This window comes from Pseudomonas sp. SbOxS1, assembly GCF_013416725.1.
Lineage (GTDB): Bacteria > Pseudomonadota > Gammaproteobacteria > Pseudomonadales > Pseudomonadaceae > Aquipseudomonas.
On sequence record NZ_JAAVXC010000001.1, the window covers coordinates 57672 to 115342 of the forward strand.

General features: G+C 61.2%; 50 protein-coding genes (2 of these 50 cut by a window edge). 20 read left to right on the forward strand and 30 right to left on the reverse strand.

All coding sequences use genetic code 11. The features are described from left to right. From HFK74_RS00205 to HFK74_RS00220, 4 genes are all read right to left on the reverse strand, one after another. Window positions 1-144, reverse strand: partial view of a hypothetical protein gene (locus HFK74_RS00205; protein WP_180201864.1) — the start only. It extends 351 nt beyond the left edge of the window; the window shows 144 of its 495 coding nt (coding positions 1-144); the start codon lies at window positions 142-144; its stop codon lies off the left edge, out of view. A gap of 92 nt (window positions 145-236) precedes the next feature. Then, window positions 237-758: a GNAT family N-acetyltransferase gene (locus HFK74_RS00210; RefSeq protein WP_180201865.1), complete on the reverse strand. Its 522-nt coding sequence runs from the start codon at window positions 756-758 to the stop codon at window positions 237-239. A gap of 162 nt (window positions 759-920) precedes the next feature. Further along, window positions 921-1898: a LysR family transcriptional regulator gene (locus HFK74_RS00215; protein ID WP_180201866.1), complete on the reverse strand. Its 978-nt coding sequence runs from the start codon at window positions 1896-1898 to the stop codon at window positions 921-923. A gap of 73 nt (window positions 1899-1971) precedes the next feature. Continuing rightward, window positions 1972-2412, reverse strand: coding sequence for a carboxymuconolactone decarboxylase family protein (locus tag HFK74_RS00220; protein ID WP_180201867.1), 441 nt, complete (start codon window positions 2410-2412; stop codon window positions 1972-1974). 202 nt (window positions 2413-2614) lie between these two features. Between HFK74_RS00220 and HFK74_RS00225 the strand changes: the two genes are divergently transcribed. From HFK74_RS00225 to HFK74_RS00240, 4 genes are all read left to right on the forward strand, one after another. Then, window positions 2615-4048, forward strand: coding sequence for a PLP-dependent aminotransferase family protein (locus tag HFK74_RS00225; RefSeq protein ID WP_180201868.1), 1434 nt, complete (start codon window positions 2615-2617; stop codon window positions 4046-4048). 100 nt (window positions 4049-4148) lie between these two features. Next, window positions 4149-4442 carry an antibiotic biosynthesis monooxygenase family protein gene (locus HFK74_RS00230; RefSeq protein WP_180201869.1) on the forward strand — a complete coding sequence of 98 codons (294 nt, stop codon included), beginning with the start codon at window positions 4149-4151 and terminating at the stop codon, window positions 4440-4442. Between the two features lie 206 nt (window positions 4443-4648). Next, window positions 4649-5059, forward strand: a complete 411-nt coding sequence (locus HFK74_RS00235) for a cupin domain-containing protein (RefSeq protein ID WP_180201870.1) — start codon at window positions 4649-4651, stop codon at window positions 5057-5059. A 228-nt stretch (window positions 5060-5287) separates the two neighbouring features. Continuing rightward, on the forward strand, window positions 5288-5998 hold the full coding sequence (locus HFK74_RS00240; protein WP_180201871.1) for an ATPase: 711 nt from the start codon (window positions 5288-5290) through the stop codon (window positions 5996-5998). A 179-nt stretch (window positions 5999-6177) separates the two neighbouring features. Here the strand turns inward: HFK74_RS00240 and HFK74_RS00245 are convergent, their stop codons facing one another. Beyond that, window positions 6178-11067, reverse strand: a complete 4890-nt coding sequence (locus HFK74_RS00245) for an NAD-glutamate dehydrogenase (RefSeq protein ID WP_180201872.1) — start codon at window positions 11065-11067, stop codon at window positions 6178-6180. A 488-nt stretch (window positions 11068-11555) separates the two neighbouring features. Continuing rightward, entirely contained in the window at window positions 11556-12950 is a 1395-nt protein-coding gene (locus HFK74_RS00250; RefSeq protein WP_180201873.1) for a hypothetical protein, read from the reverse strand. A 357-nt stretch (window positions 12951-13307) separates the two neighbouring features. Between HFK74_RS00250 and HFK74_RS00255 the strand changes: the two genes are divergently transcribed. The 10 genes from HFK74_RS00255 to HFK74_RS00300 all read left to right on the forward strand — a co-directional run bounded on the left by HFK74_RS00255 (window position 13308) and on the right by HFK74_RS00300 (window position 26388). After that, on the forward strand, window positions 13308-13661 hold the full coding sequence (locus HFK74_RS00255; protein WP_180201874.1) for a hypothetical protein: 354 nt from the start codon (window positions 13308-13310) through the stop codon (window positions 13659-13661). A 267-nt stretch (window positions 13662-13928) separates the two neighbouring features. Continuing rightward, a complete protein-coding gene (locus HFK74_RS00260; protein ID WP_008055132.1) occupies window positions 13929-14888 on the forward strand; it encodes a MoxR family ATPase in 960 nt (319 codons plus the stop codon). A gap of 5 nt (window positions 14889-14893) precedes the next feature. Then, window positions 14894-15838 (forward strand): DUF58 domain-containing protein, encoded by a 945-nt coding sequence (locus HFK74_RS00265; RefSeq protein ID WP_008055131.1) that lies wholly within the window; start codon window positions 14894-14896, stop codon window positions 15836-15838. Then, window positions 15835-16329 (forward strand): DUF4381 domain-containing protein, encoded by a 495-nt coding sequence (locus HFK74_RS00270; RefSeq protein ID WP_180201875.1) that lies wholly within the window; start codon window positions 15835-15837, stop codon window positions 16327-16329. Before HFK74_RS00265 ends, HFK74_RS00270 begins: the two co-directional genes overlap by 4 nt. Beyond that, window positions 16322-17401, forward strand: coding sequence for a VWA domain-containing protein (locus HFK74_RS00275; protein ID WP_180201876.1), 1080 nt, complete (start codon window positions 16322-16324; stop codon window positions 17399-17401). Before HFK74_RS00270 ends, HFK74_RS00275 begins: the two co-directional genes overlap by 8 nt. Beyond that, entirely contained in the window at window positions 17398-19131 is a 1734-nt protein-coding gene (locus tag HFK74_RS00280) for a VWA domain-containing protein (protein WP_180201877.1), read from the forward strand. Before HFK74_RS00275 ends, HFK74_RS00280 begins: the two co-directional genes overlap by 4 nt. Next, on the forward strand, window positions 19128-20780 hold the full coding sequence (locus HFK74_RS00285; RefSeq protein ID WP_180201878.1) for a BatD family protein: 1653 nt from the start codon (window positions 19128-19130) through the stop codon (window positions 20778-20780). Before HFK74_RS00280 ends, HFK74_RS00285 begins: the two co-directional genes overlap by 4 nt. 132 nt (window positions 20781-20912) lie before the next feature. Then, window positions 20913-22157: an exonuclease SbcCD subunit D C-terminal domain-containing protein gene (locus tag HFK74_RS00290; protein WP_180201879.1), complete on the forward strand. Its 1245-nt coding sequence runs from the start codon at window positions 20913-20915 to the stop codon at window positions 22155-22157. Continuing rightward, complete coding sequence (locus HFK74_RS00295) at window positions 22154-25795, forward strand: AAA family ATPase (RefSeq protein ID WP_180201880.1); 3642 nt, start codon at window positions 22154-22156, stop codon at window positions 25793-25795. The genes HFK74_RS00290 and HFK74_RS00295 overlap by 4 nt, the downstream gene beginning before the upstream one ends. Next, window positions 25792-26388: a glutathione S-transferase gene (locus HFK74_RS00300; protein ID WP_180201881.1), complete on the forward strand. Its 597-nt coding sequence runs from the start codon at window positions 25792-25794 to the stop codon at window positions 26386-26388. Before HFK74_RS00295 ends, HFK74_RS00300 begins: the two co-directional genes overlap by 4 nt. Window positions 26389-26476: 88 nt before the next feature. Here HFK74_RS00300 and HFK74_RS00305 read toward each other — a convergent pair whose 3' ends face one another. From HFK74_RS00305 to HFK74_RS00340, 9 genes are all read right to left on the reverse strand, one after another. Further along, window positions 26477-26734: a hypothetical protein gene (locus HFK74_RS00305; protein WP_008066297.1), complete on the reverse strand. Its 258-nt coding sequence runs from the start codon at window positions 26732-26734 to the stop codon at window positions 26477-26479. Then, window positions 26731-26943, reverse strand: coding sequence for a hypothetical protein (locus tag HFK74_RS00310; RefSeq protein WP_180201882.1), 213 nt, complete (start codon window positions 26941-26943; stop codon window positions 26731-26733). Before HFK74_RS00310 ends, HFK74_RS00305 begins: the two co-directional genes overlap by 4 nt. 115 nt (window positions 26944-27058) lie before the next feature. Next, on the reverse strand, window positions 27059-27181 hold the full coding sequence (locus HFK74_RS33035; protein WP_008066313.1) for a hypothetical protein: 123 nt from the start codon (window positions 27179-27181) through the stop codon (window positions 27059-27061). Between the two features lie 200 nt (window positions 27182-27381). After that, on the reverse strand, window positions 27382-27561 hold the full coding sequence (locus tag HFK74_RS00315; RefSeq protein ID WP_180201883.1) for a hypothetical protein: 180 nt from the start codon (window positions 27559-27561) through the stop codon (window positions 27382-27384). Window positions 27562-27716: 155 nt separating this feature from the next. Continuing rightward, complete coding sequence (locus tag HFK74_RS00320) at window positions 27717-28886, reverse strand: lactonase family protein (RefSeq protein ID WP_180201884.1); 1170 nt, start codon at window positions 28884-28886, stop codon at window positions 27717-27719. After that, the gene (locus HFK74_RS00325) at window positions 28879-29217 is read right to left on the reverse strand and encodes a DUF5629 family protein (protein ID WP_180201885.1); all 339 of its coding nucleotides are present in this window, start codon (window positions 29215-29217) and stop codon (window positions 28879-28881) included. Before HFK74_RS00325 ends, HFK74_RS00320 begins: the two co-directional genes overlap by 8 nt. A gap of 124 nt (window positions 29218-29341) precedes the next feature. After that, window positions 29342-30922 (reverse strand): aldehyde dehydrogenase (NADP(+)), encoded by a 1581-nt coding sequence (locus tag HFK74_RS00330; protein ID WP_180201886.1) that lies wholly within the window; start codon window positions 30920-30922, stop codon window positions 29342-29344. Between the two features lie 10 nt (window positions 30923-30932). Continuing rightward, the gene (gene araD1 / locus HFK74_RS00335; protein WP_180201887.1) at window positions 30933-31925 is read right to left on the reverse strand and encodes an AraD1 family protein; all 993 of its coding nucleotides are present in this window, start codon (window positions 31923-31925) and stop codon (window positions 30933-30935) included. A gap of 144 nt (window positions 31926-32069) precedes the next feature. Continuing rightward, window positions 32070-33392 (reverse strand): MFS transporter, encoded by a 1323-nt coding sequence (locus tag HFK74_RS00340; RefSeq protein WP_180201888.1) that lies wholly within the window; start codon window positions 33390-33392, stop codon window positions 32070-32072. Window positions 33393-33585: 193 nt separating this feature from the next. On the opposite strand from HFK74_RS00340, the gene HFK74_RS00345 reads away from it, so the two are divergent. Both HFK74_RS00345 and HFK74_RS00350 read left to right on the forward strand, forming a co-directional pair. Next, window positions 33586-35322 carry an IlvD/Edd family dehydratase gene (locus HFK74_RS00345; protein WP_008066320.1) on the forward strand — a complete coding sequence of 579 codons (1737 nt, stop codon included), beginning with the start codon at window positions 33586-33588 and terminating at the stop codon, window positions 35320-35322. Between the two features lie 200 nt (window positions 35323-35522). Beyond that, a complete protein-coding gene (locus tag HFK74_RS00350) occupies window positions 35523-36242 on the forward strand; it encodes a FadR/GntR family transcriptional regulator (RefSeq protein WP_180201889.1) in 720 nt (239 codons plus the stop codon). A 169-nt stretch (window positions 36243-36411) separates the two neighbouring features. Here HFK74_RS00350 and HFK74_RS00355 read toward each other — a convergent pair whose 3' ends face one another. From HFK74_RS00355 to HFK74_RS00390, 8 genes are all read right to left on the reverse strand, one after another. Continuing rightward, entirely contained in the window at window positions 36412-38796 is a 2385-nt protein-coding gene (locus HFK74_RS00355; protein WP_180201890.1) for an RND family transporter, read from the reverse strand. A gap of 28 nt (window positions 38797-38824) precedes the next feature. After that, window positions 38825-39877 (reverse strand): YCF48-related protein, encoded by a 1053-nt coding sequence (locus HFK74_RS00360; RefSeq protein ID WP_180201891.1) that lies wholly within the window; start codon window positions 39875-39877, stop codon window positions 38825-38827. 1014 nt (window positions 39878-40891) lie between these two features. Continuing rightward, window positions 40892-43546, reverse strand: coding sequence for an aminopeptidase N (pepN, locus tag HFK74_RS00365; RefSeq protein WP_180201892.1), 2655 nt, complete (start codon window positions 43544-43546; stop codon window positions 40892-40894). 10 nt (window positions 43547-43556) lie between these two features. Further along, window positions 43557-44387 carry a DUF2797 domain-containing protein gene (locus tag HFK74_RS00370; RefSeq protein WP_180201893.1) on the reverse strand — a complete coding sequence of 277 codons (831 nt, stop codon included), beginning with the start codon at window positions 44385-44387 and terminating at the stop codon, window positions 43557-43559. Further along, window positions 44384-44644 (reverse strand): YeaC family protein, encoded by a 261-nt coding sequence (locus tag HFK74_RS00375; protein ID WP_020799300.1) that lies wholly within the window; start codon window positions 44642-44644, stop codon window positions 44384-44386. The genes HFK74_RS00370 and HFK74_RS00375 overlap by 4 nt, the downstream gene beginning before the upstream one ends. 34 nt (window positions 44645-44678) lie before the next feature. Then, complete coding sequence (locus HFK74_RS00380; RefSeq protein WP_180201894.1) at window positions 44679-45548, reverse strand: rhomboid family intramembrane serine protease; 870 nt, start codon at window positions 45546-45548, stop codon at window positions 44679-44681. Then, entirely contained in the window at window positions 45545-46516 is a 972-nt protein-coding gene (locus HFK74_RS00385) for a metallophosphoesterase (protein ID WP_180201895.1), read from the reverse strand. The genes HFK74_RS00380 and HFK74_RS00385 overlap by 4 nt, the downstream gene beginning before the upstream one ends. Further along, window positions 46516-47406, reverse strand: a complete 891-nt coding sequence (locus HFK74_RS00390) for an NAD(+) kinase (RefSeq protein WP_007944594.1) — start codon at window positions 47404-47406, stop codon at window positions 46516-46518. The genes HFK74_RS00385 and HFK74_RS00390 overlap by 1 nt, the downstream gene beginning before the upstream one ends. Window positions 47407-47517: 111 nt before the next feature. Here HFK74_RS00390 and HFK74_RS00395 point away from each other — a divergent pair, with 111 nt between their 5' ends. Continuing rightward, entirely contained in the window at window positions 47518-48468 is a 951-nt protein-coding gene (locus HFK74_RS00395; protein ID WP_180201896.1) for a DUF1853 family protein, read from the forward strand. A 151-nt stretch (window positions 48469-48619) separates the two neighbouring features. Here the strand turns inward: HFK74_RS00395 and HFK74_RS00400 are convergent, their stop codons facing one another. Further along, on the reverse strand, window positions 48620-49723 hold the full coding sequence (locus tag HFK74_RS00400) for a DUF2855 family protein (RefSeq protein ID WP_180201897.1): 1104 nt from the start codon (window positions 49721-49723) through the stop codon (window positions 48620-48622). Window positions 49724-49778: 55 nt separating this feature from the next. Between HFK74_RS00400 and HFK74_RS00405 the strand changes: the two genes are divergently transcribed. Next, a complete protein-coding gene (locus tag HFK74_RS00405; protein ID WP_180201898.1) occupies window positions 49779-50426 on the forward strand; it encodes a TetR/AcrR family transcriptional regulator in 648 nt (215 codons plus the stop codon). Window positions 50427-50438: 12 nt separating this feature from the next. Here HFK74_RS00405 and HFK74_RS00410 read toward each other — a convergent pair whose 3' ends face one another. Further along, entirely contained in the window at window positions 50439-50999 is a 561-nt protein-coding gene (locus HFK74_RS00410) for an NADPH-dependent FMN reductase (RefSeq protein WP_180201899.1), read from the reverse strand. A gap of 183 nt (window positions 51000-51182) precedes the next feature. Here HFK74_RS00410 and HFK74_RS00415 point away from each other — a divergent pair, with 183 nt between their 5' ends. After that, window positions 51183-51419, forward strand: coding sequence for a hypothetical protein (locus tag HFK74_RS00415; protein ID WP_180201900.1), 237 nt, complete (start codon window positions 51183-51185; stop codon window positions 51417-51419). Window positions 51420-51507: 88 nt separating this feature from the next. Continuing rightward, the gene (locus HFK74_RS00420) at window positions 51508-52401 is read left to right on the forward strand and encodes a LysR family transcriptional regulator (protein ID WP_180201901.1); all 894 of its coding nucleotides are present in this window, start codon (window positions 51508-51510) and stop codon (window positions 52399-52401) included. Here HFK74_RS00420 and HFK74_RS00425 read toward each other — a convergent pair. The 5 genes from HFK74_RS00425 to HFK74_RS00445 form a co-directional block, all read right to left on the reverse strand. After that, complete coding sequence (locus tag HFK74_RS00425; RefSeq protein ID WP_008062262.1) at window positions 52367-52981, reverse strand: GNAT family N-acetyltransferase; 615 nt, start codon at window positions 52979-52981, stop codon at window positions 52367-52369. The two genes, HFK74_RS00420 and HFK74_RS00425, sit on opposite strands and share 35 nt — an antisense overlap. A gap of 14 nt (window positions 52982-52995) precedes the next feature. Continuing rightward, window positions 52996-55251 (reverse strand): Orn/Lys/Arg decarboxylase N-terminal domain-containing protein, encoded by a 2256-nt coding sequence (locus HFK74_RS00430; protein ID WP_180201902.1) that lies wholly within the window; start codon window positions 55249-55251, stop codon window positions 52996-52998. Window positions 55252-55400: 149 nt separating this feature from the next. Continuing rightward, window positions 55401-56171 (reverse strand): DNA polymerase III subunit epsilon, encoded by a 771-nt coding sequence (gene dnaQ / locus HFK74_RS00435; protein ID WP_180201903.1) that lies wholly within the window; start codon window positions 56169-56171, stop codon window positions 55401-55403. Window positions 56172-56383: 212 nt separating this feature from the next. After that, entirely contained in the window at window positions 56384-56836 is a 453-nt protein-coding gene (gene rnhA, locus HFK74_RS00440; RefSeq protein WP_008062270.1) for a ribonuclease HI, read from the reverse strand. Window positions 56837-56924: 88 nt separating this feature from the next. Next, on the reverse strand, window positions 56925-57671 hold the 3' portion of the coding sequence (locus HFK74_RS00445; RefSeq protein ID WP_180201904.1) for a class I SAM-dependent methyltransferase. The gene runs 12 nt beyond the window's last position; the window shows 747 of its 759 coding nt (coding positions 13-759); the start codon falls outside the window, past its right edge — the gene reads right to left on this strand; the stop codon is at window positions 56925-56927.

Sequence of the window (57671 nt, forward strand, 5' to 3'; positions counted from 1 at the left end):
CTCCAGCCACTGCTGGATCTGATCAAACAACTCCCCGATGCGCCTGGCCCACTCGGCCGATTGCGTCTCGAACAGCTGTTTTTTGTGCGCTTCGCTTTCTGCGTAGTGACGAAGCATCTCGCCCAGTTGCCGTACGTCGTCCATTGCGGTGTTCCCTTGATTGAAGCGGTACTGCGGACATTGAGCATGGCAGATGCGCGCCGCCCGCGTACGACTAAAAGCGCGAGCGGTAGGGATCAATCGCTATTGGGCATGCGGCGCAAACGCGCCATGCTCAAGGTATCGACGTAGGCGCCATCACGCACCGCATAGTCGCGAAACAGCCCTTCGGTCTCGAAGCCGAACTTGCGGTACAGGCCGATGGCGGCTTCGTTGTCGGCATACACGCTCAGTTCGACCCGCCGCAGGTTCATCCAGTTGTCGGCGATGTCCAGCGCCGCTGCCAGCAATTTCGAGCCCACGCCCTTGCCCTGCCAGGCTGGCACCACGCCCATGCCAAAACTGCCGGCATGACTGCGTCGGATACGTGAGAACTGTTCAAGGCCAAGCTCGCCGACCACGACGCCCTGATGCAACGCGACCAGTTTGAGCGAGCGTTCGTTGTCCGCTTCCAGGCGTTTGCGCCAGACTTCGACGGACTGATATGGCATTTGCAGCACTTGACGGGTGACCGCAGGGTCGTTGTAGAGCGCGGTAACGCCGACGAGGTGGAATTCGTTGAAGCGTTCGAGGGTGATGGCAGCGTCGGTAACGGTCATGGGTGATTCATCCTTGATACAGACATGGCCGCCCACTCTACAACGCATCCATCATGGAAAAACACCCTGTAGGAGCGAGCCTGCTCGCGATGGTCGTCAACGATGACGTGGGATGCCTGACACCCCGCGGTGTTGTCTGGTTCTTCGCGAGCAGGCTCGCTCCTACAGGAACCACTCCCGCCGCTCTTCGAAGGTGCTGAGAATCAACTCGACAATCATCTGCACCTGCGCATCCCCCTGGGACTCGGCATTCACCGCCAGCCACACCTGGCGCTGCATCGGCGGCTGGAACAGCCCCGGCAAACCGATCAAGCCGCGGTCGAAGTGACTCATGTAGCCGGGCAACAGGCCGATGCAGGCACTGCAACGGATCATCTCCAGCATCAGTGGATAGGAATGCGACTGCACGACCCCGGCCGGGCGCTGGTCAACCAGGTCGTTCCAGGGTCGAAAACTGTCGATCTGCCGATCATGCTGCCATTGCACCAGCATGAAGTCGGCCAGGTCATCGAGGCTGTCGGGCCGCGAGGCGACCCGTGAATAGCGCTTGGCGATGTGCGGAACGTAGTCGAATCGCGCCAGGCATTGCGGCTCGCTGATGGCAAAACTCGGGCCCGGCAGCGGCAAGTCGGCACCCGCCAGCCACACCACGACATCGGCACTGACCGCCTGCAGGGACAATTCGCTGTCGAGGGTAATGATGTCCAGGCGCGCACCGGCATTGCGTCGCAGCAACGCCACCAGATCGCGGCCAAGGATGTCGTGCAGGATCGTCTCGGCGACAGCCAGGCGCACAATGGGTTGCTCGATCACCGGCAGGTCGCGTTCATGCGCCAGCGCGGTCAGCTGCTTGTGCAGTTGCAGGCCGTTTCGACTGAGCACCAGGCCGTTCTCCGAAGGACTGAACAGCGAGCACTGCAGCTGCTTTTCCAGCTGCGCCAATTGCTTGCGCAACAGGGTTGCCTTGATGTTGAGGCGCCGGGCTGCCTGCATGAAGCAGCCGCAACGGGCGATCACGCTGAAGCACTGCGCCAGCAGCGGATCGAGCTGCGCCGCGCGGGTGCGCCAGGACGTGGTTTTATCGAGGGTTGCGGGGTATTGCGCTACGGGCTGATCGCCCCGGGTTTCCATGAATGACATCGATGACTCCCTGTCGATCTTTCACTGGGAGTTCCATCCTGCGCAATCTGCATGAAAGACGTGTGACAGCCGCTCAGGCGCTGGGCGCCTGGCGAAAACTCACGGCCAGTCGATTCCAGCTGTTGATGGTGGTGACCGCGATGGTCAGGTCCACCAGCTCACCCTCGCTGAACTGCTCTCGGGCTTGCTCGTAGACGGCGTCCGGCACGTGGTCCTGAGAAAGCAGTGTCACCGCTTCGGTCCAGGCCAGGGCGGCGCGCTCGCGCGGGTCGAAGAAGTTGCTGTCGCGCCAGACCACGATGGAATAAAGGCGGCGGTCGGTCTCGCCCAGGCGCCGGGCGTCCACCGAGTGCATGTCGGTGCAGAACGCACAGCCGTTGAGCTGCGAAGCGCGGATCTTGATCAGGTGCAGCAGCGCCGGTTCGATGCTCAGGCTGCTGGTCAAGGCTTCCATGGCGATCATTGCTTTCATCGCCTTGGGCGAGGCGCTGTAGTAATCCAGGCGGGGGTTCATGGCGCGACCTCATAGGGCGATCATATGCCGCCAAGGTAGACGTTGTTAACGCCGCGTTACATATCCAATTTCGCGAATTATCCGTGGACCACTTGGCCCAGACCAATTGGCGATTTTTGCGCCACGCAACTACTGCATAAACGCCAGTTGAGGTTAATCTGGCACTGCACACGCGCCTCAATTGCCATGGAGCCTTGCCGGTATGGAACTACACGTCGTCATTAACGGACGCAAGGACCTGGCGGGCCAGTTGTATACGCAACTGCGCAGCGCTATAGAGTCGGGCCGCCTGGCCGCCGGGACGCAACTGCCACCCAGTCGCCTGCTGGCCGAGCAACTGGGCATTTCGCGCAAGACCATCTCCGATACCTATGCCCAACTGACCTACGAAAACTTCCTCACCGGGGTGATCGGCAAAGGCACCTACGTCAACGCCCGGGTCTCGAAAGTCGAGCGCAAACAAAGCCATTCGGAGCTCGCCGGATTCGAGGTAATCGAATCCTGGCGCAGCCTGCCGGTGTTTCTGCGTCATCCGACGCTGGAAGGCTCGCTGCGCTACGACTTCATTGGCGGCGCCACCAGCAAGGGCCAGTTTCCCCAGGACGACTGGCGGCGCTGTACGTCCCATGCCTTGCGCCAGATCGCCGGGTCCAAGGGCTTCTACAGCCTGCCCGAAGGCCTGCCGGCGCTGCGCAATGCCATCGCGCAGCACATCGCCTTTTCTCGCGGGGTCAATTGCCAGGATGAGGACGTGGTGGTGTGCAATGGCGCGCAACAGGCGCTGGATCTGATTGCCCGGGTGCTGATACGGGCGGGCAGCATCGTCGCCATGGAAGACCCCGGTTATCCGCCGGCGCGCCTGTTGTTCGGCACCCATGGCGCCACGGTGATTGGCGTGCCGGTGGACGCCGAAGGCATTGTGGTGGAGAAAATCCCCCTCGGAACGCGGCTGATCTATGTCACTCCGTCGCACCAGTTCCCGCTGGGCATGCCCATGAGCCAGGAGCGCCGCGCCGCGCTGCTGGCACGTGCCCATGAACTGGGGGCGATCATCATCGAGGACGACTACGACAGCGAGTTTCGCTACGAAGGCCGCCCCACGGACTCGCTGCAGAGCATGGACGAGCGCGGGATCGTCGCCTATGTCGGGACCTTCTCGAAAACCCTGCTGCCAGAGCTGCGCCTGGGGTACGCGATCCTGCCGCCGGCAATTCTCGAGGCGGTGGTGCGCGCCAAGCAACTCACCGACCTGCACACCTCCACCCTGCCCCAGTGGGCGCTGGCCAAATTCATCGCCGAAGGCTGCCTGCTCAAGCACATTCGCCGCTGCCATACGATCTACGCGGGCCGCCGTGAGCGGATCCTGGCGCGCATGGCCGGTGATCTCGCGCCCTGGCTTGAAGCGGTGCCGACCACCGCGGGTTTTCACATGGTGGTGTTGTGCAAGGTTGCGATCGACGTGCCACTGGTGATCGAGCTGGCAAAAAAAGTAGAAGTCGGGCTCTATGCCATCGACAGCTTTTTCTACCAGCAAGCGCCCCAGGCGGGGTTTTTCCTCGGTTTTGGCGCCATCGAGACCCTGGACATCGACATCGCCCTGGATCGTTTCCGGGACATTTTGCAGCAGGTTGCCTGACGGATTGGACTGCGCCTTTATCCGGCGATTGGCTATTGGTGGTCCGGGGGTGCGGGCCTATTCTGCATAGGCGTGATCCCTCAATGAGGAGTGTGAGCCAATGTCCTACAAAGTGATCAATACCGTACAGGTTCAGGCCGTCGCCGGCCGCTCGGAAGAGCTGGGCAAGCAATTGCAAAAGATTGTCGACACCCTGCGCGAACTACCCGGCTGTGAATCCTATATGGTCGACCGCTGCCCTGAGGACAGTAATCGCTGGACTGTCAGCGCCCACTGGCAATCGGAATCGGCGATGCAATCGCATTTCAACAGTCCCCAGGTGCAAGGCTTCATCGACCTGATCGATTGCCAACTGGCCAACGCCGTCGACTTCAACAGCTTTCCGATCAGATAAGACACGGTTAAAGATCGCAGTCCTTGGTCAGGCTTGCAGAGTATGGGTACCTCTGCAAACGTTTCCGGGGACTGCGATCTTTTTCATTCCAGCGCCTTCCAGCGCCGCACATTGGTCCCCTGGCCTTCGTGAGAATTGGCTGTTTGTTTATCCCCCCTGGCGCAATAGATTGGTCCCTGACAACCAACCACTGCAGGTGCTGAACCATGAAACTATTGCGCTTCTCTCTCGCTGCCCTTGCCTTGACCGTTTGCGCCTCGGCGTTTGCCCATGAAGCCGGTGATCCTTCAGAAAAGGTCACGGTGTTACAGGACCAGATGCTGAAAAACGCCCCCGGCAAAAAGGCTTTGATGATTGAGGTCGACTACAAGCCCGGCCAAGCGTCCATCGCCCACAAACATGACGGCACCGCCATGGCCTATGTGCTTTCGGGATCGATCACTTCTCAGGTGAAGGGCGAAAAAGAGGTCACTTACAAGGCCGGTGAGTATTGGTACGAACCCGCCGGCTCGGAACACCTGGTCTCGAAAAATGCGAGCAAAACGAAACCTGCGAAGCTGTTGGTCTTCATGGTGTTGTCGCCGGACGAGAAAGTGTTGGTCCCCTTGCAAAACTGATGGTTAAACCAGCAGCCATAAATAAAAACGCCCAAATGCCTGATTCGGGTGTTTTTATATCTTCAGGCAATTAACCACTCTTACTTAAACCGAACAAAACTATTGTCACCGGATAACTTCTCGGATTGGCTATTTCATTAATCAGCGCACGGTTTAGTCTGGAGTCACTGCCGACACCCTGCGGCAACTGTAACTTTCCGACCGAAGTTGTTTCACTGGAGAAACACCATGAAACTTGCGTTCGTCAGTACATTGACCATGAGCGTTCTAATCACCGGATGCTCGATTCCCACGGCACCTTCAGCGGTGACACCACTCGACGGTATCTTCACGCAACCGGTGGGTCGCAGCAGCGCAACCAGTATTCCCAACGGCAGCCAGGTAACGCTAGGCATCGTCTATAGCCGCAATACCCAGGCCAACCGCGCCTATATGCAGGACTACCAGGCCAATGCCGGCACCGGTTTCGGCCAGAGCCTGCTGGTGCAGTCGATCCACGACGCCTATGTGGCCACGTCAAAACCGGATCTGGCGGTGGACTGGGTCAGGGCCTCCCTGCAACGGCAATTTGGATCGGTCACGGTGTACCCGGACATGCAAAGCCTGCAGGCGGCAAAACCGGATGTGGTCGCCGTCGTCGACAGCCGCAGCCAATTGATCACCTCGCGCAGTTCGGACGTCGAGGCGAATGTTAACGTGGACTTCTACGATAAGAACCTGAGTTACATTGGCACTGCAAAAGGGCATGACGCGAAGGCGTTAAGTCCGGTGTGGGCGGACTTTAAACGCAGCGAAGAGATTGTTGCCGACATTAACGAGCAACAGAATGTGCAAGTAAGGGCATTGCAGAAGTTTGACCAGTCGCTCAGTAATTTGTTGTCCAGGCCGACAGATAAAGTGTCGATGTTGGATAATGACGAAGGGCGGAAATTGTATTGATTGAGAGGGCCTCTTCGCGGGCAAGCCCGCTCCCACAGTGGATCGCGTTTTTTTGAACGTACTCGGTCACCTGTGGGAGCGGGCTTGCCCGCGAAGAGGCCCGAGCAGACGCTACAAAAACATCCGGCGAAAAAAAGCCCCGCATCTCTCAATGCGGGGCTTTTTCATTCAACGTCTGATCAGGCCGCCGGTTCCAGCTCGGCGCTGACAGATGCAGTGGCAGGCACTACCGCTTGCCCGCTCAACGCCAGGTCCAGCAACTCGCGGTTGGCTACCGCGTACATGGCGTAGTCCGTACCGCTGGCGGCACGAATTTCCACCAGCATGGCGCGCCAGCGTTCGATCATGCTTTCGTGCTGTGCCATCCACGACGCCAGGCGTGTTTCCACGTCCTGGGTGCCGTTGCCCTCTTGCAGGACCGAGATGGTGATCGCACGTTGCTGCCAGTCGACATCATCGCGGAACGCTTCACGGGCCAGGGCCTGCCAGTTGTTTTCCACCGGCAAGGCACTGATCTGTTGCAGGTACCAGGTGATGTCCAGCGCGCTGCCCACGGCGAAGTAGGCCTTGGCCACGTCCGCAGGGTCCTGGCCGGTCACGTCGGAGGCCTCGATGATCGGCAGCAGGGTGTACAGGTGCGTGGTGCCAGCCACCATGCGCGCCAGCAACTCCGGCACACCGGCTGCGACGTACGCCTGGTAACGGGTCTGCCAGGTTTCGCGGATCTCGCCACTGAGCAGTTCGTCGAGCTTGAGGCCCAACGCCGCCAGGTGCGGACCGAAATGCGCGACGTCACGGGCAGCGTTCTGCTCGTTGCGACGGGCACGCAGGAACCAGCGCGTGGCGCGACGACCTAAACGCATCAGCTCGTCCATCAGCTCCAGTTGCACGTCGGCGGAAACCTTGTAGTCCAGGTTTTCGATCTGGCGGAACCAGTGCGGGAGATGGAAAATGTCACGCACGATCACGTAGGCGCCGGCCACGTTCGCCGGGCTCATGCCGGTGGACTCCTTGAGTCGCTGAACGAAGGTGATGCCCATGTGGTTGACCAGGTCGTTGGCGATCTGGGTGCTGACGATTTCGCGCTTCAGGCGGTGACGGCGCATGGCTTCGGAGAACTTGTTCACCAGGGTCGGCGGGAAAGCGGTTTCCATGTCGCGGGTCAGGTAGTCGTCGTCCGGCACCAGGGAGCCCAGCAGCTGCTCCTTGAGGTCGATCTTGCTGTAGGAGATCAGCACCGACAGCTCGGCACGGGTCAGGCCATGGCCCGCCGCGACGCGCTCGTTGATCGCTTCTTCAGCCGGCAGGAACTCGATGGCGCGATCCAGCTTGCCGCGACCTTCCAGATCGTTCATCAGGCGCTTGTATTCGGCAATCCGCGGCAAGGCACGACGGGCTGCCAGGGACAGTGCCTGGGTCTGCTTGTAGTTGTTGCCCAACACCAGGCCACCGACTTCGTCGGTCATGCTCGCCAGCAACTGGTTGCGCTGCTTGTCGGTCATGTCGCCGGCCTGAACCACTTCGTTCAGCAGGATCTTGATGTTCACTTCGTGGTCGGAGCAGTCCACACCGCCAGCGTTGTCGATGAAGTCGGTGTTGGAACCGCCGCCATTGAGGCCGAACTCTACGCGACCCAGCTGGGTCATGCCGAGGTTACCGCCCTCGCCCACCACTTTGCAGCGCAGTTCGTTGCCGTTCACGCGCAGTGCATCGTTGGCCTTGTCGCCGACATCGGCGTGGCTTTCGCTGCTTGCCTTGACGTAAGTACCGATACCGCCGTTCCACAGCAGGTCCACCGGTGCCTTGAGCAAGGCGTTCAGCAGTTCGGTCGGGGTCAGCTTGTCGGCCTGGATGTCGAAGCGTTCCTGCATCTGCGGGGAAATCGCGATGCTCTTGGCGCTACGGGAGAAGATACCGCCGCCTTCGGACATGATGCTGGTGTCGTAGTCCGACCAGGCCGAACGTGGCAGGTCGAACAGGCGCTGACGCTCGGCGAAGCTGGTCGCCGGGTTCGGGTTCGGGTCGATGAAGATGTGCAGGTGGTTGAACGCGGCGACCAGTTGCAGCTTGTCGGACATCAGCAAGCCGTTACCGAACACGTCACCGGCCATGTCGCCGACGCCGACCACGGTGATGCTGTCTTCCTGGACATTGATGCCACGCTCGCGGAAGTGGCGTTGCACGCCGACCCACGCGCCTTTGGCGGTGATGCCCATTTTCTTGTGGTCGTAACCGGCCGAGCCACCGGACGCAAACGCGTCACCCAGCCAGAAGCCGTAGTCGATGGCGATGCCGTTGGCGATGTCGGAGAAGGTCGCGGTGCCCTTGTCCGCTGCAACCACCAGGTACGGGTCATCGTCGTCATGACGCACGACGTTGGCCGGTGGCACCAGGGCGCCGTCTTTCAGGTTGTCGGTAATGTCCAACAGGCCGGAAATGAAGATGCGGTAGCAGGCGATGCCCTCGGCCGCGATCTCGTCCCGGCTGCCACCCAGTGGCAGGCGACGCGGCAGGAAGCCGCCCTTGGCGCCCACCGGCACAATCACCGAGTTCTTCACTTGCTGGGCTTTTACCAGGCCCAGGACTTCGGTACGGAAGTCTTCTTCACGGTCCGACCAGCGCAGGCCACCACGGGCAACGTTGCCGAAGCGCAGGTGCACGCCTTCGACGCGCGGCGAGTAGACGAAGATTTCGAACTTCGGCACAGGTTTCGGCAGCTCGGGAATCAAGTGCGGGTTGAACTTGAAGCTGAAGTACGACTTGTTATGGCCGTTGGCGTCGGTCTGGTAGAAGTTGGTGCGCAGGGTCGCCTTGATCAGATCCAGGTAGCGACGCAGGATGCGGTCTTCGTTCAGTACCTGGACGTCGTCCAATGCAGTCAGGATCGCATGTTCCAGACGCTGCTCCAGATCATCACTGCTCAGCTTGCGCGCCAGGTAGAAACGGGTCTTGAACAACCGGGTCAATTCCCGGGCAATGTCGGTGTGGTTGTTCAGGGTGCTGGCGATGTAGCCCAGGTCGAAGCCCAGGCGAATCTGCTTGAGGTAACGGGCGTAGGCACGCAGCAGCGCCACGTCGCGCCACGGCAGGCCAGCGGTCAGCACCAGGCGGTTGAACGCATCGTTCTCGGCATCGCCGCGCACGATGTGGACGAACGCATCCTGCAGGGTGTCGTTGAGTTGCTGGATGTCCAGGTCCAGGCCTTCGGCCGCGGTGAAGGCGAAGTCGTGAATCCAGAACTCGCGGCCACTGTTGTGGCGCAGGCGGTACGGGAACTCACCGAGCACGCGCAGGCCAAGGTTTTCTAGAATCGGCAGGACGTCGGACAGCGCCAACGGGGTATCGGCGTGGTACAGCTTGCAATGCAGCTCACGCTGACCGACCTGGCCCAGCGGTTGGTAGAAGCTCATCACCAGCGGATTTTTTTCGTTGAGGTTCAGCAGGTGCTGCATGTCGACCACCGCCGAATGCGCTGCGAAACGCTCGCGGTAACCGGCCGGGAAGCCTTTCGGGAAGTCGGCCAGCACGTTGGTGCCATGGGCTTCGCCGAAAGTTTCGACGGTCAGGGCCGAGTAATCGTCCTGCCAGCTGCGGCACGCCTGGATCACTTCGTTTTCCAGTTGCTGCGGGTCGATGTCGATGCGGTTTTTCGGGTCAACTCGCAAAATCAGTTGCACGCGGGCCAACACGGACTCGGAGAAGAAGGTCCAGAACTCGCAATCCGAAGCCTTCAGGCGATCCATCAGCACTTGCTGGATCTTCTGCCGTACTTCGGTGGAGTAGATATCACGCGGCACGTAGGCCAGGCAGTAGCAGAAACGGCCGTACGGGTCCTTGCGCAGGAACACGCGGATCTTGTTGCGTTCCTGGATCTGCACGATCGACATCACGGTGCTGAACAGCTCGTCCACCGGGGTCTGGAACAGATCGTCGCGTGGCAGCACTTCGAGCACCTGCGCCAGTTCCTTGCCCAGGTGAGCCTTGGCCTGGAAGCCCGAACGGCGTTCGATTTCCGCGACCTTGCGGCGGATGTACGGGATCACCCGCACGCTCTCGCCGTACACCGAGGAGGTGTACAGGCCCATGAAGCGGCATTCCTTGATGACCTTGCCGTCGGCATCGATTTCACGGATCGACACGTAGTCCGGGTAAGCCGGACGGTGTACACGGCTTGGGTGCGCGGCCTTGGCGAACGACAGCAGGGTCGGTTCGCGCAGGTAGTTCACGGCGTAGTCTTCGATGCGCAGGTCATCGTAGCTCAGGCCGGCGCGCAGCAGTTTGGTCAGGCCGAGGAAGGAGTCCTTGTCATAGACGATGTGGCCGCCATCGGCTTCATCGCTGACCACGAACTCTTCATAGCCGAGGAAGGTGAAGTGGTTGCCCACCAGCCATTCGAGGAAACCCTTGATTTCACTCTTTTCGTCGGCATCGATGGCGAACCGGCTGCTGTCCAGATTGGTGAGGATTTCCTGGACCTTGGCTTTCATCGGTTCGAAGTCGCTCACCGCGACGCGCACTTCACCCAGTACCTGCTCCAGTTCCCGGGTCAGCACATTCAGTTCGGCGGTGTTGGCGCAACGGTCGATTTCCAGGTACATCAACGACTCTTGCAGCACATCGTCGCCCTGGGTGCCCTTGGGCAGGATTTCCAGCAACTCGCCCTTGCTGTCGCGACGCACGCTCAGCACGGTGGTTTGCAGGGTGTGGATGCTGTAGCCGCGGCGGTTCAGTTCGGTACGCACCGAGTCCACCAGGAACGGCAGGTCGTGGTGCAGCACTTCGACAGCGGTGTGGGTCGACTGCCAGCCGTGGCGTTCGTAATCGGGGTTGTAGACGCGCACTTGCGGTTGCGCGTGATCGAAGCGCTCAAGCAGGCGCCACGCAGAAAGGGTACAGCCAGCGAGGTCAGACAACCGACGTTGGGTCAGTTCATCCAGGGAAATGATGCCGAAGAATTGTTCAGCGAACAGCGCCACTTGTGGCAGTGCCTGTTCACTGATGTGCTGCGCCAGTGCCGCTTGCAGTTGGTGCTGGAAGTCGGCTTTGCTGGCTGCGGTGAAGAACGCCATCTGTGGTACTCCGCTTGGGCTTGTTATTGATGGAAGCGTCTCTTGCAAAACCCCTGTTCGGGGCTACCCGTCACCCTGTTCCTGATTCTCGGGCAGAGGAAACAGGGTGACAGGTGGGTGAAGCTAAACGAGACACTCGGGTCACATTCACCTTCCGTGAATGGGCATCTGCAAAAGCGACTGGGCTGCGGGCAACACAATGCCTTTACGGGTGCTCATCCGTTGCGCAGCTTAACGAGTGCGGCAAGGCCCATGCTTGCGGTGCTGCGACATATTCGGTCAACGGTACGCTGCTCGGCAGGCGCACACTGAACAACACTAGCAGCCGGAGTCGATTTCGGGGCTGAGTGCACGTTTTTTGCAGGACATTCGTGCCAGAGCGACCGCCCGGCACCCGTGCGCCACGCTCCAACCAAAAATTGACAACATCCATGATCGCCGAACAGACCATGGACGCTATTTGGCGCACTGAAGAAACCTCGACCATTTCAGTCGATCACGTCTTCGATCGCCTGAAATTTGCTCACTGTCGCGCAGTCGTAACAGAGCATTTGAATCGTCATCCTGTCCATGCTGGCATCGACGTTGCTCGAATCACACTCGCGGCAGAACAGCTGCAGATGCCCGGCCAGGTCCGCCCCACAGGCATCGCCGGAGAAAAACCGTGGCACCAGTTCATCACGCCAGTAGAGGCCGGGAGACTTGGAAAAACCGGCGCCGCTGTCCTTCAGCACCACGTCGTACAGGATTCGGTGCAAGGACGACTGCGGCACTCGCGAATCGCGATAGGCGGTTTTGCGCCAGTTTCGCGCCTTCGCATCCTGCGCCGTGCCCAACATATTGCCTGGGATAGTGTTGCAAGCGTGGTTACGGCCCTTGGAGTTGCCGGTGGCATAGAAATGCGCGGCATTCTTCACCGCCAATCGCGCAAAGTAGTAGACATGGCTCACCGAGAAGTCCTGCAGAAGCTGGCCGACAACGGTTGCGGCACGCCCTTGGGCACTGAACACGAAGCTCACTTCACTGGCCAATACCTGGATGTACTGAATTGATTCGTCGCGGGCCAGGCTCAACATCAAGGCATACAGCTCGCTTTTCCAGGAGGATTGAACACTGCCGGACAGTTCTTGATACAACGCCCGGTACAGTGCGTCGCGAGTGCTGCGTACGCCGGTTTCCAGCGCGACATTGGATAGCCAGCGCACGCAGGAAAAGTCTTTGATCTGGTAGCCGGACGCTCGATCGAAAGCTTTGATATCGCCATCCGGATCGACGTTCAGCACGCCGGCCTCGTACAGGTTCCTCACCAGCGCTTCACTGGCCTCATCAGTGGGCGCCAACGGTTCGCTGCGCAACCCGGTGACGAGCGAGTCAATACACTCGGCGCCAGCGACATGGCCATCGTCCAGCAAGGCGAGCAATGTCAGTTTCTGGACGAAACCCAGCGATGCATAAGGCACCGACGGGCGTGACGTGGCGTAGCGTTTCTCCAGCTCGAGACGATCGCGCTGCGCCTGGGCGGCGATTTCCTGCTGGCGCAGCTTGTAGCATTCATTGCAGGTACAGGGCTTGTTTCGCCCATAGTGGCCGGGCTCATGGTGATAGTGCTCGCAACGTACGCACTTGAAACGGTTTCGAATTGAGACAGGGGTACCCTTGGCGTGCCGACGCACCCACATGGGCAGGTCGCAGTAGGGGCAGGTCAGGTCCTTGCTGATAATCGGCGGCAATATTTTCAACAGACTGCGGACTTCAGGCGCAATGTTGAACTCGATTTTCAGATCGGCACTTTTTTCACCGTTCAGATAGCGCTGGTACAGTTGCTCGATTTGTTCCTCGGACAGGTGCTTGATCTCATCCGCCCATTCGAAATACTGACTCATCGAAAGAGGTCCTTTTTTCATGATTGACTGCGCAATCCTTTGCGTCTGGGCGATCACGCTAAGGGATTGAATGACGCCAATACAAGTAAAAAACCGGCGGGCGGGGCGTTATTTTTAGCTCTTGCAAACGTCCTGCGACAGGCTCGGAAATTTCCTAGGGCAAGTTAGGAAAATTCTGTGAGAAGTACCTTTCACCATTCACAAAGTCGAATTTTAGAGGCTTCGAGATATATCAGACTGATAATGGAAATCGGTTTTTTCCCGCCGTTCCAGCACCTGAGGCAGCAGAAATTCCCACAGGCTGGCAGAATTGCTTTTTTGTCACGTTCATCACGCTCACCGAGCCAGGAATTCCCCATGCAAATGACCACCGCCCTCTTGATCGTCAACCCGTGCGACGACGAGGAAGACAACATGGCCATGCTCTGCTGCCACAGCGACAAGGGCGAAATGTTCCTGATGAGCCGTTACCCGGATGAAGACGAGCTGGAAATCACCCTCGACGGCGAGCCTTCGACCCTGGACGGTGTGAAAGTCACCCTCAACCCTACCCTGCTGAAGATCGAAATCGCTGCCGCGGATGCCGATGCGTTGAATGGGGATGATGTGCTCGAGATCACCTTCAACCCGGACATGGTGGATCTGGCTGAGGTTGAGGAAACCCTGAAGAACATCCTTGACGGTACCGGCACCTTTATCAGCCAGATTTGAGGTGCTTGATCGGCCCTCATCGCGAGCAGGCTCACTCCTACAATTGAGCGGCGTACACCGTCACTGTAGGAGTGAGCCTGCTCGCGATGGGGCCGGCACAGCCACCCAATCACTCCCCGCCAGCCAAATCCCACAATTTCCCCAATCATTTCCCCCACTTTGCACAAAATGCCGTTAGTCGCCGCCCCCCGCGATGGATTAAAGTAACGCCCCCAGCCCTGGCGTTATATGAACGTCTTCGGTCACCCTTTCCAGGAACAGTCATCGATGGAACATCGTGAAGCGCTGCTCGCGCTGCGAACCTTTCTTTCAACGCAGATTCTCGGCCAGGAAAAACTCATCGAGCGCTTGCTCATCGCCCTGCTTGCCGACGGCCACATGCTGGTCGAGGGCGCCCCTGGCCTGGCCAAGACCAAGGCCATCAAGGAATTGGCGGAAGGCATCGAAGCGCAGTTCCATCGCATCCAGTTCACCCCCGACCTGTTGCCCGCCGACATCACCGGTACCGAGATCTATCGTCCGGAAACCGGCAGCTTCGTGTTCCAGCAAGGTCCGATCTTCCATAATCTGGTGCTGGCGGACGAAATCAACCGCGCCCCGGCCAAGGTTCAATCAGCCTTGCTCGAAGCCATGGGTGAGCGTCAGGTCAGTGTCGGACGCAGCACCTATGAGCTGTCGCCATTGTTCCTGGTGATGGCCACGCAAAACCCGATCGAGCAGGAAGGCACCTACCCGCTGCCCGAAGCGCAGCTGGACCGATTCCTGATGCACGTGAAAATCGGTTTTCCGGACGCGGCCGTCGAGCGCCGCATCCTGCAACAGGCCCGTGGCGAAGCCTTGAACGGCGAAACCAAGCCCGAACGCCGGGTCAGCCAGCAGGCGATCTTCGCCGCACGCAAAGAGATTCTCGGGCTGTACATGGCCGATGCCGTGGAGGAATACCTGGTGCAACTGGTCATGGCCACGCGCAACCCGGCCAAGTTCGATCCGGAAATGGCCGAATGGATCGCCTACGGCGCCAGCCCCCGTGGTTCGATTGCCCTGGATCGTTGTGCCCGCGCCCACGCCTGGCTGGCCGGTCGCGACTTCGTCAGCCCGGAAGACATCCAGGCGGTACTGTTCGATGTGTTGCGCCACCGCATCATCCTGTCCTTTGAAGCCGAAGCCGCCGGTATCGATCAGGACCGGGTGGTCCAGCGGATTCTTGACGTCGTAGCTGTCGCTTGAGTCCGATGAACGCCCTCCTGCCGCCCCAACCAGGCATCCGCGTCACGCTCGCCGAGCTGATCGAGATGCGCCACCGTGTGCGCGAAGTGCAGCTGTTTTCCACGCCGAGCCAGCGCAGCCCGCTGATCGGCCTGCACCATTCCAAGCTGCGGGGCCGTGGGGTGGATTTCGATCAGGTGCGGGTCTACCAGGCCGGGGACGACGTGCGCAGCATCGACTGGCGCGTCACCGCCCGGACCCAGGAGCCCCACACCAAACTGTTCCACGAAGAACGCGAGCGACCGATCTTCATCATGGTCGAGCAAAGCCGTCGCCTGTTTTTCGGCTCGGGACTGATGTTCAAATCAGTGCTGGCCGCCCAGGCCGCGAGCCTGATTGGCTGGGCCGCGCTGGGGCATAACGACCGGGTCGGCGGCCTGGTGTTCGGCGACAACGAGCATTACGAAATCAAGCCAAGGCGCAGCAAGCAGAGCCTGCTGCAATTGCTCAACCGCCTGGTGCGGGTCAACCAGTCGCTGCACACCGAAAGCGAGCCCGCTGGCGATGCTTTCGGCATTGCCTTGCGCCGCGCGCGCGAAGTGTTGCGCCCTGGCAGCCTGGTGATCGTGATCTGCGATGAGCGCGCCTTGTCCGGCAACGCCGAACAACAGCTGAGCCTGTTGTCGCGCCATTGCGACCTGTTGCTGCTGCCGGTGTCCGATCCGCTGGACCATGCCCTGCCCGCCGCCGGACTGTTGCGCTTCGCCGAGCGTGGCGCACAACTGGAACTGGACACGCTCAACTTCGACCTGCGCCAGACCTATCGCGCCCAGGCCGAAGACCGCATCGCCCGCTGGGAGTTGCTGGCGCAGAAGCTGCGGGTGTTGCTGATGCCGTTGAGCACGCAAAGTGAAATGGTCGAGCAACTGCGTGAGTACCTCAACCCACAGAAGCCGGGAAAAGGTCGATGAACGGTCTCGAGCAACTGCAACCACTGATTTCCCCGCCCCCCGTGGCTTTCTGGCCGCCGGCACCGGGCTGGTGGTTGCTGCTGCTGTTGCTGCCAGCCATCGGCTTCGGCCTGTGGAAACTGCGCCACCTGTTGCCTGGCAAGCCGCCGGTCGCGCCCGTCGAACAGCCGCTGGACCCGGTGCGCGTGGCCGCATTGGCGGAACTGGCACGTATGCCCAAACCGTACGATGGTGCGCCCGCCGGTGCCTGGCTGCAGCAGCTCAATGGCCTGCTCAAGCGTCTGTGCCGTAACCATTACCCCTACAGCCAGAGCCATACCCTCAATGGCCGCAAATGGCTGGCGTTTCTCGACAACCGCTGCCCCGCTGCCGGCCTGACCCGCTGGATGGTGCTGGTCGAAGGCGCCTACAAGCCCGAATGCAAGCTCGACGACAAGGCCATCGCCGGCTTGACCCAGGCCGTCGACACCTGGATTCGCAAACATGTTTGAGTTCGCCTGGCCGTGGATCTTCGCCCTGCTGCCGCTGCCCTGGTTGATGCGTGTGCTGTTGCCGGTGGCCGACAGTGGCGAACCGGCGCTCAAGGTCAGTTTCCTCAGTGATCTCGAAGGCCTGGCCCGGCGCCGCGCCCGCGCCAACCTGCCCGCCTGGCGCCAACAGGCGCCGTTCCTGCTGCTGTGGTTGCTGCTGCTGAGTGCGGCCGCACGCCCGCAATGGCTCGGCGAACCGCTGCCGATTGCCGCCAGTGGGCGCGATCTGCTGGTGGCGGTGGATGTGTCAGGCTCCATGGACTTTCCCGATATGCAGTGGCAGGACGAAGAGGTCAGCCGCCTCACGCTGGTCCAGCATTTGCTGGGCGACTTCCTCGAAAGTCGCGACGGCGACCGGGTTGGCCTGATCCTGTTCGGCAGCCGGGCGTACGTGCAGGCGCCCCTGACGTTTGACCGGCATACCGTGCGCGTCTGGCTCGACGAAGCGCGCATCGGCATCGCCGGCAAGAACACCGCCATCGGCGACGCCATCGGCCTGGCCGTCAAGCGCCTGCGGCAACGTCCGGCGCAAAGTCGCGTGCTGATCCTGGTCACCGATGGCGCCAACAACGGTGGCGAAATCGATCCGCTCACCGCCGCGCGCCTGGCAGCCAGGGAGGGGGTGAAAATCTACCCGATCGGCATCGGCGCCGACCCGGAACAAAGCGGCACACCGGGTTTCCTGGGGATCAATCCGAGCCTGGACCTTGACGAGCCCACCTTGAAAGACATCGCCGACGCCACCGGGGGCCAGTACTTTCGCGCTCAAGACGGCAAGCAACTGCAAGCGATCAAGTCCACCCTCGACCAACTGGAGCCTGTGACCCAGCAGCCGACCCAGGCCCGTCCGGCCCAGGCGTTGTATCACTGGCCGCTGGCGCTGGCGTTGTTGCTGAGCATGCTGCTGGTGGTGCGCGTGCTGTGGCCGGATAACCCGCTGCATCGACTGTTCAACAAGGACCTGTTCTTGCAAACGCAATTGCCTGACTGGCGCCAGCGCCTCAAACGCCTGCGCCTGCGGAGGCGCCGATGAGCGATCTCTGGCCGTACTGGTTCCGCCCGTGGTGGCTGCTGTTGCTGCCGCTGCTTGGCTGGCTGCTCTGGCAACTGTGGCATCGGCAGAAACGCGCCGGGCGCTGGCAGATGATCCTGCCACCGGCGTTCCATTCGGTGTTGCTCAGTGGCGGCAGCGGGCGCGAAAGCAAACTGCCGTGGGTTGCCTTGGGCGTAGCATGGATGATCGCCGTCGTCGCATTGCTCGGGCCGAGCTTCTCCCGCGTCGAGCAGATGAGCCAGAAACCCGCGGATCCGCTGGTGGTGATCCTTGAGTTGACCCCGGAAATGCTCGCCACCGACGTCCAGCCAAACCGCCTGGAGCAGGCCCGGCGCAAACTCTTCGACCTGCTGCAAAGCCGCAACGATGCACAGACTGCGATCGTCGTCTTCGCCGGCAGCGCGCACACCCTGGTACCGCTGTCGGACGACCTGTCCACCAGCCGCAACCTGCTCGATGCGCTCAAGCCGTCGTTGATGCCTGAAGCCGGCCATCGTGCCGACCTGGCAGTGCTCAAGGCCCTGGCACTGCTGGAACAGGCCGCACTGGGCGACGGCCGGATCCTGTTGATCGGCACCACCCTGAGCGAGCAGGAGCGCCTGGGCATTCGCCAGGCCTTGAGCGGTAAATCGACACAATTGCTGATGCTCGGCATCGGCACCGCCGAAGGCGCACCCATTACCCAGGAAGACGGCAGTTTCCTCAAGGATGAACAGGGGGCGATTCTCGTGTCGCGCCTGGACGAGCCCAGCTTGAAATCCTTCGTCAATGACCTGGACGGACGCTATCGCCATGCACGCCTGAGCGATGCCGACCTGCGCGCCCTCGGCCTGTTCGACAGTCCGCGCAACCTGCGCGACAACGGCCAGACCCTGCGCCTCGACTCCTGGGCCGACCAGGGTTACTGGCTGTTGCTGCCGTTGCTGTTGCTGGCCGCGTGTGCCGGTCGGCGCGGCTGGTTGCTCTGCCTGCCACTGTTGCTGGCGCTGCCGCAGCCCGGTTATGCCTTCGACTTCCAGGACCTGTGGCTGCGCCCCGACCAGCAGGGCGTGCTCTTGCTCAAGCAGAAACGCCCGGCCGAGGCAGCGCGGCACTTCGAAGATCACCAGTGGCAAGGCGTTGCCCTCTACGAAGCCGGCGACTACAGTGGCGCCGCCCAGCGGTTCGCCGAAGGCGACGACGCCCATGCCCACTACAATCGAGGCAACGCCCTGGCCAGGAGTGGCGAGCTGGAGGCGGCACTGGATGCTTACGAACAGGCCCTCGAACGCCAACCGGATTTGCGCCCGGCGCTGACCAACAAAGCCTTGGTGGAAAGCCTGCTCAAGCAGAAGGCCGCAACGCCACCCCCTGACAAAGCCGCCGATGAGGCGGCCAGCGATGCCGAGCAGCAAGCGCCACCCAGTGACGCTGCGCAACCGTCGCAAAGCGGTGAACCCGAAACGGCTGGCGAACAGACCCAGGCAAGCACCGAGCCTTCCGCCACCACGCCCCCGCGCCCAGGCTCCAATGAAGTCCCCGGCAGCGAACTGGGAGACGAACAGCACACCGTTGCGCCCATGCGCCCGGCCAGCGACAGTATCGAGGGCGAGCAGCAACAGGCACTGGAGCAATGGCTGAGGCAGATCCCGGATGACCCGGGGGAATTGCTCCGGCGCAAATTCTGGTACGAACAGCAACAACATCAGGATCAGGGAAAAACTCGATGACCCGCTTCACCGCCTTCACGCTTGCCCCGCTGCCCGCCTTGCTGCTCTGCGTCATGCAGGCCCAGGCAGCCGAGCTGGTCGCCAGTGTCGACCGGGCTCGCCTGAACTCCGGCGAGACGATCGAACTGACCCTGGAATCCAATGACGTGACCCAGTTCGGCAAGCCCGACCTGACGCCGCTGGAGCCACTGTTCGAAGTGCGTGGCACCCGCCAGGTCAACCAGTTGAACACGCTCAACGGCGACAACCAGGCCACCACCCGCTGGATCATCACCCTGCTGCCCTTGCAAAATGGCACCGTGGTGATTCCCGCGCTCAAGCTGGGCGAGGCCCAGAGCCAACCAATCACCGTGCAAGTGGTCGAGAGCGACCCCCAGGCGACCCCGGACAAACAGGCACCGGTCTTCATCGACGCCAGCCTCGATCAAACCAGTGTGTACGTGCAGGCCCAGGCGGTCCTGACCTTGCGCATCTACCATTCGGTGTCGCTGTACGACGACAGCAGCCTGCCGCCCTTGCAGATTCCTGACGCCCGCATCGAACAGCTGGGCGAGTCGCGCACCTACGAGAAAGACATCAACGGCCTACGCCACGGCGTCATCGAGATGCGCTATGCGATCTACCCGCAACACAGCGGTGAGCTGATCATTCCGGCGCAGATATTCAATGCCGCGCTGGTGGACGCGCAACCCGTCCCGGACGCCAGCGCCCAGATGCCGAAATCCGGCAAATTGATGCGCGTCAGCTCCGGCCAACTACTGTTGACGGTCAAGGCCAAACCCGCCACCTACCCCGCCGACCTGCCCTGGCTGCCGGCTCGCAGCCTGACGCTCAGCGAAAGCTGGAACCCGGAACCGGAACACGTTCAGGTCGGCGATTCGCTCACCCGCAGCCTGACGGTCAAGGCCGAAGGCCTGGCCAGCTCGCAACTGCCGCCACTGCCCGGTACCGAGGCCGGTGGCCTGCGCCGCTATCCCGATCAACCGGTGCTGGGTAACCAGAACAGCGAGCGAGGCCTGATCGGCAGCCGCGAAGACCGCGAAGCGCTGGTGCCTTCGCGCAGCGGCGCCATAGAGTTGCCTTCGGTCGAGGTGGTCTGGTGGAACACCTTCGAAGACCATCTGGAGCACAGCAGCCTGCCCGCCCGGACCCTGCAGGTGGCCGCCAACCCCAGCCTGATGGTCGACACCCCGGCCGGTACCTCGGCGCTCGACAACAGCGCCAGCAGCGAAACCCTCTGGCGCTGGAAACTCAGCAGCCTGATCCTGGCCTGCACCACCCTGCTGGGGTTCGGCCTCTGGTGGCGAGCGCGTTCGCAACCGGCGATCCAGCGCGCGGCACAAACCGGCCCGAGCCCACGCACCGTGCTCGACGACCTCAAGCGCGCCTGCCAGGCCAACGATACCCACGCCACCCGCCAGGCGCTGGACGCCTGGGCCCGCCAGCAACCGGAAACCCTGGCCGACATGGCGGCCCGCTTCGTACCGCTATCCGACGCCCTCGACGGCCTGAACGGCGCGCTCTACAGCGAAACCGGCCAGCACTGGCAAGGGGAAGATTTGTGGCGGGCGATTCGTACGATTCCGATGGCTGAACGGGTTCAGGACCCGGTTGGGGACAGTGGGTTGCCGCCGTTGTATCCGAAATAACCTTCCCCTGTAGGATCGAGCATGCTCCTACAGGTCTGCGCGCAGTGTCTGGCGTTTGCCAGTAAACTCCCTCTCCTTTAGCCACCATCCAATTCTCACGTGGCCATCACCTTTTTTCCTACGGAGTTCGCCTTGCGTCTGTTCCACACCTCCGACTGGCACCTCGGGCAGAACCTGCACGGCCAGGATCGCGATTTCGAGCACGGCTGTTTTCTCGACTGGCTGCTGCGCCAGCTCAAGCTGGATCAGCCGGATGTACTGCTGATCGCCGGCGACATCTTCGACACGGTCAATCCGCCGGTCAAAGCCCAGGAACGTCTTTACGATTTCATCGTCAGCGCCCATGAGCAGCAACCGTTGCTGACCATCGTGATGATCGCTGGTAACCACGATTCCGGTTCGCGGATCGAACTGCCCGCGCCCCTGATGCGCCGTTTGCGCACCCATGCGTTGGGCCGGGTGTTGTGGCTGGATGATGGGCAACTGGACGCCGAACGCCTGTTGCTGCCACTGCCCGATGCCCGGGGTGAAATTGCCGCCTGGTGCCTGGCGCTGCCGTTCCTGCGCCCGGCCGAAGTGACGGGTGCGCATTTGGGCGACGACTACCTGCGCGGCATTGGTCAGGTTCACGAATGGCTGATCGCAGCGGCCAATGTCAAGCGCCAGCCCGGCCAGGCGCTGATCGCCATCAGCCATGCGCACATGGCCGGCGGTTCGGTGTCGGAGGATTCCGAACGCAGCCTGATCATCGGCAATGCCGAGGCCCTGCCCGCCAGCCTGTTCGGGCCGACCATCAGCTACGTCGCCCTAGGGCATTTGCACAAGCCACAGAAGGTCAACGGCGAGGCGCGCATTCGCTACAGCGGCTCGCCGATCCCCTTGTCGTTCTCGGAGATCGGTTACCAGCACCAGATTCTCGACATCACGCTCGACGGCGAAACCCTGGTCAGCGTCGAACCGAAACTGATCCCCCGCGCCGTCAACCTGCAACGTATCGGCCCTGCACCCCTGGCGGACATCCTGGTGCAACTGGCCGACCTGCCCATTATCGACCTGTTGGCCGACTACCAGCGCCAGCCCTGGCTGGAAGTGCGGGTGCGCCTGGACGAACCGCAACCGGATTTGCGCCATCAAGTGGAAAGCGCCCTGTTGGGCAAAGCTGTGCGTCTGGTGCGCATTGCCGCCGAATACGCGGGCAACGGCAGCCGGGACGGTGCCGATGATGGCGCCGGGTTGATCGAGCTGGACCAGCTCACGCCCCAGGAACTGTTCAGCCGCGCCTGGCAGGACAACTACGGCAGCGAGGTCGATGAGCAAACCCTCAAGGACTTTGCCGAACTGCTGCAAGACGTGCAGATGGAGGACGAACAGCCATGAAGATCCTCGCCATCCGCCTGAAGAACCTCGCCTCCCTGGCCGGTCCGTTTGAAATCGACTTCACTGCCGAACCCCTGGCCAGTGCCGGACTGTTCGCCATCACCGGCCCTACCGGCGCGGGCAAGAGCACCCTGCTGGACGCGTTGTGCCTGGCCCTGTTCGGCGCCGTGCCGCGCCTGAACAACACCGGGCGCGACGCCAAGGTGCCAGACGCCGATGGCGAAATCGGCACCGGCGACCCACGTACCCTGCTGCGTCGCGGCACCGGCGAAGGCTATGCCGAAGTGGATTTTGTCGGCGTCGACGGCCGACGTTATCGCGCGCGCTGGGAAGCCAATCGCGCCCGGGAAAAGGCTGGCGGCAAGCTGCAAGCCAGTCGCCAGAGCCTGCGCGACCTTGATCAGGATCAACTGCTGGCCAGCCAGAAAGGTGAATACAAGACCCAGCTCGAGGCCGCACTGGGCCTGAATTTCGAGCAGTTCACCCGGGCCGTGCTGCTGGCGCAGAGCGAGTTCAGCGCCTTCCTCAAGGCCGATGACAATGACCGCAGCGAACTGCTGGAAAAACTCACCGACACGGCGCTCTACACCCGCCTGGGCCGTCGGGCCTTCGAAAAGACTCGCGAAACCCGCGAAGCGCACAAACTGCTGCAGGATCAGGCCAGCGGTGTCACGCCGCTGGCACCTGAGGCGCGCGCCGAGCTCGACGAGCGCTTCAACGCCGCACAACAGCAACTGAAATTGCAGCAGGCGCAGCTCAAGCAGCTTGAGCTTCAGGACGCCTGGCTCAAAGAACTGCGCCGTTTGCATGACGCGCAACTGGCCGCGGTCGAACAACTGCACAGTGCCCAGCACACTTGGGAAAGCCTGGCCGGCGAGCGTTTGCAGCTGACGCGTCTCGAACAGCTCGCGCCGCAACGGCATCAGTTCGCCCGCAAGGCCGAGGTCGATTCGCTACTCACGCCTTTGGCAGCGCAGATTGCCGAGCATACCCGGCAACAGGGCGAACTCAGCGAGCGTCAGGCGTTACTGGAACAGCAACTGGGCGCTACCCGGATCGCCCTGGGCGAAGCACAGCAACGGCAAACCGACTGTGCGCCGCTGTTGCGCCAGGCTTTCGAGGAGCAAAGCACCCTCGCCCGCCTGGCCAAGGACGCGACCCTCAGCGCCGAAGCCCGGCAGAGCGCCGAGCAGGCCTGCACCCAGGGCCAGAACGCGATTCAAACCTTGCACGAACAACAGGCACGGGCTGCCGAACACTTGCAACGCATGGCCGCCGAGCTTGCACAAAGCGCTGATCTGGCGCCGTTGAGCGATGCCTGGAATGCCTACCGTGATCGCCTGCAACAGCTAATGTTGATTGGTAATCGCCTGAACAAGGGGCAGGCGGAACTGGCGAATCTCGAACAGAACGCCATGCTCGCCGCGCAAGCCTTTACTGCGCAGAAACAGCAACTGGAGGTGCTGTTCAAGGAGGCCGGTGCCGAGCCGGATGCCGTCGCCGAGCAGATCGGCATCCTCGGCAGCCTGTTGCAGGACAACCGCAAGCAACTTCGCGCCATCGAAGACCTGAGCCGACTGTGGGACAGCCAACAGGACCTGGACCGACGCGGCGCCGAGTTGCAACAACGGCAGGTCGCTGCGCAACAGGAACGCGAGCGCCTGACCCAGGACGGGGTAAAGGCCAAGGCTGAACTCGCCGTCGCCGAGCAGACCCTGACCGTCACCCGCGAACTGCTGGAACGCCAGCGCCTGGCCCGCAGCGCCAGCGTCGAGGAATTGCGCGCGCAGTTGCTCGATGACCAACCCTGCCCGGTCTGCGGCAGTCATGAACATCCTTATCATCAGCCCGAGGCCCTGTTGCAAAGCCTGGGTCGCTTCGATGAAAGCGAACAGGCAACGGCACAAAAAGCCGTCGATCAGCTCAAGGAAAAACTCACCGAACTGCGTGCGGAAGTCGGCGGACTGATCGCCCAGCAAAAGGAACTGCTGCAACAGCAGGAACAACTGGCAACTGCCCAGCAAGCCCTGGCGCCTAGCCTTCAAGCGCATCCGCTGGCCACCGCGCTGTTCAATCAGGACGCCGATAAACGTAGCGCCTGGCTCAGCCAGCAAAACAGTCAGCTGAATCAAAGCATCACCCAGGACGAACAACGGCAAACCGCCCTGCTCACCCTGCAACAGGACGCTGCACGCCTGACCCAGCAATTGCGCCACGCCGAAACCGCGCATCAGAGCGCGGCCCAGCACCTGGACAATCAACAGCGTGAACTGGGTAATGACCGTCAGCGCCTGGACGAAGAACTCAGCGCCTTCGCCAACCTGCTACCAGCCGACACCCTGGAAGCACTGCGTACTGAGCCCGCCGCGACCTTCATGTTGCTTGACCGGCAGATCGCCGAGCGCCTGGCGCAACTCGATCAGCAAAAGGAAGAACTGGCCGAACAGCAACAGCGCCAGCAAAACCTGGAGAAGGAACAGGATCGACAGCAGACCCGCGTGCAGCAATTGCAGACCGCCGAACAGCAGTTCACTGCACTGGCCAGCCAACAACAGGCGAGCCAGCAAGCGCTCGGTCAATTGCTCGGCTCGCACGGCAGCGCCGAGCAGTGGCAGCAACAGCTGGAGCTGGATGTGGAACAGGCGCGTCAAGCCGAAGCCAGCACGGCCACGGAACTGCAAAATGTGCTGACTCAGCTCGTGCGAATCGCTGCCGAACTCAAGGCGCAGCAAGAGCGTTTGCACACGCTGGAAAGCGAACATCGCGAACTCGCCGGCAAAATCGCCGAATGGCGCGCCCGTCATCCGGAGCTGGATGACGGTGGCCTTGAACACCTGCTGCGGGTCGACGACACCCATGTGAGCGAACTTCGCCAACGCCTGCAGCACAGCGAAAAAGCCATCGAACAGGCCAAAGTCCTGGTTCAGGAACGCGACAAGCGCTTGCTCGATCACCAGTCACAACACAACGGCAACCTGGATGACGAGCAACTCGCCAGCGCGCTCACCGAGCTGCAAAACCAGTCCGCCGTCAGCGAGCAACGCTGCGCCGAGCTGCGGGCCGAACAGGCTGAGGATCAGCGCCGGCAGAACGCCAATCAGGCCCTGGCGCAACAGATCGCCGACGCCTACATCGAGTACCAGCGCTGGGCTCGCTTGAACGCGCTGATCGGTTCCGCCACCGGCGACACCTTCCGCAAGATCGCCCAGGCCTACAACCTCGACCTGCTGGTGCACCACGCCAACGTGCAATTGCGCCAACTGGTGCGGCGCTACCGCCTCAAGCGCGGTGGCAGCATGCTGGGCTTGCTGGTGATGGACACCGAGATGGGCGACGAACTGCGCTCGGTGCATTCGTTGTCCGGCGGCGAGACCTTCCTGGTGTCGCTGGCCTTGGCGCTGGGCCTGGCATCGATGGCCTCGAGCACGCTGAAGATCGAATCGCTGTTCATCGACGAAGGTTTCGGCAGCCTCGATCCGGAGTCCCTGCAATTGGCCATGGACGCCCTCGACGGCCTGCAGGCCCAGGGGCGCAAGGTCGCGGTGATTTCCCATGTGCAGGAGATGCATGAGCGGATTCCGGTGCAGATCCAGGTCCGTCGCCAAGGCAACGGCTTGAGCACCCTGGAGGTGAAATGATCACGCTCTATTCGTTCCGCCGCTGCCCGTACGCCATGCGGGCACGCATGGCGCTGCGCTACAGCGAAGTGGCCGTGGACATTGTCGAGGTCAGCCTCAAGGCCAAACCCGCCGAGATGCTCGCACTGTCGAGCAAAGGCACGGTGCCGGTGTTGAACGTCGACGGACGGGTCATCGATGAAAGCTTGGAGATCATGCGCTGGGCGCTGGCTTGCAATGACCCGCAGGACTGGTTGCTCAAGGATGATCCGCAAGGGCAGCTCGCCATCGCGGCGTTGATCGAGGAGAACGATCAGGTCTTCAAGGTGCATCTGAACCGCTACAAGTACGCCGAACGCTATCCGGAACAGCCGATGGCGTTCTACCGCGCCGAGGGCGAGGTGTTCCTGGGTAAGCTTGAGGCGTTGCTGGACGGTCGCGATTATTTGCTGTCCGACCACCCCACCCTGGCCGACGTGGCGCTGATGCCGTTCATACGGCAATTCGCCCATGTCGATCGCGAGTGGTTTGCGCAGACGCCCTATCGACGTCTGCAAGACTGGTTGCAGCGATTTCTGACGTCGCAGTTGTTTACATCGGTGATGGCGAAATAAAACAGATCCCTGTAGGAGCCCGGCTTGCCGGCGAAGGCGATCTCGACGACGCCCTCGCCAGCAAGCCGGGCTCCTACAAGGGTCGGGGTCAGGCCAGTACCTCACACATGCCTATTGCCGAGCAATCAACGTGAAACGGTCCGAAAAAACCTTCATCGGGCGTGATCGGCGGGTTGCCGGCCAGCATCCCCATGGCCTTGGCTGTCTCGATGTTGCGCGCGATGTTGTGGTTGGCCTCGATGGCCCGTGCCACCCCGCCGATTGACCCGTGCCCGATCCCCAGCAGGGAAAAGCCATTGGTTATGAACGCCAGGAAGGCGATAACCAGAAGTTTGCAACGGTTCATGCTCCGCCCACTCCTGCGAGTTCAGCCGGATCGACCATCGCCTGTTGCGCGCGATGTTCAAACTGGATGCCAGGGTGCGCGACATGGATCGGCGGTTCGACGGCCTGCTGCGACTGCGGCGAAAGGCTGATAACCAGCACCATGACCAGGTAAAGACCGATTGCCACATAGGCGCCGTGTTTGGCAGAGGTGATGATCGTGCTGGCCATGATGAACTCCGTGGACATGTTTCAGAGTCCACAGAATCAATCAAAAAAGCACCGGTAACCAACGAGTCTGATGCATAGCAAATATCAACTTCGTTGATCATTAACCCGGTCTATCTCAGTCTTCAATAAAACTGATCATGCGCTCGCGGGCAGCGTCGGGTTCACCGGGAATGGGCCCGGCGGACAGGATCGGGGTCGAATAGAGGAACAGCAGCACCACGGCAAGACGCATCGTCATTTTGGCAATCCTTTTCTTCAGAAGGAGGAGTCAAAAAATCAGCGTCAAATTTAGAGATATGGCCACCTGATATCAAGCATCGGCGGCTAAGGTGTCGCAAACGCGTTATGCAGGAGCGACATCACTTCAACGCCTTTCGCGGCCAGGGCTTCGATCGGCAAGTGACTTCGCTCCTGCATAAAGGCTGCAGGGCTTGAATTTCAGTGTTGGGCTTTGTGATCCAGGGCGGCGTAGAAGTTGGCGCTCTGTTGCAGGTATTTCTGGGTGTAGCTTTGGGTGTGGGTTTTCTTGTCGCTGATTTCAACGTTGGCGCTGGCTGGAAGGGCCACGGTGGCGGAAATGGCAGAAGCGGCGATTACGGAGAAGAGATTGAAGTTCATGCTGTATTCCTCGGAGTCAGTTGGCTTGCTTGCCCGGTGGGGCCGTGAAGCAAACTTAACCCTCGAGGGTTAGCGGCTTGAAATGCTTTGTGACACTTCCAGATATCACCCTCATTGATAGAAGGATGCAGGCCCCATCAACTGGGGCCTGCGGCCTATTGACTCACCAGGAATTTCAGGTCGCTGGGTGCATCCATCGGCAGTTTTTGCACGGTTTTGCCCAGCAAGCCGGTCTTGGCATCGCGCTCGACGACGACAATCTGGTTGCTTTTCTGGTTGGCGATCAGCAGGAACTTGCCGCTCGGATCGAGGCTGAATTCCCGTGGATGATCGCCCTCTACCGTGCGACGTTGCAGTTCCTTGAGATGGCCCGTCGCCGGGTCGATGGCGAACACCAGCAACTGGTTGGCGGTGCCACGGTTGCTGACATAGAGGAACTTGCCGTCGGTTGATGCATGCAGTGCAGCGGCGGCCTTGTCGGAAACGGGCTGACCGGCAGCCAGGTCGACGCTCTGGGTTTGCTCAAGCTTGCCGTCGCGGTAATCGAACACCGCCACCTGCGCGCTCATTTCCATGGTCAGCCAGGCGTGCTTGCCATCGGCACTGAACAGCAGATGGCGCGGCCCGCTACCGGCTGGCAGTTGAACGAACGAGGGTGTGGCCGGGGTCAACGGCAAATCAGGATTGGCCTTGGGGTCGAAGCGGTAGACAAAAACCCTGTCCGCCCCCAGGTCGTTGGAAAACACGTATTTGCCATCAGGCGAGGCGATCGTCGAATGCACATGCGCCGACATCTGCCGCTCGGGATTGACCCGGCTGGCCGGATGGCTGCTCATCTGCACCACCGGTTTGAGCGTGCCATCGGCTGCCACCGGCAACACCGCCAGGGTGCCGCCCGGGTCTTCAGCCACTGAGTAGTTGCTGACGAACAAATGGCTGGCTTCCAGGCTCAGGCTCGAATGCGTTGGCTCGTTACCGAGGCTTTGCACCTGATTGATCAGGGTGAGTTCATGAGTCTTGGGGTCGATGGCATAGCTGCTGACCCGCCCGACCGGATCGGGCTGGCCCGGGCCATTTTCGTTGACCACGAACAGACGCTGCCGGTCCTTGGACAAAGTCAGCCAGGACGGGTTTTCACTCTTGACCACTTGCAGCGGCCTGGCGTCGATCTGTCCGGTTGCACTGTCGAAGTTCAGGCGATAAATACCTTGGCTTTGGCCGCCAGTGTACGACCCCACGAGTACTTGGTAGTCGTCGGCGGATGCCACCTGAACGCCCATTGCGCCGATGCTGCCGGCGATCAACAACGGCCAGAGGTTACGCATCCTGTTGATCGTCGTCTTCGTTGTCGCCGCTGATGACGTCGCCCAGGCACACCAGGCGGTGTTCGCCGTCGTTATCGTTGATCAGCCAGCTTTGCAGGGTGGTGTCGAAGGTAGCGGCCTGGACCTGTGCCGGGGTGAATTCCCAGTGCTTGGCCGCTCGACCGTCCATGCATTCGATGTGCAGGTTGTCGTCGACATCAAGGGCGAATTCGAAGGCGTGCAGCCCGTCGATTTCCACCATCCCGCAATGTTCGAGGGCGTTGAGCAAGGTGTCTGTTACGGCAGTCATGGCAGTCAATCTTTGAGTGGGAAAAACGCAATGATAGCTCATTGCGCCTCATACCAATGTGGGAGCGAGCCTGCTCGCGAATGCGCAGTGTCAGTCGACATATTCCTTGACTGTTGCGCCGTCTTCGCGAGCAGGCTCGCTCCCACAGGGATGATGTGCGTGACCGTTAGAGGGGGGCGCGCGACGGCTTGCCATCCACCAGGCGCTGGATACCCAGCGGATTCCCATTCTTCAGCGCATCCGGCAGCAGGCTGTCCGGGTAACTCTGGAAGCACACCGGGCGCAGGAAGCGGTCGATGGCCAGGGTGCCAACCGACGTGCCACGCGCATCCGACGTCGCGGGATATGGCCCGCCATGGACCATCGAATCACAGACCTCCACGCCGGTTGGATAGCCATTGAGCAGGATTCGCCCGACCTTCTGCTCCAGCAACCCCGTCAGCTCGCTGAACTGCTCGAAGTCCGCCGGCTCGCCGATGATCGTCGCGGTCAATTGACCGTGAAGACCGTTCAGAGCCGCGCTCAGCTGGGCCTGATCCGCCACTTCCACCACCACGGTGGTCGGGCCGAACACTTCCGCTTGCAGCACTTCATCCCCCTCGATCAGCAAGCTGGCATCGGCCTTGAACAGTTGCGGTTGCGCCTGATGCCCTTGTTGCGCGCTACCCGCCAAGTGTTCGATACCGGGATGATCAAGGAGCTTTTGCAAGCCTTTTGCGTAGCTAGCCAGGGTCCCGGCATTGAGCATGGTCTGCGCCGGTTGATCGGCCATCATGTCGGCCAGCAGCTGGAGGAATGCAGTGAACTGCGGCGAACGGATGCCGATCACCAGGCCAGGGTTGGTGCAGAACTGCCCGCAGCCTTGCACCACCGAAGCCGACAGGCCGCGGGCGATGGTGTCCGTGCGCTCCTGCAACGCCTGGGGCAATACGATCACCGGGTTGATGCTCGACATTTCGGCGAACACCGGGATCGGTTGTGGGCGCGCCGCCGCCATGTCGCACAGCGCTCGACCACCGGTGAGCGAACCGGTAAAGCCCACCGCCTGGATAGCCGGGTGCTTGACCAGCGCTTCACCGACTCCGCCGCCGTAGATCATGTTGAACACGCCGGCTGGCATCGCGGTTTTTTCCGCCGCGCGGATGATCGCATCGGCCACCTGCTCGGCCGTCGCCATGTGGCCGCTATGGGCCTTGAATACAACCGGGCAGCCGGCGGCCAATGCCGACGCGGTGTCGCCGCCAGCGGTGGAAAACGCCAAGGGGAAATTGCTGGCCCCGAACACCGCCACCGGGCCGAGCCCGATACGGTATTGGCGCAGGTCGGGACGCGGCAAGGGCTGACGCTCAGGCAGCGCCTGGTCGATACGCGCGCCGTAGAAATCGCCGCGCCGTAGCACATTGGCGAACAGGCGCATCTGCCCGCTGGTGCGACCCCGCTCACCGATGATCCGTGCGGCAGGCAATGCGGTTTCGCGGCACACCAGGCTGACGAAGTCATCGCCCAGCGCATCCAGTTCATCGGCGATGGCATCGAGAAATTCTGCGCGACGCTCGGCACTCAAGGTGCGATAAGCCGGGTACGCTGTAGCGCCAGCCCGGGCGGCGGCATCGACTTCCTCGGGCGTGGCCTGAATGAAATCATGGGGCAATGCCTCACCGGTTTCCGCGTCGACGCTGTGCAATGTCACGTAGCCCTTCGCACTGCGCTGGCCGCCGATGTAGTTGTGACCAAGAATTCGGGTCATGCATGATTCCTCAAAGTGTGCCGACAGTGCCGGGTTCGAAAGCCGCATCGACCGTAGCGATGCCATTGATCAACGGCGCGCCGAATTCGCCCTGGCTGATCTCGAACACATCGCCCGGTTGCGTGCGAATGCCGTCGGCGAAGGACAGGGTCGCGGTCCCGAAGAAGTGAATGTGCACGTCACCCGGACGCAGGAACTGGCTGTATTTGAAATGGTGGTATTCAAGGTTCGCCAGGCTGTGGCACATGTTGGCCTCACCACTGAGGAACTCGTTCTGCCACAGCACCTGGCCGTCGCGCAGGATGCGGCTGGTACCGGCCAGGTGTTGCGGCAGCTCGCCGACCCGCAGCTCCGGGCCATAGCTGCAACTGCGCAGCTTCGAGTGGGCCAGGTACAGGTAGTTCTTGCGCTCCATGACGTGATCGGAAAACTCGTTGCCCACTGCAAACCCGAGGCGATACGGCTTGCCGTCGTGGCCGATGACATACAGGCCGCTGAGTTCAGGCTCTTCACCAGCGTCTTCGGCAAACGGTGGCAAGGGGAACGGCTGGCCGGGGCGAACGACGATACTGCCGTCGCCCTTGTAGAACCATTCCGGCTGTACCCCCGCTTGACCGGCTGAGGGCTTGCCGCCCTCCACGCCCCACTTGAAGATGCGCATGGTATCGGTCATCGCGGCTTCGTCACCGGCCTGCTGGTGCATCTTGTCCCGGGCCGAGGCGCTGCCCAGGTGAGTCAGGCCGGTGCCACTGACCAGCAGGTGCGCCGGGTCCGGGTGATCCAGCGGTGGCAGGATGCGCCGTTGTGCCAGCAGTTCGGCGTAGTCGTGGCCGATGCCTAATCCCAGGCTCTGCACCTGTTGCTCCAGATTGACACCCGCTTCGATCGCCGCCAGCGCCAGGTCGCGAACCGTGCGCGCCTCACGAACTTCCAGGACTTGCGCCCCCTCGACCACGCCGACACGGCGTTCGCCGTTACTCAATTCAAATTGAACCAAACGCATGAATTTTTCCTTTTATTTGAAAACACCGCAAACCCTGTAGGAGCTGGCTTGCCAGCGAAGGCGACCTGACAGTCAATACCGATGTCTGCTGTCAGGGCCTCTTCGCTGGCAAGCCAGCTCCTACACGTCCGTATCAAGCCTGTGTCAGGTACGGGTAGCCCCACGCGCACTCGCGGCAAATTCATCCGCCGGCAACACATGCTTGCGCTCCAACTGGCGATACACCACGCCGGTCAATACCAGGCCGAACAGCATCACGCAGGACAGGAAATACAGCCCCGATGCCAGGTTGCCGGTGTATTCCTTGAGCGCGCCAATCACGAACGGACCGATGTAGCCGCCGAGGTTGCCCACCGAGTTGATCAGGGCAATCCCCGCCGCCGCACTCGCGCCGGCAAAGAAGCGACCGGGCAAGGTCCAGAAAATCGCCGTGCAGGAAAACAGGGCGAACGCCACCAGGCACAGCGCCATCAATTGCAATACCGGAAAGATCAGCCAGGCACTGAGGAACAGGCCAATCGCGCCCAGTACATAAAGCACCGCCAAGTGGCCGTAACGATCATTCAAACGGTCGGAGCTGCGCGGGATGATCAGCAGCCCGATGATCCCGAAGACATAGGGCACCGATGACACGAACCCGGTCACCAGGTCGCTGCCGCCAAACTGCTTGATCAGGGTCGGCAGCCACAGGCCCAGGCCATAGATGCTCAGGGTCACCGGCAGGTAGAACAGCGCCAGCAGCAGCACGCGCCTGTCCTTGAGCGCATGCAGCGGGTTGCCATGACGGGTCTGGCCGTAGGCCTGCAGGTCTTTTTGCAGCTCGCCGGACAGCCAGTCCTTCTCGGCCTGGTCCATCCATTTCACCTGTTGCGGACCATCCGGCAACCAGCGCAGTACCGGCCAGGTCAGCAGGATCGCCGGGGTGCCGATGACGATGAACAGCCACTGCCAGCCGTGCAGGCCAAGAACGCCGTCCATGCCCAGCAGGCCGCCGGACACGGGCCCGGTGATCATCATCGCGATGGGTTGGGACAGGATGAACAGCCCCAGGATCTTGCCGCGGTGGCGCACCGGGAACCACTGGGTGATGTAGTAGAGAACGCCCGGAAAGAAGCCGGCTTCCGCCGCACCGAGCAGAAAGCGCATCAGGTAGAAGCTGTTCGGCCCCTGCACGAAGGCCATGCCGATGGTAATGGCACCCCAGGTGACCATGATCCGTGCGAACCAGCGCCGCGCGCCAAACCGGTCAAGCATCAGGTTGCTGGGGATCTCCAGGAGGAAATAGCCAATGAAGAACAGTCCTGCGCCCAGACCGTACGCCGCATCACCGAGACCGATGTCGGCGCCCATGTGCAGTTTGGCGAAGCCCACGGCGGAGCGATCCACGTAGGCGATCAGGTACAGCAGGATCAGGAAGGGAATCAGTTTCAGCGTGATGCGACGTATCAGCCGCAGTTCCTGGCTCATGGGATCGGTCTCCGATTGTTGTTTTTATAGAACCTCGGGGGACGCCTCTCACGGCTGACCGTCAGGGCCATCCCTCCGCTGAAAACGACTATATAGTAATACTATTTAATCAACAACACTTCCAAACTGGCGAATTTGCGCTTATGTTACGCCTCAGCTCGAACAATATAGTCATACAATAAGAGAATCGATCATGTCTGATAAGAAACCCACCCTGCGCTCCGCCCAATGGTTTGGCACCGCCGACAAGAACGGCTTCATGTACCGCAGCTGGATGAAGAATCAGGGCATCGCCGACCACCAGTTCCATGGCAAGCCGATCATCGGCATCTGCAACACCTGGTCGGAACTGACCCCGTGCAACGCGCACTTCCGCCAGATCGCGGAACACGTCAAGCGCGGCGTGATCGAGGCCGGAGGCTTCCCGGTGGAATTCCCGGTGTTCTCCAACGGCGAATCCAACCTGCGCCCGACCGCCATGCTGACCCGCAACCTGGCGAGCATGGACGTGGAAGAAGCCATTCGCGGCAACCCGATCGACGGCGTGGTGCTGCTGACCGGTTGTGACAAGACCACCCCGGCGTTGCTGATGGGCGCGGCCAGTTGCGACGTGCCAGCGATCGTCGTCACCGGCGGGCCGATGCTCAACGGCAAGCACAAGGGCAAGGACATCGGCTCGGGCACCGTGGTCTGGCAACTGAGCGAACAGGTCAAGGCCGGCACCATCACCATCGATGACTTCCTTGCGGCCGAGGGCGGCATGTCCCGCTCGGCCGGCACCTGCAACACCATGGGCACCGCCTCGACCATGGCCTGCATGGCCGAAGCGCTGGGCACGTCCCTGCCCCACAACGCGGCGATTCCCGCCGTCGACGCGCGCCGTTATGTGTTGGCGCACATGTCCGGCATGCGTGCCGTGGAGATGGTGCGCGAGGATTTGAAGCTATCGAAGATCCTGACCAAGGAAGCCTTCGAAAATGCGATCCGGGTCAACGCCGCTATCGGCGGTTCGACCAACGCCGTGATTCACCTCAAGGCCATCGCCGGCCGCATCGGCGTGGAGCTGGACCTGGACGACTGGACCCGCATCGGTCGCGGCATGCCAACCATCGTCGACCTGCAACCGTCCGGACGCTTCCTGATGGAAGAGTTCTACTACGCCGGTGGCCTGCCAGCGGTATTACGCCGCCTCGGTGAAGCCAACCTGATCCCGAATCCGAACGCCTTGACCGTCAACGGCAAATCCATCGGCGAGAACACCAAGGATGCGCCAATTTATGGCGAAGACCAGGTGATCCGCACCCTCGACAACCCGATCCGCGCCGACGGCGGGATCTGCGTATTGCGCGGAAACCTGGCGCCACTGGGCGCGGTGCTCAAGCCTTCCGCCGCCACCCCCGAATTGATGCAGCATCGCGGGCGGGCCGTGGTGTTCGAGAACTTCGACATGTACAAGGCGCGGATCAACGATCCGGAACTGGACGTGGATGCCAACTCGATCCTGGTCATGAAAAACTGCGGGCCCAAGGGTTACCCGGGCATGGCCGAAGTCGGCAACATGGGCTTGCCGGCCAAGCTGCTTGCCCAGGGCGTGACCGACATGGTGCGCATTTCCGACGCGCGCATGAGCGGTACCGCGTATGGCACCGTGGTCTTGCATGTCGCCCCGGAAGCGGCGGCTGGCGGACCTTTGGCAGCGGTGAAGGAAGGTGACTGGATCGAACTCGACTGCGCCAGCGGCCGCCTGCACCTGGACATCCCTGATGCCGAGCTGGCGGCGCGCATGGCCGACCTGCAACCGCCACAAAAGTTACTGGTGGGCGGTTATCGCCAGCTGTACATCGACCATGTCTTGCAGGCGGATCAGGGCTGCGACTTCGACTTCCTGGTTGGCTGCCGAGGCGCCGAAGTACCGCGCCACTCTCACTAACACCACCGCCCCCTGTAGGAGCTGGCTTGCCAGCGAAGAGGCCCTGACAGCAAATACTAGTGTTGACTGTCAGGCCGCCTTCGCTGGCAAGCCAGCTCCTACAGTTTTCCTGCACCAGTCAAACCCGGCGCTAGCGACCGTCACTCCCCGTGCCTGTTATCATGCCCGGTATCCCCCCGCACAGGACCGCGCCGTTCCCCATGGATTATCGCAAACCCTCCGACCGCAAAAGCATGCACTCGCGCATCGTCCAGGAATTGGGCATGCAGATCGTCTCGGGACGTTTCCTGCCGGACGACAAACTGCCCGCCGAAGCCCTGCTCTGTGAGGAATATGCCGTCAGCCGGCCGGTGTTGCGCGAAGCCACCCGGGTCCTGGTCGCCAAGGGCCTGGTGTACTGCCGTCCGCGGGTCGGCACGGTGGTCAAGCCGCGCAAGGAATGGCACATGCTCGACCCGGACGTTTTGCATTGGCTGATGCAAAGCAGCCCGCAGAACCAGTTCTTCGACCTGCTGACCAGCGTGCGCAGCATCATCGAACCGGCCGCCGCCGCCCTCGCCGCGCAGTTTGCCACCGATGCAGACATCGCCTCTATTGGTGAGGCCTACCAACGCATGGAGGCCGCGCCGACACCCGAAGCCTTGCTGCAACCGGACCTGGACTTCCACAGCCGTATTGCCGACGCCACCCACAACGACTTGCTGGCCAACCTGTGCAACATGCTCTCGGTGGCGATCGCCGAAGCGTTGAAACACTCGAACCAGCGGCCGAACCTGCATGAACTGGCGCTGCCTCGGCACAAGGCGATTCTCACGGCGATTGAAAACCGTGATGCGCTGGGTGCGCGGCATGCGACGCTGGTGCAGCTGGATGATGCGCGCAGCGCATTGAATGTCGTGCTCGGCACCGATCCCTCGTAAACAACGCAATCCCCTGTAGGAGCTGGCTTGCCAGCGAAGAGGTCCTCATTGGCGATGCAAGACGCAAGGACGCCTTCGCTGGCAAGCCAGCTCCTACAGGGGGTTGGTGCGAATTTGAGATATAAAAAAGCCGCAACCAAGGTTGCGGCTTTTCTATTTCAGCCAAAGATCAGTGAGCAAACAGCGAATTGCCCTTCTGCCCCGCCAGCTTCTCCGGCTTGATCAGGAACCGCGCCAGTGCCGGCAGCAGCCACAGCGCACCGAACATGTTCCACAGCAACATGAAGGTCAGCATCAGGCCCATGTCGGCCTGGAACTTGATGGCCGAGAAGATCCAGGTGCACACGCCGATCGCCAGGCACAGGCCGGTGAACAGCACGGCCTTGCCGGTGGATTTCAGCGTCTGGTAGTACGCCTCTTGCAACGGCAGGCCGGCACGCAGGAAGCTTTCCAGGCGGCTGTAGATGTAGATGCCGTAGTCCACGCCAATCCCCACGCCCAGCGCCACCACCGGCAGGGTCGCGACTTTCACGCCGATGCCCATGAAGGCCATCAGGGCATTACCCAGCACCGACGTCAGCACCAGCGGCAACACGATGCACAAGGTCGCCGCCCAGGAACGGAAGGTGATCATGCACATGACCGCGACGCAGATGTACACCAGGATCAGGATGGTCAGCTCGGACTTCTTGATCACCTCGTTGGTAGCCGCCTCGATCCCTGCGTTACCGGCAGCCAGGATGAATTCCAGGTTCTCGGTGTTGTGTTCCTTGGCGAACTCCTGCACCGCATGCACGGCACGATCCAGGGTCTCGGCCTTGTGATCGTTGAGGAACACCAGCACCGGTGCCAGGGAACAGCTGTTGTTGTACAGGCCGTCGGCACGGGCGATGGAGTTGTTCAACACGTCCGGGTTACGCGACAGGGTTTCCCATTTCAGGTTGCCCTCGTTCATGCCCTTGATCATCTGCTTGGACACGGTCACCAGCGAGATCGCCGACTGCACGCCCTCGGTGTTCTGCATCTTCCACATCAGCTCGTCGATCGGCGCCATGGCTTCGTAGCGCGAGCAGCCTTCGGACTTGGTCTTGACCATCACCACCAACACGTCGGAACTGGTGGAGTAGTTGCTGATGATGAAGTTGTTGTCCTTGTTGTAGCGAGAGTCCGGACGCAGTTCCGGCGCACCCTGGTCGAGGTCACCGATCTTCAGGTTCTGGCTGTACCACAGGCCACCGCCAAAGGCGACCAGCGCCAGGAGGATGGAAACCGGTGCAACCTTCGCGCTGGCGAAGTTCGACAGCAGGCGCCAGAACGGGTGCTCGCGGGTCGCATCCTTCTTGCTGCGAGCCACGGCACGCTTGCTGATGCCGACGTAGGAAATCGCCACCGGCAACAGGATCAGGTTGGTGAACACAATCACTGCCACACCGATGGAAGCACCGATGGCCAGCTCACGGATCACACCGATATCGATGATCAGCAGCGTGATGAAGCCCACCGCATCGGCGAGGATCGCGATCATCCCCGGCAAGAACAGCTGCCGGAAGGTGCGCCGAGCCGCCGTCAGGGCGTTTTCCGCCTCGCTGGACTGCAGGGCAATGCCGTTGATCTTCTGCACGCCGTGAGAAATGCCGATGGCGAAGATCAGGAACGGCACCAGCATCGAGTACGGATCAAGCCCGAAGCCGAAGAAGTGCATCAACCCCAGTTGCCAGACCACCGCCACCAGCGTGGTACTCAATACCGCCACCGTGCTGCGCAGGCAGTTGGTGAACCACAACAGCAGGATCAGGGTGATGACGAAGGCGATTCCGAAGAACATCACCACCATCACCAGGCCGTCGATCAGGTCGCCGACTTTCTTGGCGAAACCGACGATGTGGATCTTCACGTTGGGGTTCTGTTGCTCGAACTTGTCGCGGATCTTCTCTTCGAGCTCGTGGGAGAACTTGCGATAGTCCAGCGCCAGCAACTTTCCCTGGTCCTGTGGGTCCGGGTAGGACTCCAGCAGCGGGATGTCGACGATGCTCGACTTGAAGTCGTTGGCCACCAGGCGCCCGACCTGCCCGGACTTGAGCACGTTGTTGCGCAACAAATCGAGGCTTTGCTGGGAGCCGTTGTAGCTCTGCGGGATCACTTCACCGCCGGCAAAGCCCTCTTCCGTCACTTCGGTCCAGCGTACGCTCGGGCTCCACAGCGACTTGAGGCCGGAGCGGTCAACGCCGGAGATGTAGAACACCTCGTCGTTGATCTGCCGCAACGTCTCCATGTATTCCTTGGAGAAGATGTCGCCGTCGGTGGCTTCCACGGAAATGCGGACGGTGTTGCCCAGGTTCGCCAGATCGTTGCGGTGCTCCATCATCTTCTGAATGAACGGATGCTCGAGCGGGATCATTTTTTCGAAGCTGGTGGACGGGCGAATCAGCGTCGCCTGCCAGAACAGGAAAACACTGACCAGCAGGCAGATGAAGATCACTGCCGGGCGGTTGTTGAAGATCAGGCGCTCAAGAAACGTCGCCTTGTCCTGATGATGGGTGCTTAAGGATGTCATAGCTACGCCTTCTTATTATTAACCCGGCTCATTTGCCCAGCTCAGCGCCATTTGGCGAAGTGGCGCGAACGCCGCCCTGTCCAGCCAGAATCAGATTGCCGTTCCCCGCGGCGACGACCGATGAGAGCGAGATCCGATCCCGACGGTTGAAGACGCTGAAGGTTTCACCGTTGTCGCTGCTGCTGATCACCGAGCCGCCGTTGCCGACGATCACAATGGAGCCATCGTCGAGCAAAGTACCGCCGGACAAACCGAATTCCAGGTCACCGCGTTCAGCCTTGAGCTCGACCTGCTCCCAGGTGCTGCCGAAATCCGTGGAGCGGTAAAGATTGCCGCGCAGGCCATAGGCCAACAGCGTGTTGGATTGCGCGGTGCCGATCACACCGAACAGCGAACCCTCGTACGGACCTTCGAGTTTTTCCCAGGTCTGGCCCCAATCGACCGAGCGGAACATGCTGCCCTGCTCGCCGACAATGAACAGGCCAGCATCCTTTACCGCCGTGATGGCGTTGAGGTGGAACTGGTCTTCGTTGTCCAGGCGATCGCTGACGTCTTCCCAGTTTTTCCCGCCGTCGGTGGTGGCCATCAATGCACCGTAGGCGCCCACGGCAAAGCCGCTGTTGGCGTCCTGGAACCAGACGTCGAGCAGCGGCGATTCGCGTTTGAGATCTTCGAATTGCTTGGTCCAGGTGATACCGCCATCGTCGCTGGCGAGAATCTGCGCGTCATGACCCACGGCCCAGCCACGCTTGTCATCGACAAAGAACACCGAGGTCAGCAGCTGTCGGGTTGGCACCTTGGCCTGGGTCCAGGTCGAACCCTGGTCATCGGAATACAGAATGTGCCCGCGATCCCCGACGGCCACCAGGCGCTTGCCGGCATGCACCACATCGAGCACCAGGCTTTTGCTGGCCTTGGCCGATTCAACGGAATAAACCACGTCGGATGCCGGCGCGTCAGCGGCCAGCACCGGTGCCGACCACACGGCACAGCCCAACAGCGAGAGCGCTGTAGCCAGCAACGCGAATTTGCGCAATGCCGGCGGGCGGCAGATACCCACACCCATGACAGGCTCACTCATAGACCTTCCCCCTTTATTATTGTTAGGTCGTTCAACCTTTCAGGGCGCCGTAAGGGTTGTTCGCGGGATGACCCTTTTCAAAGCATAGCCTTGAAACCCGCAATCCAGAGCCCCTTCGGAAGCAGGCTTATCCTATCGGTGTTTTTCGACGGCTGACAATCGACGGCACGTTATGTTTTGTTAACCGGAGGGGGATGGGGGGGTTGCTGAATGATTGGGTATTGGGAGGGGTGATTGTGGTTTTGGTGTTGGTGTTGGGGGGGGGGGTTGGTGTACATATCCGTTTCTGCGGTAACGGCCACCTATGGTTTCGCTCTTACAGCGAGTCACTTGGAAGAGCCCCAAGTAACCAAGGGCTCTTGCCCCTGGCGTTCGGTGCCTCGCTAAGGCTCGGCATACCCTCGCTCCGGTCCTGCTCCGTGGGTCGCCGCGATGGGGCAAGAAAATCAAAAGCCAGATCAAGATCAACAGCCAAAACGAGGCGTCCTTAAAGCCGACCTGATTGGGAGCCGTACGCGTTTTCTTTGTAGGAGCCAGGCTTGCCGGCGAAGAACGATAACGCGGTACAACAGACAAACCGCAGCGCCTGGTTCGCCGGCAAGCCTGGCTCCTACAGTAGGGAGATGCTACCTCGCCAAAACAGGTCGAGTGTCAGCTCGCCTCGCTTGCTTTTGATTTTGATCCACCCGCCCCTTCGGGAGGCTGAGCGGAGGTGTTCATCCGGGGAGTGGCGCGCAGCGCCGTTCGACGCAGTCGAACACGCTGCATGTAGGTGCAGCGAAGCCAACCGGAGGGCAGTGTCCCCGGATGGATACCGGAGCGAAGGAACCCCGAGCCCCAGCGAGGGGCCGGACGCTCGGGGCGAGCCTTTTTTTGCTTACTTTTTTTTGGCGTTTGAAAAAAAAGTGAGTCGCCGTAAGGGCGAAACCGCCAGCCGCCGTTACCGCAGGAATGGATATGTACTCAGCCCCCATGAACCTGGTCGGCCCGAAGGCCGCCAAGTTCAAGCCAGACTCAAGCCAGGCTCTTGCTGACCACCTCAAACACATCACTCGACAATTGCCCCGAACCCCGAATCCGCTCCAACTCCCCTTTCATCAACGCCTGACGCGCATCATCATACTTGCGCCAGCGCGTCAAAGGCGCCAACTGCCGGGAAGCAATCTGCGGATTGAAGCCGTTCAACTCGATCACCAGATCCGCCAGGAAGCGATACCCGGAGCCATCCGCCGCATGGAAGTTGATCAGGTTCTGCCCGGCGAACGCGCCGATCAGCGCCCGCACCTTGTTCGGGTTCTTGATGTTGAACGCCGGGTGCTGCATCAATGCCTTGACCCGATCAAGGCCACCCGGCAGCACACTGCCGGCCTGGACGCTGAACCACTGGTCCATGACCAACGGGTTGTCCTTGAAGTGCTCGGCGAAGCTGGCCAGTGCCTTGGCTTTCTGCTGTTCGAACGGTGAGTTGACCAACACGGCGAGCGCGGTCAGGCGTTCGGTCATGTTGTCGCAGGCGTCGAACTGTTCCAGCGTCGCCGCCAGCACTTCGGGCTTGCCGCTGAGCATCAGGTACGACAGCGCGATGTTCTGCAAGGCGCGACGGGCGAAATGCTCGGCTTCGGCCACGTACGGGGTCTGCTTCGACAGGTCGCGGTTGGCCTGGTAACGCAGCCACAAGCCCTCGAACAACGCATCGGCCAATTGCTTGCGGGCAAACTCGCGGGCGATGTGAATCGCCTCGACATCGGCCACTTCGCTGATTTCCGTCAGGTACGCTTCGCTTGGCAGCGACAGCATTTCGGCGACCATCGCCTGGTCCAGCGTCTCGTCGGACAGCACGGTACGCAAGGCCGAAACCAGACGCTGATCCAGCACCAGCGCTTCACCCTTCTGCTGCTGGGCAATCAGTTCCTGCAGCACCTGCACCGACAGTTGCTGACCGGCATCCCAACGATTGAAGCCGTCGCTGTCGTGCTGCATCAGGAACATCAGTTGGTCGCGGTTGTACGGGAAGCTCAGTTTCACTGGGGCCGAGAAACCGCGCAGCAACGAAGGCAGCGGCTGTTCGGCGATGTCGACGAAGGTGAACGTCTGCTCGGCCTCGGTCACCGAGATAACCCGGGAAGTCCCTTGTGCCGACGCTTCACCGGCAAGACGCAGGGCAAGTTCACCGCCCTGGTTATCGAGCAGGCCGAGTTCGACCGGAATCACGAACGGCAGCTTTTCAACCTTGTCCGGGGTGGGCGGACAGCTCTGGCGGAAGGTCAGGCTGTAGGTTTTCGCGGCGTCATACGACTCGCTCACCGCCAAACGAGGTGTGCCGGCCTGGCTGTACCAGCGCTTGAACTGGGTCAGGTCGACGCCATTGGCATCTTCCATGGCCTTGATGAAGTCATCGCAGGTCACGGCCTGGCCGTCATGGCGTTCGAAATACAGGTCGCTGCCCTTACGGAAGCCTTCGGCGCCAAGCAGGGTGTGGATCATGCCGACCACTTCCGAACCCTTTTCGTACACGGTCAGGGTGTAGAAGTTGGAGATCTCGATGAAGCTGTCCGGCCGTACCGCGTGAGCCATGGGACCGGCGTCTTCGGCAAACTGATGGGTACGCAGGTAGGCCACGTCCTGGATGCGCTTGACCGTCGCCGAGTTCATGTCGGCGGAGAAGCCGGAATCGCGGAACACCGTGAAGCCTTCCTTGAGCGACAACTGGAACCAGTCGCGGCAGGTCACGCGGTTGCCCGACCAGTTGTGGAAGTATTCGTGGGCCACGATGGCCTCGACCCGCTGGTGCGCGGCGTCGGTGGCGGTCTCGGCCTTCGCCAGCACGGCGCTGGAGTTGAAGATGTTGAGCCCCTTGTTCTCCATGGCGCCCATGTTGAAGTCGTTCACGGCAACGATCATGAAGATGTCCAGGTCGTACTCGCGACCGTAGACCTCTTCATCCCAGCGCATGGATTTCTTCAGGCTGTTCATGGCGTGCTGGCACTTGTCGATGTTTTCCGGCTCGACATAAATGCGCAGCGCTACGTTACGCTCGGTCATGGTGGTGAAGCTGTCTTCGACGCACCACAAATCACCGGCCACCAGCGCGAACAGGTACGCCGGTTTCTTGAACGGGTCTTCCCAGGTCGCCCAGTGCCGGCCGTCTTCGCCAGGACCGCTGGCGATCGGGTTGCCGTTGGACAGCAGCACCGGGTAGCTGTGCTGTTCGGCGACCACCGTGGTGGTGAACGTGCTCATCACGTCCGGACGGTCGAGGTAATAGGTGATCTTGCGGAAGCCTTCGGCCTCGCACTGGGTGCAGAACATCGTGCCGGACTTGTACAGGCCTTCCAGCGCGGTGTTGGTTTCCGGGTGAATCCGGACGCTGGTGTCGACCGTGAAGGTGGTGCTGGTCGGCTGCAGGGTCAGGTGATTCTCGGTCAATTGGTAGTCAGCAATGCCCAGCTCGCGGTCGGCCAGGGTCACCGACAGCAATTCCAGCTGCTGGCCATCGAGCACCAGCGGCGGCAGGCCCGGGCCGCGCTCGGGGTTGCGGCGCATCACCAGTTGCGCATGGACCAGGCTGTGGTCCTCGAACAACTCGAAGGTCAGGTGCGTTTCGTCGATCAGGTACTCGGGCGCCTGATAGTCCTTGAGGTAGATCATCTTCGGTTGTTCGGTGCGCATGCTGGAGTCCTTAACTATGCACGGCGAGCTGATAAGCCGTGTATTTACGAATGTTGATCACGCCGGTGTCGAAAATCAGGTATTGGCCCTTGATCCCCATCAGCGTGCCTTCGGCAATCGGGTTCTTGTCCAGGTTGAAGCTGACGATTTTCGCCGGATACTGCTCCACCGGAAAGCGGATTTCGAGCGGTTCGACGTCGGAAATAGCCTGGATCGCCTGTAGGCCGAATCGCTCCTGCAAGCCTTGCAGGCCCTCGGCGCAGCTGTCGAACAACTGGTCACGGATCTGCGGCAGGTCCACCGATACCGCATCGCCCTTGAGCAAGGCACGCCAATTGGTCTTGTCCGCCACCTGGCTACGAAACAGGTCTTCGACGAAGCCCGATTGCTGGCGGGTCGCCACGCGCATGATCGGCAGCGCCTGGCTGGCGCCCTGGTCGATCCAGCGGGTCGGCAACTGGGTGGCGCGGGTGATCCCGACTTTCACTCCGGAGGAATTCGACAGGTAAACGATGTGATCGGTCATGCAGAACGTCTGGCCCCACTCCGGCTCCCGGCAGGTACCGGCGTCGAAATGGCAGCGTTCCGGGCTCATGATGCACACGTCACACTGGGCCAGCTTGGTCATGCACGGATAGCAGTAACCCTGGCTGAAACTGGTTTTGGTCTTGCGTCCGCAATGGGTGCAGTGGATCGCCCCCAGGTATTCCAGGCGCACCGTGGTGCCGATCAACGGATTGACCGGAACCTCGACGTCGCCCAGGCGAAAGGCATATTGCACGTTCGGCCCGTCCAGGCGCGCCGACATTTTACTGATTGCACCGCGGCCAATCTCAATCAATGGATGGCATCCGACTTGAACAGGATATTGGGTACTTGAATCGATTTGGAGCTGCATTCCTGCGGGCCCATGTAGCCAGTACGCTCTTCTTCAGGCAGGTTCTTGATTTCCCAGGCGATCATCGCTTGCAGCGACAGTTCGCGCTGTTCGGCGGTGAGCTTGCCACCGTCGGACCATTTACCGATTTCCACCGCCAGTTTCAGGCTCTGGTAGATATCCGGGGTGATGTTCTTGATCATTTCGTTAAAAGAGGACATTGGGTCTCCGCGCTCTTTGAATCACATAACAGTTTTAGGCGGCCAGTTTACGGCGGTTGTACAAACCACCCAACAAACCGGTCAAGCATCCGACGAGCAGCCCGCCGACGTGGGCCGCGTTGGCAATTTCGCCGAAGCCGATCATCGAGACCAGCCCGGACAGGCACAGCAGCAGCCATATCAGCATCATCGCCAACACCCCACGGGGCAGGCGATAGGCGCTGTTGGGCGACAATATCTGAAAAATCCAGCAGTGCCCGAGCAGGCCGTACAGCACCCCGGACAACCCGCCAAACAGGGTCGGGCCGCTGAACACGAACTGGGCATAATTGGACACGAGGCTGAACAACAAGGTCAGGCCGATGAGGTTGATACTGCCCTGGCGCGATTCGATACGTCGCCCCAGCTCCCAATACCACATGCCGTTCATGGCCAGGTGCAGGAAGCCGAAGTGAATCAGCATCGGTGTCACCAGGCGCCACCACTGCCCCGCCGCCAGGCTGTCGGCCAATGGCACGAAATGGATGTACTCGCCGACCACGCGAAAATCGAGAAACGTCAGCCAGCGCAGGGTGCTCAGGTTATCGCCCAGCAGCGTCAGCGCGCCGACGACCAGGGTCAGAAGCAGCACAGCCGCAGTGGCTTTGCCATGGCGAACCTGATCGGCGAAGTTCGGCCGGCGCGTCGACTGCGCGATCGGAATGTCGAGTTTGTGCTCTGGATCGCCCTCGGGATAGCGTTCGTACAATACGCGCACGTCGTCGCTGATGTTGGCCGGCACCCAGAGCACCTGCTCGCCCGCTTCTTCGCTGACCCGATGCGGCACCTGCATGCGTTGCAGCAACTTGACGAACCCGCTCAGATCCACCGCCAGCGGCAGGCGCAAGACTGCGACCCGGCTCATTGCAACACCTCCGGTCGCTCGACATCGACCCAGACGAACTTGTGCGGATCCAGCCGGGTTTCCTGGTCCAGTCGATAGGCCACCAGTTTTCCGTAGAGCACCGCACTGTAGTCCAGGCACGCCAGGTTCGGACGAATCGGCGCCGGTTTTCCGCTGCGCCAATAATGGCCGACGAACAGCAAGGGCTCATCGGCGCCGTAGCGCAGCAAGTTGTTTTTTTCGGTTGACGACAGTGGCGTTCGGGCCACCGGGTCGGGCAAGGCGTCGGGCTGGAACACGATGTCTCCGTAGGTTTGCGGGTCGTCTTCCCAGAATTTGGTACGGAAGAACGAGCGTGTCAGACCGTCGCCGCTGGTCATGGTCAGGCCATGGGGCAGGCGCATGTCGGTGCCGCGCAACAGGCGGTCGAACACCGTGCAGGCGAAACTGTCGGGCACGGCCGAGGCCTGCAGGAAGTGCTCATCGACGCAACCATCGGGGAACAACGCCCGCAGCGGTTCGATCAACCCGGCATCCCAGCAGGCATGTACTACCCGGAAGCGTCCGGCATCGATAAACAGCGGCAGTTCATAGAACCACTGCTGGAAGTCATGCCAGTCCGCCGGATGGTGTTCGAATTGGGTCAGGGTCTCATGCAGCAGGCGCGCATGGCGCGGGGTGTGCTCGCGCACGTACTGCTTGCCGCTGCCGGGCAATGCCGGGGTCACCCAGCCCAGGGCGTTGAACTCATGGTTACCCATGATGCACAGCGCCTGGCCAGCCTCGACCATGTCGTGGACGATGTGCAGCGCCTCGCGAATCCGTGGACCGCGGTCGATGATGTCGCCGACGAACACCGCCATGCGCGAGGCATGCCGCCAGACGCCGCCTTGCTTGTGATAACCGAGCCGGTCGAGCAAGTGCTCAAGGGTCAGAGCGCAACCGTGCACGTCACCGATCAGGTCGTAGCTACGCGCGGGATCGAGCATCAGTCGCCTCCACCACCCAACCTGCTGCCCCAGCCGAGCTTGGTCCGGCACACTTCATAGTAGTTGTGGTCGAGCGGGTGGATCAGCCGCAACTTCTGGGCTTTCTTGCTGATGGTGATGGTGTCGCCGGGCGCACAGGTAAAATGGTTCTGCCCGTCACACGAGACTTGCGGGTAAATCTGCATATCCTTGGACACGACGATTTTCAGCTCACTGTTGCCATCGACCACAATCGGCCGGCCTGACAAGGTATGGGGGTACATCGGCACAATCACAATAGCATCGAGCTTGGGATGCATGATCGGGCCACCGGCGGAGAGCGCATAGGCCGTGGAGCCGGTGGGCGTGGCGACGATCAGGCCGTCGGCTTTCTGGCTGCAGACGAACTGGCCGTCGATGTACAGTTCGAACTCGATCATGCGCGTCGACTTGCCGGGGTGCAGCACCACATCGTTCAGCGCATCGCCCTGGCCAATGGCTTCGGCGTGACGACGAACTTCCGCTTGCAGCAGGAAGCGGTTCTCCACCAGATAGTGGCCATCGAGCACTTCGGCGACCTTGATTTCCAGCTCGTCGGGGCGGATGTCGGTGAGAAACCCCAGGCTGCCCCGGTTGATGCCGAGCACCGGGATATTATGCTTGGCCAGCGCACGGGCGGCGCCAAGCAGACTGCCATCACCGCCGACCACAATCACCATGTCACAGACTTCGCCGAGCATCTTGCGCGATGAGGTTTGCAAACCGTGGCCCGGCAGGACTTCGGCAATGGTGTCTTCGAGGATCACGTGCAGGTGACGATCGAGCAGAAAGCGTTTCAGTCGGCGGACGGTATCCAGCACCTGGGAACTGCCCAGGCGTCCGATGATGCCGATATTACGAAATTGCTCCATGGGGCCCCTAAGCTCAGCGACGGCGAAAAGCACGATTATGGGTGAAAGCGCAGGATAGACAAAATCCTTTCAGCCTCAAGGTGTTCTCACGATTCGGGCTATGCTCGCAAGATGATCCTATTTCCAGATTTGCTGCAGTTACCCCACCAGTTGCGCCACCCCGAAGTGCGCGACCTGGCGTGGGTCATCCTCGCCCCGCCGATGCTCAGCGCCACGCCCTGGCCGCAACGACATCCGCTGGCCGGCAGCGACTGGGTGCAGGCCCCGGAACACCTGGAAACCTGGCTGCGCAAACTCGACCGGGACAGCTACGGCTTGCTGCACTGGCTGGCCCAGGCCCGAACCCGACGCCTGGGCCTGTATTATGAACGGCTTTGGCAGTTTGCCGTGCAGCATGCGCCCGGTATCGAGCTGATTGCCGCCAACATGCCGATCCGCCGCGAAGGTCACACCCTGGGTGAGCTGGACATGCTGCTGCGCGATCGCGACGGCGTGCATCACCTGGAGCTGGCGATCAAGCTTTACCTCGGCCCGCAGAACGGCGACGGGCACGACACCGCGCAGTGGCTCGGCCCGGGTTGCCACGATCGGCTGGACCGCAAACTGGCACACCTGAGCCAGCACCAATTGCCGATCTCCGCGCGCCCGGAGAGTCGCGAAGTCCTGGCGGCGCTGGATATCCGGCAGTTCAGCGCGCATTTGTGGCTGGGTGGTTATTTGCTCTATCCGTGGCCGGGGCAGGCCGCAATGCCCAATGGCGCACATTCACAGCACTTGCGCGGGCGCTGGCTGCATCAGAAGGACTGGACGAAATTCTTCGCGCAGAGTCCGCCCGGCCGCTGGCAACCCCTGCCCCGCCATGCCTGGCTTGCCCCGGCGCACTACCCCAAGGAGCAGACCTGGGACGCTGAACAGTTGCAGGCTTGGCTGAGCGATCTGGAGCCGCTGGCACCGGCGCAGTTGCTGGTGCGCCTGACGGAAAATGCCCACGGCGATTGGGAGGAAGCGGAACGGTTGTTTCTAGTGTCGGATCTTTGGCCGAATGTGCCGGGGCAGGCTTGAGTGTTTTGCTGCCTGAACCGCCCCCCCTGTAGGAGCTGGCTTGCCGGCGAAGGCGCCAGGCCTGACCCACCGCACAGGCACATTCGCCGGCAAGCCTGGCTCCTACAGAACCAACCCCTTAGCGAGCTTGCTCGCGAAGGGGCCAATCCGGTCACAACCGAATCACATGCCCCTCCACCGGCGCGACCTGTCCATGAAACAGGCGAGAAATAACAGTCTGCGCCGCTTCGTAGCCCTGACTTTCCATCACCTTCAGCAACGGCGGTTCATTGGCCGTGACCTTCCGGAAAAACTGCCGCAGGCCCTCGCCGATGTGCTGACTGACCCCTTCCGGACCCCAATCGGCATTGCGCTTGCGGATCTGGATCGGCGCAAAAAAGAACACTGGTTGCGGGCCCTCGATGGCTGTCAATCGGGCCTCGTCGGTGCTTTGTGCCGAGCCGGCAAAGCAACTGTAGAGCAACTGCCCGGCAAAATGCCGGTGCACCTGGTCACGCAATTCAAGGTCGCCGGAAAAATCCACATACAGTGTTGGACGATCATTGGGCAGGCTAGCCAAATCCGCGTAAGACACCGTTTGCTCGTAACAGCCCAGGGTCTCGACAAAGGCCTTGTTGCCGGCTGAGGTCAGCGCAACGCGTTCCAGGCCGGGATGATTGCCCAGGCAGACCGCGGTACCGTAGGCGGTTTTGCTCGAAGCGCTGGAGAACACCAGTCGCATTGCGCCAAAGAACTGCTTGTCCTGCAAGAAGTCCGCAAGCATTGAGGAGGTCAGGAACAGCGGCTTGAGCAAAATCTGCAGGTTTTCGGTGTCCGGGCTGTAGTACGAATCCCAACTGCAACGGGTGTATTGGTTGTAGGCCGAGGTTAACCCTTGTCGATGCTCGGCACCATCGTAGAAGCCCCGTTCGGTGACCCGCTCCGGGCGCATCCACAGATGGCTGGCAATCGGGAAATACCCGTAGAAGCGCTCGCCGACGTTGATACCAGCCACGTCCGAGGCCACGACATCGGCAAAGCCCCAGGCAGGGACGTGCCCCCAGTCCGCCAAACCTGTAGGAAAGAACCCCCAGTAGTTCATCGAATTGCCATAGGCGGCGTAGGTAATGTTATTGGTCGTCAGCGCGCAGCGGTCAATCTTCAAGATCACCTCGCCCGCCGCCGGCACCAGGCTTCGCTGCGCCTGTTCGATCCGGCTTTGGTCCAGGGCGTTTTTACGGGTTATCAGCCGTGTTACCGTAAATGAACTTTGCATCCTTCAGTCTCCTGCTGCGCAAGTGTGGCGGGTAGCACCAGAGTAATGGCAGCCGATGAAGAGCGGGTTCGGAAACACCAAGGGCAGCATCAATCCCCGGGCAAAACCGCTGAAACGGCCGAGTCAGGCCCGGGCGATTTTCACCGTGGAGGCGATTTACCAGGCATTTGTTCGGATTTGGCGAAGGGACGGCTGGTTCGGCTTGACCACCCGGGAAGTGGCGCTCGAAGCAGGCGTTGCGATTGGCACGCTGTACGACTATTTCCCGAGCAAGGAGGCCCTGCTGTCCGGTTACATCCGACATCGCCTGGATGCCTTGTTACGGCACATGGATGAAGCGGTTGTGCAGGCCAATGACCTGGACTGGCCGACCCGGATCAAGCGCCTCATACGCCTGACCTGCAACCCCGACGACGAGCAACAGCCCTTGTTCAACCATGCCGTGCTGCTCATCGAACACCAGATCGCCGAGCCGAAGCATCATCAAAGGGTGTTCGAGGAACTGTCGCAGAAATGGCGCGAAGCGTTCGCCGCCTGCAGTGACTTGCCAGTAGCCCCCTCTGCGGCAACCGTCGATGCCTGGGTCATCATGGCGTGGGGCGGACGGCGTTATTGCGTCACCGCGCAACCTGCGGCGGCACAAACCGCCGCCTGGTTGTCGGAAATGGAAACCATGATCTGTAGCCGACTGGCCAACGGCTAGTCATCCAAAGCATCAAAGCTTTTTGTGCTGTTCAACCCACTTGCCGTAGGCATCGATGAATTTCTGCAGGAACGGCCTGACGGACTCGGACAGGTTGCCCGCCTCGTCGAACGCGGAACCGGCGCCACTGAGGTAGGCCTCCGGTTGCTGCATCATCGGCACATCGAGAAACACCATGGACTGGCGCAAGTGGTGGTTCGCACCAAATCCACCGACCGCCCCCGGCGAAACACTGATCACCGCACCCGGCTTGCCACTCCAGGCACTCTTGCCATAGGGGCGCGAACCCACGTCGATGGCGTTTTTCATCGGGGCAGGCACCGATCGGTTGTATTCCGGAGTGACGAAGAGCACTGCGTCGGATGAACTGACTTGTTGTCGGAAAGTACTGTAGGCTGCCGGCGGTGAAGCACCATCGATGTCTTCGTTGTAGAGCGGCAAATCGCCGATTTCGACGATACTGAGCTTGAGGTTGGCCGGCGCCAGGTCCGCCAGCGCGAGGGCAACCTTGCGGTTGATCGATGCTTTGCGCAGGCTGCCGACCACTACGGCGATGGTATAGACATTACTCATGGAAGACGCTCGATTGTCCGTGGGAGAAGCCAGTAGTTATAGATGATCAGGCGCCGGTTCAGCCAATGAACACCGGTATATTCGCGTCCTGAACTATTTTTTTTACGTAGGAAAACTTACCGTACTCGGTGGCGGTCTATCCAACCGCACATTGAGTGATTTATCTCCAGAGGTTCTAAGCAGATGGCAGCAGTACTCGTCGGTCAGTTCCATGCAAGAGACGCGGAAGGCCGCATTTATTCCGTACATGAGTTCCAGGAATCCACGCCATCGGCAGACGGTTTCGCAGGCGGGACGCCCGTCACCACCTACAAGCTGGCCATTGGCGATCGCGTGAACAAGCTCGATGAAAACGAATTCATGCTGGTGCAATCGGGCGTGACCATCATCCGTGAACCGGTCATGAACGTCGTTTCATAACCTGTCGTTATGAGCAGAAGTCATAGGCGCAGACTTGGGTTAGGATTCAGTCACTGACTCCTTCACCTGCTGAACATGGACTTCACGCATGCGCTTACGCCATATCGAAGTGATCCAGGCGCTCCTGCAGACCGGTCACCTGGGTACCGCCGCCGAATGGCTGCAGTTGCCAGTGGCCGAAGTCGAACGCATTTTGCGCGACGCCGAGGATCAGTTGGGTTTCATGCTGTTCGCAAGCGTTCGCGGACGCTTGCAGGCCACGCGTGAGGCGCGGGCGTTGCAGGTCGAAATCAATCGTGTCTACGATGCGCTCGAACCAGTGCAACGCCTGGCCAGTAGCCTCAGGCAATACCTGGCCCCGCCGTTACGCCTCATCTGCACCCCACCCCTGGCCCAGCAATTGTTGCCGCAAAGCATCGCAGCGCTACGCCGCCGCCTGCCCGACGCGCCTTGTACGCTCCTGAGCCAGCCCACCCGCGAGATCGTCCGCAGCCTGCTGCTGCGCGAAAGCGATCTGGGCCTGAGCCTGCATGATCCCGATCACGCCGATATTCATTGCCAGCCGATCGCCCAAGGCAAGCTGCAACTGCTCGCCCCCCACGGCTGGCTGCAACCCAAGCAGAAGTACATCTCGCTGCAGGACCTGGCTGGCCAGGCGATGGTCGGCCTTGAAGGCCATGATCCGCTCAGCCCGGCGCTGGAAAACAAACTGCATGGGCTGCGGCCGGCGCCGGTCATACAGACCCGGGTGCAAACTCACCAGATGATGCGCAGCATGGTCGAGGCCGGTGAAGGCCTGGCCATTGTCGACCCCTTCACCGCCCTGGGCGCCAAGTCGGCCGGGCTCGATGCCTGCCCGCTGGCACCCGCCGTGCCGGTCACCCTCTACGCCCTGACCCTGAAGAACGGCGAGCCCTCGCCTGCCCTCCAGGCGTTGCTGGCGATCATCACGGAACAAGCCGCGGTGATGTTGGCGAACTGATCGGATTTTCCAGCGGGTTGTCGAACAATCGGTACCAGAACAGCGCCACTTCGGCGGTGTTGGGGTCAATACCCCGATAACGCAGATGGTCGATACCACCGATCACGTAGCCGCAACGTTCGTACAGCCGGCAGGCGCCCAGGTTGTTGTTCTGGGTTTCGAGCATGACGCCGGGCAGTTTCTTCTTGCGACTCCAGAACTGCGCCACATCCAGCAACGCCTTGGCCACACCGTGCCGCCTGGCCGGAGCATGCACCGCCAACTCATCGATATGGGCAAAACCGTTCCAGTTGGTGCTAATCACCAGGTGGCCAACGGGTTCGTCATCCAGGTACGCCATGAAAATCGCACTGTCGGCGGCATCGCGAAAGCTGCTGAACTCTTCCGGATCGATGCCATAACACTTGCGATAAGGGGTGATGGGCGTGACTTGCCACTGTTCCACCGGCTGCCCAATTTCGGGAGCACCGTAGGCTGCGACTTCAAAACTGAAATCACTGCCCCATATGTAAGCGGCAAAGCCTTCGTCGGCGACACGCACCGACAGCCCTGGGTAATTCGGATTCATGACCGGTTGCATACTGGGAAAGGTCCTCATTCCTTGATGCAATCGACGGTGTAGTGCCGCCCATTGCCCTCGTCTTCGTGTTGCAATCCGTGTACATCAGCGACGAAACCCGGGAAGCTGCTGTCGAACGTGCGAGCAAACGCCAGGTAGTCGATGATCGAGCGGGTCGCCTCGGTAAAGCGCTCTCCGGGCATGATCAACGGAATGCCCGGCGGGTATGGCACCAGCATGACGGCAGCGATGCGCCCCTCCAGGGCATCGATCGACACGGCTTCGACTTCGCCACGTACCAGATGATCATAGGCGTCAGCCGGCTTCATGGCGATTTGCGGCAGCACCGTGTACATCCGCTTGAGATGTTTGGCCGTGGCATTGCTGCGATAACAGGCGTGCAACTGGTCGCACAGGTCGCGCAATCCCATGCCCTGATAGCGCGCGCCATGTTGTTGGGCCACGCAAGGCAGGCAGCTGGCCAGGCTGACATTGGCGTCGTAGCTGCGCTTGAACTCCAGCAGCTCAGTCAGCAACGTGCTCCACTTGCCCTTGGTGATGCCCATCGAGAACAGCACCAGGAACGAATACAGCCCGGTCTTTTCCACCACCAGCCCGCGCTCCCAGAGAAACTTGCTGACCACGGCCGCCGGAATTCCGCGATCGCTGAGCGCACCGCCTGCGGTCAGGCCCGGCATCACCAGGCTGACCTTGATCGGATCAAGCAAGACATAATCGTCGCTGACTTCGCCAAAACCGTGCCAGTCATCTGCAGGTTGCAACAGCCAGTCCTCGGTCACCACCCGATTAATGCCTTCCACCGACGGCGGCTGCCAAATGGAAAACCACCAATCGTCGGCGGCGATGTGCTGGCGCAGATTAGCCAGCGCCCGTCGAAAGCTCAGGGCTTCGTCGAACATTTCCTGCAACAGCGAGCGCCCGGCCCCACCCTCCATCATCGCCGACGCCACATCCAGTGAAGCGATAATGCCGTATTGCGGTGACGTGGAGATGTGCATCATGAAGGCTTCGTTGAAACGGTCACGGTCCAGCTGCCGGGCGCCACCGTCCTGCACGTGAATCATCGACGCCTGGCTGAACGCCGCCAGCAACTTGTGCGTGGAATGGGTGGTGAACACCAGCGGGCTGTCTTCACTGCGGGATGTACCCATGCCGTAGCGCCCGGCGAAAAACTCATGGAATGCCGCATAGGCGTACCAGGCCTCGTCAAAGTGCAAGACCTCGACGCTATTGCCCAACTGCTGCTTGATCAGCTCGGCGTTGTAGCAGAGGCCGTCGTAGGTCGAATTGGTCACCACCGCCAGCTTGACCTTCGGCGACCGGCCCTTGGTCAACGGGCTGGCATCGATCTTGGCCTGGATCGATTCGCGGCTGAACTCACTCAGCGGAATCGGCCCGATGATCCCCAGTTCATTGCGTTCCGGGCACAGGTACAACGGGATGGCACCGGTCATGATGATCGAGTGCAACACCGACTTGTGGCAATTGCGGTCCACCAGCACCAGGTCGTCGCGAGCGACCATGGAGTGCCAGACAATCTTGTTCGCCGTCGAGGTGCCGTTGATCACGAAGAAGGTGTGATCAGCGCCGAAGTTTCGCGCCGCCCGCGCTTCCGCCTCTGCCAGGGGCCCGGTGTGGTCCAGCAGCGAACCCAGTTCCGGCACCGAGACCGACAGATCCGAACGCAGGGTGTTTTCCCCGAAAAACTGGTGGAACGCCTGCCCCACCGGACTTTTGTGATACGCCACCCCGCCACCGTGACCGGGGGTGTGCCAGGAATAGTTGGAGTCGGCGGTGTGCTGCACCAAGGCCTTGAAGAACGGCGGCAACAGGCCATCCAGGTACTTGCGCGCGGCCCGCGCCACTTGGCGTGCGAGGAAAGGCACGGTGTCTTCGAACAGATAGAGAATGCCGCGCAACTGGTTGAGCTCAGCCATGGCGTCGGCGGGCGCGTTTTCCAAGGTCACTTGCTCGCCCAGGGCGAAGATGGGCAGATCCGGCGCACGCACGCGCGCCAGTCCGATCAGCTCGGCCATATTCTGTAACAAATGCGAGTGGGCGCTGGCGTCTTCCGCCGCAATCAGCATGCACGAGAGGCCGTGATGGGTCGAAGCGACCAGCCGGCCTTCGGTGTAATCCATCGCCGAGACGATACTGAAACCTTCCTGCTCCAGTTCCCGGGCGATACCCCGCACGCGATCGCCAGCGACGGTGTCGGCCTTGATGTCGCGATGGACGATCAGGACCGGGAATTTCAGATCTTTATACATGGGGCTCAGTGTCCTGAGGCGGCAGGCCAGAGCCTGTCAATCACCTCAGGGTAGAGGGTTGCAGCGGATGTGGCGAGTGCGATGCACTGAAATGGGTCAGCTGTGTAGGAGCTGTCGAGTGAAACGAGGCTGCGATCTTGTTAACGAACCTACGCCGAAACCTCGGCCTTGGCCTCGGCCTCAGCCAATTGCAACCACAGCGCCGGCCCACCGGCGGATTTGCTGATGATTTCCAGGCGCGCCATGTGCTGGGCCAGTTCGTCTTCAGTGGCGCGAATGATACGCGCCGGCTGGCGGTCGGCCGGCAGGCGGCGGATTTCAGTGGCGGAGTTGTCCGCGCCCTCGCCGGAGCCATTGCCATCCGACGCGTTACCCGCCAGGGACAGGCTGGTCTGGCCGCCGGTCATGGTCAGGTAGACGTCGGCCAGGATCTCGGAGTCGAGCAAGGCGCCGTGCAGCTCACGGCCGGAGTTGTCGACACCATAGCGCTTGCACAAGGCGTCGAGGCTGTTGCGCTGACCCGGGTGGCGTTCCCGGGCCATCATCAAGGTGTCGAGGATCGAGCAGTGCTGGGTGATGTCCGCACGATCGTGCTGGCCCATCAGGGCAAATTCGTTGTTGATGAAGCCAACGTCGAACGCCGCGTTGTGGATGATCAGCTGCGCGCCCTTGATGAACTCGAAGAACTCTTCGGCCACCTCGGCGAAACGCGGCTTGCCCACCAGGAATTCATTGGTGATGCCGTGGACGCCGATGGCGCCTTCGTCACTTTCGCGATCCGGCTGCAGGTAAACGTGAAAATGCCGGCCGGTCAGGCGCCGACCGATCAACTCGACACAACCGATTTCGATAATCCGGTGGCCGTCGGTCACCGGCATGCCGGTGGTTTCGGTATCGAGTACAACGGATCTGGTGGCCATCGGGTGCTCAGCTCTCAATCGGTCAATCGGGCAAAAGCGGCAATGTTAACACGCTTGCCGGGAACTTCAGATACACCGAGTCGCGGCCATCGCGAGCAGGCTCGCTCCCACACTGGATCGTAGGTGAACGCAGGATTTGCGCTCTATGAGATCAAATGTGGGAGCGAGCCTGCTCGCGAAGGCTGCGACTCGGTACACCGGTTGAATTCGATTCAGGCCTGCTTGAACCCGCGCACTTCATCCACGCCACGGTTGGCCAGTTGGTCGGCCCGTTCGTTGCCGTGATGGCCAATGTGCCCGCGCACCCATTTCCAGGTGACGTTGTGGCGATTGACCTGCTCGTCGAGCAGTTTCCACAGGTCGGCGTTTTTAACCGGTTCTTTCGCTGCGGTTTTCCAGCCGCGTTTTTTCCAGTTGGCCATCCACTCGTTGATGCCTTTCATCACGTACTGGGAGTCGGTCACCAGCAACACATCGCACGAACGCTTGAGCTCTTCCAGGCCGCGAATCGCGCCCATCAGTTCCATGCGGTTGTTGGTGGTGTTGGCTTCGCCACCCCAAAGTTCTTTCTCCACGCCCTTGCACACCAGCAATGCGCCCCAGCCGCCAGGGCCAGGGTTGCCCTTGCAGGCGCCATCGGTGAAGAGTTCTACGCTATCGCTCATGCCAATCTATCCAGAAAATGCAGAGGCCCGCCAATCACTGATCGACGACGCCCGGGACCGGGGCAACCCCGGTCGAAAAAAGGAAATATCACGGTTCGATGTTGCGACGATTGACCTTGGCCATCGGCAACGGGATCAGCTTGCCCATCGGCTCGCGACGTTCCTGACGGACCGGCCGCAGACCGACCACGATCTTGCGCGCCACCAGTAGATAGAAGCCACCACCGGACAATTGCCAGTCACCGGCCTTGCGCTCCCAACCGGCCAGACGGGTCTGCCAGGTGGGTGAAGCCAGCGGCGGACGATAGCACCCGAAGCGGCGTTTCTCCAGCGCGAAGCCCAGCAGGTTCAGCCAGTCAGCCACCCGCGACGGGGAAATGCAACGCGCCTTGCGCAAGCCGTCATGGGCAAACACATGACGCAGCCCCCAAGTGCTCCAAGGGTTGATGCCAATGATCAGCAAATGCCCGCCGGGCCTCACACTGCTCGCTGCTTCGCGCAGCAAGCCGTGAGGCGACAGGCAGAAATCCAGCCCATGCTGCAGCACCACCACATCGGCGGCATGTTCGCTCAGCGGCCAGGCCTGTTCCTCGCAGACGATCTCGACCCCAGGCAACGGCGCACCCAGGCGTACGTTGCGCTGCACCTGCGGCGCCGACGGCGGTGTCTGGGCCGACGGCCCGTAATGCACCAGGTAGCCACCAAAGAAACGCCCCAGCTCGTCTTCGAGCATGCGCCGCTCTTCATCCAGCAGGAATTGCCCGAGGGGGCCGGACAGCCAGTCACGTGCTGCGCTGATCAATGCCAGCCAGTCAGGATCAGCCTGAGCGAACGC

Excerpts from the sequence above, each read along its gene's own strand:
- HFK74_RS00210 (WP_180201865.1), bottom strand. The coding sequence starts at position 758 with ATGACCGTTACCGACGCTGCCATCACCCTCGAACGCTTCAACGAATTC.
- HFK74_RS00215 (WP_180201866.1), bottom strand. The coding sequence starts at position 1,898 with ATGTCATTCATGGAAACCCGGGGCGATCAGCCCGTAGCGCAATACCCC.
- HFK74_RS00220 (WP_180201867.1), bottom strand. The coding sequence starts at position 2,412 with ATGAACCCCCGCCTGGATTACTACAGCGCCTCGCCCAAGGCGATGAAA.
- HFK74_RS00225 (WP_180201868.1), top strand. The coding sequence starts at position 2,615 with ATGGAACTACACGTCGTCATTAACGGACGCAAGGACCTGGCGGGCCAG.
- HFK74_RS00230 (WP_180201869.1), top strand. The coding sequence starts at position 4,149 with ATGTCCTACAAAGTGATCAATACCGTACAGGTTCAGGCCGTCGCCGGC.
- HFK74_RS00235 (WP_180201870.1), top strand. The coding sequence starts at position 4,649 with ATGAAACTATTGCGCTTCTCTCTCGCTGCCCTTGCCTTGACCGTTTGC.
- HFK74_RS00240 (WP_180201871.1), top strand. The coding sequence starts at position 5,288 with ATGAAACTTGCGTTCGTCAGTACATTGACCATGAGCGTTCTAATCACC.
- HFK74_RS00245 (WP_180201872.1), bottom strand. The coding sequence starts at position 11,067 with ATGGCGTTCTTCACCGCAGCCAGCAAAGCCGACTTCCAGCACCAACTG.
- HFK74_RS00250 (WP_180201873.1), bottom strand. The coding sequence starts at position 12,950 with ATGAGTCAGTATTTCGAATGGGCGGATGAGATCAAGCACCTGTCCGAG.
- HFK74_RS00255 (WP_180201874.1), top strand. The coding sequence starts at position 13,308 with ATGCAAATGACCACCGCCCTCTTGATCGTCAACCCGTGCGACGACGAG.
- HFK74_RS00260 (WP_008055132.1), top strand. The coding sequence starts at position 13,929 with ATGGAACATCGTGAAGCGCTGCTCGCGCTGCGAACCTTTCTTTCAACG.
- HFK74_RS00265 (WP_008055131.1), top strand. The coding sequence starts at position 14,894 with ATGAACGCCCTCCTGCCGCCCCAACCAGGCATCCGCGTCACGCTCGCC.
- HFK74_RS00270 (WP_180201875.1), top strand. The coding sequence starts at position 15,835 with ATGAACGGTCTCGAGCAACTGCAACCACTGATTTCCCCGCCCCCCGTG.
- HFK74_RS00275 (WP_180201876.1), top strand. The coding sequence starts at position 16,322 with ATGTTTGAGTTCGCCTGGCCGTGGATCTTCGCCCTGCTGCCGCTGCCC.
- HFK74_RS00280 (WP_180201877.1), top strand. The coding sequence starts at position 17,398 with ATGAGCGATCTCTGGCCGTACTGGTTCCGCCCGTGGTGGCTGCTGTTG.
- HFK74_RS00285 (WP_180201878.1), top strand. The coding sequence starts at position 19,128 with ATGACCCGCTTCACCGCCTTCACGCTTGCCCCGCTGCCCGCCTTGCTG.
- HFK74_RS00295 (WP_180201880.1), top strand. The coding sequence starts at position 22,154 with ATGAAGATCCTCGCCATCCGCCTGAAGAACCTCGCCTCCCTGGCCGGT.
- HFK74_RS00300 (WP_180201881.1), top strand. The coding sequence starts at position 25,792 with ATGATCACGCTCTATTCGTTCCGCCGCTGCCCGTACGCCATGCGGGCA.
- HFK74_RS00305 (WP_008066297.1), bottom strand. The coding sequence starts at position 26,734 with ATGAACCGTTGCAAACTTCTGGTTATCGCCTTCCTGGCGTTCATAACC.
- HFK74_RS00310 (WP_180201882.1), bottom strand. The coding sequence starts at position 26,943 with ATGGCCAGCACGATCATCACCTCTGCCAAACACGGCGCCTATGTGGCA.
- HFK74_RS33035 (WP_008066313.1), bottom strand. The coding sequence starts at position 27,181 with ATGACGATGCGTCTTGCCGTGGTGCTGCTGTTCCTCTATTCGACCCCG.
- HFK74_RS00315 (WP_180201883.1), bottom strand. The coding sequence starts at position 27,561 with ATGAACTTCAATCTCTTCTCCGTAATCGCCGCTTCTGCCATTTCCGCC.
- HFK74_RS00320 (WP_180201884.1), bottom strand. The coding sequence starts at position 28,886 with ATGCGTAACCTCTGGCCGTTGTTGATCGCCGGCAGCATCGGCGCAATG.
- HFK74_RS00325 (WP_180201885.1), bottom strand. The coding sequence starts at position 29,217 with ATGAGCTATCATTGCGTTTTTCCCACTCAAAGATTGACTGCCATGACT.
- HFK74_RS00330 (WP_180201886.1), bottom strand. The coding sequence starts at position 30,922 with ATGACCCGAATTCTTGGTCACAACTACATCGGCGGCCAGCGCAGTGCG.
- araD1 (WP_180201887.1), bottom strand. The coding sequence starts at position 31,925 with ATGCGTTTGGTTCAATTTGAATTGAGTAACGGCGAACGCCGTGTCGGC.
- HFK74_RS00340 (WP_180201888.1), bottom strand. The coding sequence starts at position 33,392 with ATGAGCCAGGAACTGCGGCTGATACGTCGCATCACGCTGAAACTGATT.
- HFK74_RS00345 (WP_008066320.1), top strand. The coding sequence starts at position 33,586 with ATGTCTGATAAGAAACCCACCCTGCGCTCCGCCCAATGGTTTGGCACC.
- HFK74_RS00350 (WP_180201889.1), top strand. The coding sequence starts at position 35,523 with ATGGATTATCGCAAACCCTCCGACCGCAAAAGCATGCACTCGCGCATC.
- HFK74_RS00355 (WP_180201890.1), bottom strand. The coding sequence starts at position 38,796 with ATGACATCCTTAAGCACCCATCATCAGGACAAGGCGACGTTTCTTGAG.
- HFK74_RS00360 (WP_180201891.1), bottom strand. The coding sequence starts at position 39,877 with ATGAGTGAGCCTGTCATGGGTGTGGGTATCTGCCGCCCGCCGGCATTG.
- pepN (WP_180201892.1), bottom strand. The coding sequence starts at position 43,546 with ATGCGCACCGAACAACCGAAGATGATCTACCTCAAGGACTATCAGGCG.
- HFK74_RS00375 (WP_020799300.1), bottom strand. The coding sequence starts at position 44,644 with ATGTCCTCTTTTAACGAAATGATCAAGAACATCACCCCGGATATCTAC.
- HFK74_RS00380 (WP_180201894.1), bottom strand. The coding sequence starts at position 45,548 with ATGAGCCGGGTCGCAGTCTTGCGCCTGCCGCTGGCGGTGGATCTGAGC.
- HFK74_RS00385 (WP_180201895.1), bottom strand. The coding sequence starts at position 46,516 with ATGCTCGATCCCGCGCGTAGCTACGACCTGATCGGTGACGTGCACGGT.
- HFK74_RS00390 (WP_007944594.1), bottom strand. The coding sequence starts at position 47,406 with ATGGAGCAATTTCGTAATATCGGCATCATCGGACGCCTGGGCAGTTCC.
- HFK74_RS00395 (WP_180201896.1), top strand. The coding sequence starts at position 47,518 with ATGATCCTATTTCCAGATTTGCTGCAGTTACCCCACCAGTTGCGCCAC.
- HFK74_RS00400 (WP_180201897.1), bottom strand. The coding sequence starts at position 49,723 with ATGCAAAGTTCATTTACGGTAACACGGCTGATAACCCGTAAAAACGCC.
- HFK74_RS00405 (WP_180201898.1), top strand. The coding sequence starts at position 49,779 with ATGAAGAGCGGGTTCGGAAACACCAAGGGCAGCATCAATCCCCGGGCA.
- HFK74_RS00410 (WP_180201899.1), bottom strand. The coding sequence starts at position 50,999 with ATGAGTAATGTCTATACCATCGCCGTAGTGGTCGGCAGCCTGCGCAAA.
- HFK74_RS00415 (WP_180201900.1), top strand. The coding sequence starts at position 51,183 with ATGGCAGCAGTACTCGTCGGTCAGTTCCATGCAAGAGACGCGGAAGGC.
- HFK74_RS00420 (WP_180201901.1), top strand. The coding sequence starts at position 51,508 with ATGCGCTTACGCCATATCGAAGTGATCCAGGCGCTCCTGCAGACCGGT.
- HFK74_RS00425 (WP_008062262.1), bottom strand. The coding sequence starts at position 52,981 with ATGCAACCGGTCATGAATCCGAATTACCCAGGGCTGTCGGTGCGTGTC.
- HFK74_RS00430 (WP_180201902.1), bottom strand. The coding sequence starts at position 55,251 with ATGTATAAAGATCTGAAATTCCCGGTCCTGATCGTCCATCGCGACATC.
- dnaQ (WP_180201903.1), bottom strand. The coding sequence starts at position 56,171 with ATGGCCACCAGATCCGTTGTACTCGATACCGAAACCACCGGCATGCCG.
- rnhA (WP_008062270.1), bottom strand. The coding sequence starts at position 56,836 with ATGAGCGATAGCGTAGAACTCTTCACCGATGGCGCCTGCAAGGGCAAC.